Source organism: Micromonospora sp. WMMD1120, assembly GCF_029626235.1.
Classification (GTDB): domain Bacteria; phylum Actinomycetota; class Actinomycetes; order Mycobacteriales; family Micromonosporaceae; genus Micromonospora.
The window spans coordinates 6,563,356-6,621,026 of record NZ_JARUBO010000005.1; the positions used below are offsets into that span (position 1 = coordinate 6,563,356).

The window sequence follows — 57,671 nt, forward strand, 5'->3', positions numbered from 1 at the left end:
GGCGAACCGGACCGCCTCCCGCACGTGCCGCACCCAATACTCCGGGTCCGTCACGTCACCCGCCGCCACGATCGGAATACGCGGCTCGTCGAACCGCAACCCCGCCACCACCCGCCGGAAATCGTCCAGCATCGGATCCATCAAATGCGAATGGAACGCGTGGCTGACCGCCAACCGCGTCGTCTTACGGTGCTGCCACCGCGGCAACCACTCCTCGATCGCGGCGAGCTCACCAGAAACCACCACCGCGCTCGGACCGTTCACCGCCGCGATGCACAACCCGTCCACCAGGGTCGGCGTGACCTCGTCCTCACCAGCCTGGACCGCGACCATCCCACCACCGGCCGGCAAAGCGCCCATCAGCCGACCACGCGCCTGCACCAGGGCGCACGCGTCGGCCAGCGACAACACCCCAGCGACATGCGCGGCCGCGATCTCCCCGACCGAATGCCCGATCAGAAAGTCCGGCCGCACACCCAACGACTCCATCAGCCGATACAGGGCCACCTCGACCGCGAACAACGCCGGCTGCGCATCCGCCGTATCGTCCACGTCACCATCGAACGACCGACCGAACTGCGCCCACACCTCATCCAACGCCGCCTTGAACACCGGATACACGGCAGCCAATCCGCTACCCATACCCGCGCGCTGCGCACCCTGACCGGTGAACATCACCGCCGTCTTCCCCACCACCGGGCGACCCTCGACCACCTCCGTACCGACAATGGCCGCCCGAAACTCCAACCGCGCCCGACTCATCGCCGCCGAAAACGCCACATCCCGTAGCTCGTGGCCGCCACCCAGATGCGCGCGCAACCGCTGCACCTGCGCCGGCAACGCCGCCTCCGTACGCGCCGACACCACCACCGGCACCGGCCGTACTGGCGCGGAACCACGCGCCTCGACCACCACCGCAGGCGCTTCCTCAATGATCACGTGCGCGTTCGTGCCACTGATCCCGAACGACGACACACCCGCCCTGCGAGGCCGGTCACCACCAGCAGGCCACCGCCGCGCCTCGGTCAACAACCGCACACCACCGGAGGACCAGTCCACGTGCGGCGACGGCTCATCCACATGCAACGTCGCCGGCAACACCCCATACCGCAACGCCAACACCATCTTGATCACACCAGCCACACCCGCCGCCGCCGACGTATGACCGATGTTCGACTTCACCGACCCCAACCACAGCGGCCGATCATCCGACCGCCCCTGCCCATAGGTCGCGAGCAGGGCCTGCGCCTCGATCGGATCACCAAGCTTCGTCCCCGTGCCGTGCCCCTCGACGGCATCGACATCGGCACCGGTCAGCCGGGCGGACGTCAGCGCCTGGCGGATCACCCGCTCCTGCGACGGACCATTCGGCGCCGTCAAACCATTCGACGCGCCGTCCTGATTCACCGCGCTACCCCGCACCACGGCCAGAACCCGATGCCCGTTACGCCGCGCGTCGGACAACCGCTCCACCACGAGCATCCCCACACCATCGGAGAACCCGGTCCCGTCAGCACCAGCCGCGTAGGACTTGCACCGCCCGTCCGGGGCCAGACCCCGCTGCCGCGAGAACTCCACCAGGAAGAAGGGGTCGGCGATGAGCGTCGCCCCACCGACCAGGGCGAGCGAGCAGTCGCCGTTGCGCAACGCCTGCCCGGCCAGGTGCATCGCCACGAGCGACGACGAGCACGCGGTGTCCAGCGACACCGCCGGACCCTCCAACCCGAAGGTGTACGCGATACGCCCGGACACGACACTGGTGGTCGTACCGGTCAGCCGGAAGCCCTCCAGCTCCGTGGAGCGGGACCCGCCGTACTCCGAGGCGCTTGCCCCGCAGAACACTCCGGTGTCGGTGCCCCGCAGCGATGTCGGGTCGATGCCGGCGTCCTCCAGCGCCTCCCAGGATGTTTCGAGGAGCAGCCGTTGCTGCGGGTCCATCGCCAGCGCCTCGTGCGGGCTGATGCCGAAGAAACCGGCGTCGAAGTCACCGACGTCACTCAGGTAGCCGCCACCCCGCGTGTAGACGGTGCCGGGGGTGTCCGGGTCCGGGTCGTAGAGCCGCTCCAGATTCCAGCCCCGGTCGTCCGGCAGGCCGGTGGTGGCGTCCCGGCCTTCGGCGACGAGTCGCCACAGCCCTTCCGGGCTGTCCGCGCCGCCCGGGTAGCGGCAGCCCATGCCCACGATGGCCAACGGTTCGTCGACGCGGATCTCGACCGTGTCGACCGCCCGGGGCGCCGCTTCGTCACCGGAGATCTGGGACAACAGGAAATTGGCGACCGCGTCCGCGGTGGGGTGATCGAACACCAGCGTGGACGGCAGCCGTACGTCACTGGCCGCGGTGAGACGGTTGCGCAGATCGACGGCCGCGAGGGAGTCGAAGCCCAGGTCCTTGAAGGCGCGGTCCGGCGCTACCGCGTCCGCCGAGGCGCGGCCCAGCACCGCGGCGACCTCGGTTCGGACGAGGTCGAGGGCGATCCGCTCACGCTCGGTGTCGTCGACACCGGCCAGGCGTCGCGCGAGTGAGCCGCCCGAAGCGGTACGCCGGATCGTCGTCCGCACCAGGCCGCGCAACAGCGCCGGAAGCGTTCCGGTACGGGCCTGGGCGCGCAACGCTCCCGCGGCGAGCCGCACCGGGGCGAGGAGCGCGGCGTCGGTACGGATGGCGCGGTCGAACAGGTCCAGCCCGACGTCGGTGGACAGCGGCTGCACGCCGGTGCGTTCGATCCGGGCGAGGTCGGCGTCGCCGAGCCGGCCGGCCATGCCGCCGGAGTCTCCCCACAGCCCCCAGGCCAGTGACACAGCGGGGAGGCCGGCCGCACGTCGGTGCAGCGCGAGCGCGTCGAGGAACGCGTTGGCGCTGGCGTAGTTGCCCTGGCCGGCGTTGCCCAGCAGCCCGGCCACCGAGGAGAAGAGCACGAACAGTGCCAGGTCGTGCCCGCTGCTGAGGTCGTGCAGGTGCAGGGCGGCATCCATCTTGGGACGCAGCACCCGGCGCAACTGCTCGGCGGTGAGCCGCTCCACCGGGGCGTCGTCGAGAACCCCGGCCGCGTGGACGACGCCGGTGAGCTTCCGGCCGTCGAGCAGCGCGGTGATCTGCGCGCGGTCGGCGACGTCGCAGGCAGCCACCTCGACGGTGCAGCCGCGCTCACGCAACTCGGTGAGCAGGGCGTCGTCCGCGGCCCCGCGCCGGCTGACCAGCAGCAGTCGCTTGACACCGTGTCGGGTCACCAGGTGCCGGGCGAACAGCGCGCCCAGACCCCCGGTGCCGCCGGTGACCAGGACGGTGCCCTCCGGGTCCAGCGCGGCCGGCACCACCGAGGGTGCGGCGGCCGGTCGTAGCCGGGGCGCGAAGATATTCCCGCCCCGGACCGCGAGTTGCGGTTCGTCGAGCGCGGCGAGCGCCGACCAGTCCGGCTCGTCCCCGTCGAGGTCGACGAGCATGAATCGCCCAGGGTGTTCGGCCTGCGCGCTGCGCACCAGTCCCCACACCGGCGCGGATACCGGGTCGGGCGCCTCGTCGCCGATGCCGATGGCCCGCCGGGTCACGACGACCAGCCGGGCATCGGCGGTGTGGTCGTCGGCGAGCCAGTCCTGTAGCTGGTCGAGCGTCCGCTGGGCCATCGTCAGGGCAGCCGAGGCGGTGTCGTCGGTATCCGGCCGCTCGACGGGCGCGACGACCAGCTCCGCCTGGTCGACACTGCTCGGCGGGGCGATGGGCGTCCAGTCGACGGTGTAGAGAGAGTCCGCCGGGGCGTCGGTCCGACCGATCGGTCGGAAGGTGAGCATGTCGATGGTGGCGACCGGTCGGCTGCTCTCGTCGGTCAGGTCGAGGCGCAGCGCGGACGGGCCGGCCGGGCTGATCCGGACGCGTAGGCTGGTCGCCCCGGTGCGGTGTACGCGCACCCCGGTCCAGGTGAACGGGACACCCTCGGCGTCGGACTGGCCGAACGCGGCATGCAGGGCGGCGTCGAACAGCGCCGGGTGCAGGGTGAAGCCGCTGCCGGTGGCCTGCGCCGGCAGGACCACCTCGGCGTAGATGTCGGCACCGGCGCGCCAGGCCGCCCGCACCCCCTGAAAGGCCGGCCCGTACGCGTACCCCGCCTCGGCCAGGCGCTCGTACAGGTCGCCGATCGGGTCGGCTGCGGCGGGCGGCCACTGCATGTCGGCGGGTGGGGCGGTGTCGGTGGTGAGGGTGCCCCGGGCGTGGCAGTGGACGTCGTCCTGCCCGGACCAGATGGCGAGTGCGCGCCGGCCGTCGTCGTCCGGCTCACCGACGGTGACCTGCACCCGCACCAACCCGGACTCCGGCAGCACCAGCGGCGCCTCCAGGGTCAGCTCGGCCAGGTCCGGGGTGCCGGCGTGCCGACCAGCGGTCACCGCCAGGTCGACCAGGGCGGTGCCCGGCAGCAGCACGGTGCCGGCGATGCGGTGATCAGCGAGCCAAGGTTGCGCGTCACGGGACACCGTGCCGGTGAACAACCACTCGTCGCGGTCACCCACCCGGGCGACAGAACTCAACAACGGATGATCGATGCCATCGGCCGCGCCGCGTGGCACGATCCAGTACCGCTGACGCTGGAACGCATACGTCGGCAGCTCAACCCGCCGCGCCCCCGGCAACAACGCCGCCCAGTCCAGATCGATACCCGCGATGTGCGCCCGGCCAAGGAACGCCGCGAACGTGTGCGGCTCATCATTCCCCGCCCGCAGGGCCGGAATCACGACGGCGTCCTCGCCGTCGAGACTCTGCTGAGCCATCGCGGTCAACACCGCGTCCGGGCCCAACTCCAGGAACCGGCTGACGCCCTGCTCGCGCAGACGGCGTACCCCGTCGGCGAACCGGACCGCCTCCCGCACGTGCCGCACCCAATACTCCGGGTCCGTCACGTCCGCTCCAACGATCGGAATACGCGGCTCGTCGAACCGCAACCCCGCCACCACCCGCCGGAAATCGTCCAGCATCGGATCCATCAAATGCGAATGGAACGCGTGGCTGACCGCCAACCGCGTCGTCTTACGGTGCTGCCACCGCGGCAACCACGCCTCGATCGCGGCGAGCTCACCAGAAACCACCACCGCGCTCGGACCATTCACCGCCGCGATGCACAACCCGTCCACCAGAGTCGGCGTGACCTCGTCCTCACCGGCCTGGACCGCGACCATCCCACCACCGCCCGGCAGGGCGCCCATCAGCCGACCACGCGCCTGCACCAGGGCGCACGCGTCCGCCAACGACAACACCCCAGCGACATGCGCGGCCGCGATCTCCCCGACCGAATGCCCGATCAGAAAGTCCGGCCGCACACCCAACGACTCCATCAGCCGATACAGGGCCACCTCGACCGCGAACAACGCCGGCTGCGCATCCGCCGTATCGTCCAGGTCACCATCGAACGACCGACCGAACTGCGCCCACACATCCGAGAGCGCCGCCTTGAACACCGGATACACGGCAGCCAGCCCCGCGCCCATACCCGCGCGCTGCGCACCCTGACCGGTGAACATCACCGCCGTCTTCCCCACCACCGGGCGACCCTCGACCACCTCCGCCCCAACAAGCGCCGCCCGAAACTCCAACCGCGCCCGACTCATAGCCGCCGAGAACGCCACATCCCGCAACTCAAAGCGACCATCCAGGCAGGAACGGATCCGCTGCACCTGCGCCGGCAACGCCGCCTCCGTACGCGCCGACACCACCACCGGCACCGGACGCACGACCTCCGCGACCCGGCCCTCAACGCTGACCGGCGGCGCCTCCTCAATGATCACGTGCGCGTTCGTGCCACTGATCCCGAACGACGACACACCCGCCCTGCGAGGCCGGCCACCACCAGCAGGCCACCGCCGCGCCTCGGTCAACAACCGCACGTCACCCGAGGACCAGTCCACATGCGGCGACGGCTCATCCACATGCAACGTCGCCGGCAACACCCCATACCGCAACGCCAACACCATCTTGATCACACCAGCCACACCCGCCGCCGCCTGGGTGTGGCCGATGTTGGACTTCAGGGAGCCGAGCCAGAGCGGCCGGTCGTCCGGCCGGTCCTGGCCGTAGGTCGCGAGCAACGCCTGCGCCTCGATCGGATCGCCGAGGGCCGTCCCCGTGCCGTGCCCCTCCACCGCGTCGACGTCGGCACCCGTCAACCCCGCCGACGCCAACGCCTGCCGGATCACCCGCTCCTGCGACGGACCATTCGGCGCCGTCAAACCATTCGACGCGCCATCCTGATTCACCGCGCTACCCCGCACCACGGCCAGAACCCGATGCCCGTTACGCCGCGCGTCGGAGAGCCGTTCCAGGACCACCAGGCCGAGTCCGTCCGAGAAGCCGGTCCCGTCGGCGGCCGCGGCGTACGGCTTGCATCGCCCGTCCTCCGACAGCCCGCGCTGGCGGGAGAACTCGACGAGTAGGAACGGGTCCGCGAGCACGCTGACGCCACCCGCCAGGGCCAGGGTGCATTCCCCGTTGCGGAGCGCCTGGGCGGCCAGGTGGATCGCGACCAACGACGACGAGCAGGCCGTGTCGACGGACACCGCCGGCCCTTCCAGACCCAACGTGTACGCGACCCGGCCGGAAACGACACTCGTGGTCGTGCCGGTCAGCCGGAAGCCCTCCAGCTCGGGTGACATGGCACCGCCGTAGGCCGAGGCGACCGTGCCGCAGAAGACGCCGGTGTCCGTGCCGCGTACCGAGGTGGGGTCGATCCCGGCGTCCTCCAGCGCCTCCCACGACGCTTCGAGCAGGAGTCGTTGCTGTGGGTCCATCGCGAGCGCCTCGCGCGGTGCGATGCCGAAGAAGTCGGCGTCGAAGTCGCCAGCGCCGGTGAGGTAGCCGCCACCGCGGGTGTAGACGGTGCCGAGGTTGTCGGGGTCCGGGTCGTAGAGGCGGTCCAGGTCCCAGCCACGGTCGTCGGGCAACCCGGTCACCGCGTCGCGGCCCTCCGCGACGAGTTCCCACAACCGCTCCGGCGAGCCGACCTCGCCCGGGTAGCGGCAGCTCATGCCGACGATGGCCAACGGTTCGTCGGTGTGGGTCCGGGCCGCGATGGCCGTGGTCGGGGCGGACTCCCCGTCGGCGACTTCGGACACCAGGAACGCGGCGACCGCCTCCGCGGTGGGGTGGTCGAACACCAGCGTGGACGGCAGTCGTACGCCTGTCACCGAGGTCACCCGGTTGCGGAGCTCGACGGCCGCGAGGGAGTCGAAGCCGAGATCCTTGAAGGGACGGTCGGGCGCGACCGCGTCCGGCGACGCGTGACCGAGAACCACCGCGACCTGGGCACGGACCACGTCGAGGGCGATCTGCCGGCGGTCGACCTCGGGCACGTCGGCAAGCCGCCGGGCCAGCGAACCGGTCTGCTGGGTACGCCGTACCGCCGTCCGCACGAGCCCGCGCAGCAGTGGCGGCAGCGCCCCGGCCCGCGCCTGCGCGCGGAGAATGCCCTGGTCGAGGTGCAGTGGCACGAGAGCGGCCGGGCCGAGACGTCGCGCGGTGTCGAACAGGGCCTGGCCGGCCCGGGGCGGGATCGCCTCGATGCCCATTCGCGACCAGCGGGCCAGCGCGGCATCGTCGAGCGTGCCCGCCATGCCGCTGTCTCCGCCCCACCTGCCCCAGGCCAGTGCGGTGGCCGGCAGGCCGGCGGCTCTGCGGTGGGCGGCGAGGACGTCGAGATACGTGTTGGCGGCGGCGTAGTTGGCCTGCCCCGGGCCGCCGAGCAGCCCGGCGACGGACGAGAAGAGCACGAACATGGCGAGGTCGTGCTGCCGGGTGAGATGGTGCAGGTGCAGTGCGCCGTCCAGTTTCGGTCGCAGCACGCGGTCGATCTGCTCCGGGGTGAGTGTGTCCAGCGTGCCGTCGTCGAGTACGCCGGCGGCGTGGATGACGCCGGTCAACCGCCGCCCGTCCAACACCCCGGCCAGCTGATCACGGTCCGCCACGTCACACGCCGCCACCTCGACCGCGCACCCCTGCGCGGCCAACTCGTCAACCAACCCGGCAGGCGCCCGACCCGTGCGGCTGAGCAACAACAACCGCCGCACACCATGCGCTTTGGCCAGGTGCCGGGCGAACACCGCACCCAACCCACCCGTGCCACCAGTGATCAGCACCGTGCCATCCGGATCGAGGGGAGCAGGGACGGTCAACACCACCTTGCCCGTGTTACGACCCTCCCGCAGGAACCGGAACGCCTCCCGACCCTCACGCACATCCCACGCCCGGACTGGGGCATGCGACAACACACCCCGCTCGAACAGACCCACAACCTCCCGCAACATCTCCTGCAAACGATCCGGACCCGCATCGAAAAGGTCGAAAGCCTGATACCGCACACCCGCACGCACACCCGCATCACGAATGTCGGCCTTACCCATCTCCACGAACCGCCCGCCCGGTGGGAGCAGGTCCAACGACGCGTCCACGAACTCACCCGCCAACGCGTTCAACACCACATCAACCCGACCGAACACCTCCCGGAACCCCAGATCCCGCGACGACGCCACCTCACCCACACCCAACGCGCGAACCGCAGCCCACTTCGCCGGACTCGCCGTCGCACACACCCGCGCCCCGAGATGCCGGGCGATCTGCACCGCCGCCATCCCCACACCACCCGCGGCGGCATGGATCAACACCCGCTCCCCCGCCGACAGACCCGCGAGATCCACCAGACCCCGATAGGCCGTCAGATACACCACCGGGATCGCCGCCGCCTGCGCGAAACTGAACCCCGCCGGCATCGGCACCACCAACCGCCGATCCACCACCGCCACCGGACCAAACGACTCCGGCACCAAACCCATCACCCGATCACCCGGCAACAGATCCACAACCGAGGAACCGACCTCCACCACCACACCCGCCGCCTCGCTACCCAACGGCGCGACACCCGGATACTGACCCAACGCGATCAACACATCCCGGAAATTCAACCCCGCCGCACGCACCCCGACACGCACCTCATGCGCCGCCAACGGCCGATCCGCACCCGAGGCAAGAACCCGCAGATCCTCCAACGAACCCGCACGCTCAATACCGAGCCGCCACGCATCACCGCTGGGCGGTGCCGGCGCACGTACCAGCCGTGGCACGAGAAGCTTCCCGTCGCGCACCGCGAACTGCGGCTCGTCCAGGGCAGCCAACGCCGCCCAATCCGGCTCGTCGCCGTCAACGTCCACCAACACGAACCGACCCGGATGCTCCGACTGCGCCGTCCGCACCAACCCCCACGCCGGCGACACCGCCAGGTCGATCTCCCGGTCCCCGACCGCGACAGCACCCCTGGTGACGACGACGAGTCGGGAATTCGCCGTACGGTCGTCGGCGAGCCATTCCCGCACGACCCGGAGCGTGTGGTCGATCGCCTCGCGGGCGGCCACGGGTTCGTCACCGCCGGCCGGCTGGTCGATGGCTGCCACGACGACATCGGGCACCGTCGGGCTGTCGTTCAGCGACTCCCATCGGCCGACCTGCACGGAGCCGCGCTCCGGCAGCGGTATCGGTGTCCACTCCACGGCGTAGATCGCGCCGGTGTCCTCCACTCCGCTCAGGGGCCGCAGCACGAGTGAGTCGACCGAGGCGACGGGTTGTCCGTGTTCGTCACTGATCTCGACCCGCAGCGCGGACGGGCCGGCCGGGCTGATCCGGGCTCGGACGTGGGTGGCCCCGGTCTGGTGAATGCGTACCCCGGTCCAGGTGAACGGGACGCCGTCCGCGTCGAATCCGGCGTGCAGGGCGGCGTCGAACAGCGCCGGGTGCAGGGCGAAGCCGCTACCGGTGGCCTGCGCCGGCAGGACCACCTCGGCGTAGATGTCGTCACCCGAGCGCCAGGCCGCCCGCACCCCCTGAAACGCCGGCCCGTACGCATACCCGGCCTCGGCGAGTTGGTCGTAGCGCACCTCGACCGGCTCGGCATCCACCGGCCGCCACGCCAGCGCACCCGGAACATCCCCACCGGCAGACAGGACCCCCCGAGCGTGACACCGCAACTCGTCTCCACCCGACCAGACCCCGACCGGACGACGACCATCACCATCCGGCTCACCGACGGTCACCTGCACCCGCACCGACCCAGACTCCGGCAGCACCAGCGGCGCCTCCAGGGTCAACTCGGCCAGGTCCGGGGTGCCGGCGTGCCGACCAGCGGTCACCGCCAGGTCGACCAGAGCCGTACCGGGCAGCAGCACGGTGCCGGCGATGCGGTGATCAGCGAGCCAGGGTTGCGCGTCACGGGACACCGTGCCGGTGAACAACCACTCGTCGCGGTCACCCACCCGGGCGACAGAACTCAACAACGGATGATCGATGCCATCGGCCGCGTCGCGCGGCACGATCCAGTACCGCTGACGCTGGAACGCGTACGTCGGCAGCTCGACCCGCCGCGCCCCCGGCAACAGGGCGGCCCAGTCCAGGTCGATACCCGCGATGTGCGCCCGGCCGAGGAACGCCGCGAACGCCTGCGGCTCGTCGTGTTGCGCCCGCAAGGCCGGAATCACGACGGCGTCCTCGCCGTCGAGACTCTGCTGAGCCATCGCGGTCAACACCGCGTCCGGGCCCAACTCCAGGAACCGGGTCACGCCCTGCTCGCGCAGACGGCGTACCCCGTCGGCGAACCGGACCGCCTCCCGCACGTGCCGCACCCAATACTCCGGGTCCGTCACCTCACCCGCCGCCACGATCGGAATACGCGGCTGATCAAACCGCAACCCCGCCACCACCCGCCGGAAATCGTCCAGCATCGGATCCATCAAATGCGAATGGAACGCGTGGCTCACCGCCAACCGCGACGTCTTACGATGCCCCCACCCCGGCAACCACGCCTCGATCGCGGCGAGCTCACCGGAGACCACCACCGCGCTCGGACCGTTCACCGCCGCGATGCACAACCCGTCCACCAGGGTCGGCGCGACCTCATCCTCACCAGCCTGGACCGCGACCATCCCACCACCGCCCGGCAGAGCACCCATCAGCCGACCACGCGCCCGCACCAGAGCGCACGCATCAGCCAACGACAACACCCCCGCCACATGCGCCGCCGCGACCTCCCCCACCGAATGCCCGATCAGAAAGTCCGGCCGCACACCCAACGACTCCACCAGCCGATACAGGGCCACCTCGACCGCGAACAACGCCGGCTGCGCATCCGCCGTATCGTCCACGCCACCATCGAACGACCGACCGAACTGCGCCCACACCTCATCCAACGCCGCCTTGAACACCGGATACACCGCAGCCAGCTCTAACCCCATGCCAGAACGCTGCGCACCCTGACCGGTGAACATCACCGCCGTCTTCCCCACCACCGGGCGACCCTCGAACACCTCCGCCCCAACAAGCGCCGCCCGAAACTCCAACCGCGCCCGCGTCATCGCCGCCGAAAACGCCACATCCCGCAACTCAAAGCGACCATCAAGGCAGGACCGCATCCGCTGCACCTGCGCCGGCAACGCCGCCTCCGTACGCGCCGACACCACCACCGGCACCGGACGCACGACCTCCGCGACCCGGCCCTCAACGCTGGCCGGCGGCGCCTCCTCAATGATCACGTGCGCGTTCGTGCCACTGATCCCGAACGACGACACACCCGCCCGCCGAGACCGGTCACCACCAGCAGGCCACCGCCGCGCCTCGGTCAACAACCGGACGTCACCCGAGGACCAGTCCACGTGCGGCGACGGCTCATCCACATGCAACGTCGCCGGCAACACCCCATACCGCAACGCCAACACCATCTTGATCACACCAGCCACACCCGCCGCCGCCGACGTATGACCGATGTTCGACTTCACCGACCCCAACCACAGCGGCCGATCACCCGACCGCCCCTGCCCATAAGTCGCGAGCAGGGCCTGCGCCTCGATCGGATCACCAAGCTTCGTCCCCGTGCCATGCCCCTCCACGGCATCGACGTCAGCACCCGTCAACCCCGCCGACGCCAACGCCTGCCGGATCACCCGCTCCTGCGACGGACCATTCGGCGCCGTCAAACCATTCGACGCGCCATCCTGATTCACCGCGCTACCCCGCACCACGGCCAGAACCCGATGCCCGTTACGCCGCGCGTCGGACAACCGCTCCACCACCAGCATCCCCACACCATCGGAGAACCCGGTCCCGTCAGCACCAGCCGCATAGGGCTTACACCGCCCGTCCGGGGCCAGACCCCGCTGCCGGGAGAACTCCACGAGCAGGAACGGGTCGGCCAGGACCGTCACACCACCGACCAGGGCGAGCGAGCACTCCCCGTTGCGCAACGCCTGGGCGGCCAGGTGGATCGCGACCAACGACGACGAGCAGGCCGTGTCGACGGACACCGCCGGCCCCTCCAGACCCAACGTGTACGCGACCCGCCCGGACACCACGCTGCTTGTCGTACCGGCCAGCCGGAAGCCCTCCAACTCGGCCGGGGTGGTGCTGCCGTAGGCGGTGGGGATGGTGCCGACGAAGACGCTGGTGCGGGATCCACGAAGGCTCAGTGGATCGATTCCGGCGTCCTCCAACGCCTCCCACGATGCTTCCAGGGTGAGCCGCTGCTGCGGATCGATGGCGAGGGCCTCACGTGGGCTGATGCCGAAGAACTCCGCGTCGAAGTCACCGACGCCGCTGACGAATCCGCCCCCGGAGGTGTACACGTGGCCGGTCCGGTCCGGGTCCGGGTCGTACAGTCGCTGCACGTCCCAGCCGCGGTCGTCGGGCAGCCCGGTCACCGCGTCGCGGCCCTCGGCGACGAGTTCCCACAACCGCTCGGGTGACGTGGCGCCGCCGGGGTAGCGGCAGCTCATGCCCACGATGGCCAACGGCTCGTCGGCCCGTTGCTCCAGCTCGCGGACCCGGCGGTTGGCGGTCAGCAGTTCGCCGGTGACCTTACGCAGATACGCGCGCAGTTGCTCCTCGGAGCCGGGGCCGGTGCGAGGGTTGTGAGTGCCCTGGGTCATACGGATCCGAGCTCCTTCTTCGTGAGGCCGGAGGTGTCACCGGAGCCGGACGTTACGCATCGGCGGTCGCCGTACCCACCGATCTGCCGCAAGCTGCCACGAGTGAACGGTCCGGTCGGGGCCGGGACGGGGCGGTGACAGGAAGTTGCGTGCTGCCTGTCACGCCGTTCCCAACTCCTTGTCGATGAGGGCGAACATGTCCTCGTCGGACACGTCGCCGAAGGTGTCGCCCATCTCCGGGACGATGTCCTCGCCGGGGACATCGGCGCCGTTCAGGACGTGCCGGAGCCGGGTGCTGAGTCCGCGCAGCCGAGGTTCGGCGGCGGCGAGCAGTTGCGGGTCGGCGCTGAGCTGGGTCAGGAGCGTCTCGATCCGCCGCAGCTCGGCCTCCAGCGGCGGTTCCTCGGCCTCGCTGGTCAGGCCGGCCGCGGTGATGAGGAAGGTGGTGACGTCGGCGGGGGTGGGCCGGTCGTAGACGAGCGTGGCGGGCAGGCGCAGCCCGGTGACGCGGCCCAGTCGGTTGCGCAGTTCCACGGCGGCGAGCGAGTCGAAGCCGAAGTCCTTGAACGCCCGGTCCGCCTGCACCGCGTCCGGTGCGTCGTGGCCCAGGACGGTGGCGACCTGAGCCCGTACGACGTCCAGGACGACGTGGTGCCGGTCGGCGGGCGCCACACCGGCCAGTCGTTCGGTGAGAGTGCCGGTCGGCTTGTTGATCAGTTTCTCGGGCACCCGGACCAGGCCCCGCAGCAGCGGCAGCAGGGCGCCGGCGCGGGCATTCGCGCGTAGCGTCATCAGGTCGAGCCGGACCGGTGCCAGCAGCGCCTCGGGGCGCCCGACGCTCTGGTCGAACAGACGTAGTCCGAGGTCGGTCGCCAGCACCGGAATGCCGGCGCGTGCCCAGCGGGCCCGGTCGGTGTCCTCCAGTTGACCGGTCATGCCGGTGGCGTCCGCCCACAGCCCCCAGGCCAGTGCGGTGGCCGGCAGGCCGGCGGCCCTGCGGTGGGCGGCGAGGGCGTCGAGATACGTGTTGGCGGCGGCGTAGTTGCCCTGCCCCGCGTTCCCGACCAGCCCGGCGACCGAGGAGAACAGCACGAACATGGCCAGGTCCTGACCCGCCGTCAACTCGTGCAGATGGTTGGCCGCGTCGATCTTCGGTCGCAGCACGCGGTGGAGCCGCTCCGGGGTGAGTGTGTCCAGCGTGCCGTCGTCGAGTACGCCGGCGGCGTGGATGACGCCGGTCAACCGCCGCCCGTCCAGCACCCCGGCGAGCTGATCACGGTCCGCCACGTCACACGCCGCGACCTCGACCGCGCACCCCTGCGCGGCCAACTCGTCAACCAACCCGGCAGGCGCCCGACCCGTGCGGCTGAGCAACAACAACCGCCGCACACCATGCGCTTTGGCCAGGTGCCGGGCGAACACCGCACCCAACCCACCCGTGCCACCAGTGATCAGCACCGTGCCATCCGGGTCGAGGGGAGCCGGGACGGTCAACACCACCTTGCCGGTGTTCCGACCCTCCCGCAGGAACCGGAACGCCTCCCGACCCTCACGCACATCCCACGCCCGGATTGGGGCATGCGACAACACACCCCGCTCGAACAGACCCACAACCTCCCGCAACATCTCCTGCAAACGATCCGGACCCGCATCGAAAAGGTCGAAAGCCTGATACCGCACACCCGCACGCACATCCGCATCACGGATGTCGGCCTTACCCATCTCCACGAACCGCCCGCCCGGTGGGAGCAGGTCCAACGACGCGTCCACGAAGTCACCCGCGAGCGCGTTCAACACCACATCAACCCGACCGAACGCCTCCCGGAACCCCAGATCCCGCGACGACGCCACCTCACCCACACCCAACGCGCGAACCGCGTCCCACTTCGCCGGACTCGCCGTCGCACACACCCGCGCCCCGAGATGCCGGGCGATCTGCACCGCCGCCATCCCCACACCACCCGCGGCGGCATGGATCAACACCCGCTCCCCCGACCGCAACCCCGCCAGATCCACCAACGCATGCCACGCGGTCACGAACGCCACCGGGATCGCCGCCGCCTGCGCGAAACTGAACCCCGCCGGCATCGGCACCACCAACCGCCGATCCACCACCGCCACCGGACCAAACGACTCCGGCACCAAACCCATCACCCGATCACCAGGCAACAGATCCACAACCGCCGAACCGACCTCCACCACCACACCCGCCGCCTCGCTACCCAACGGCGCCACACCCGGATACTGACCCAACGCGATCAACACATCCCGGAAATTCAACCCCGCCGCACGCACCCCGACACGCACCTCATGCGGCTCCAGCTCCCGAGCAGGACCGGTCGCGACGACCCGCAGATCCTCCAACGAACCCGCACGCTCGATCGACAGCCGCCACTCGTCACCCGCCGGCAACGACTCCACAGGCCGCAACCGGGGCACCAGCAGCCGGCCATCCCGCACCGCGAACTGCGGCTCGTCGACCGCCGCCAACGCCGCCCAATCCGGCTCGTCACCATCGACATCCACCAACACGAACCGACCCGGATGCTCCGACTGCGCCGTCCGCACCAACCCCCACACCGGCGACACCGCCAGATCGACGTCCCGATCCCCGACCGCGACAGCACCCCTGGTGACGACGAAAAGTCGGGCCTCGGTCAGCCACTCGGAGGCCAACCAGCGCTGCACCATGGCCAGCGCCGCCGACGGGTCGACGGGCGCGTCCACGACGACGATGTCCGGAACGGCCGCGCCCTCGGCCACGGCGGCCTCGAGCGCGACCAGGTCGGCCCCGGCCGCGATCCGGAGCGGCAGGGCAGCCTCGGACGGGCTGTCGGTCAGCGGATGCCAGACTAGGTGGAACACTGTCTCGTCCGGTACACCGGCCAACTGCGCGGGGTCGACCGGCCGGAACGCCAACCCGGCCACGGATGCGATCGGTTCCCCGGTCCGGCTGACCACGTCGACACGCAGACCGCCCTCGCCGCCCGGGGCGATCCGTACGCGGGCGCTGTTGCCGGAGCTGCCCGAGAGGCGGACTCCGGCCCAGGAGAACGGAAGATCCGGAGCGGCGGTCGCCGGTCGGTCCAGCAGTGCCCCGTGCAGCGCGGCGTCCAACAGGGCCGGGTGGACGTGGAATCCGGGTACGCCCTCCGGCAGTGCCACCTCGGTGTAGACGGTGTCCCCACCACGCCACGCCGCCCGTACGGCCTGGAAGCCGGGCCCGTAGTCGTAGCCGGCCTCGGACAGGCGCTCGTACAGGTCCTCGACCGGCACCGGGACCGCGTCCACCGGTGGCCACCCGACCGGGAAGTCCTCGACAGCGGGCGCGGCCACCGCCAGTCTGCCCCGGGCGTGGCAGACCGCCGGCGATCCGGGGTCCGCCGGGCGGGAGTACACCGCCACCTCGCGCCCGCCGTCCGGGCCGGCCTCGCCGACACGGACCTGTATCTGCCGGCCGCCGGTCTCGGGCAGTGTCAGCGGCGCCTGGAGAACGAGTTCCTCGACAGCCGGGGTGTCCAGTCGGGTCCCGGCCGCGACGACCATCTCGACCAGCGCGGCACCGGGGAGCACCACGGTGCCGGACACCGCGTGGTCGGCGAGCCACTGATGTGTCTGCCGCGACAGTCGGCCGGTGAACAGCCATTCGTCCCGGTCGCCGACCGGCACCGCAGCGGCCAGGATGGGATGCTCCACGCCGGCCAGGCCCGCCGCCGTGACGTCCCCCGGTTCGGTCCCGGGGGCGAGCCAGTACCGGCGGTGCTGGAACGCGTACGGCGGCAGGTCGACGCGGTTACCTCCGGGAAACGCCGCAGACCAGTCCACCGCCACACCTGCGGCGTGCGCCTCGGCGACCGACAGCAGGAACCGCCGCCAGCCACCCTCATGACGGCGCAGCGTGCCTACCGCCGGGACATCCGCGACGGCGGTCACCAGAACCGGGTGCGCCGACACCTCCACGAAGCAGTCAGCGGTGTCGCCGGCCAGCGTCCGCACCGCCGGCTCGAACCCCACCGGCTGTCGGATGTTCGCGTACCAGTACGACGCGTCGAGCCCCGCCGTATCGACGAACTCGCCGTACACGGTCGAGTAGAACGGCACCTCCCCGGTGCGCGGGCTGATCGGTGCCAGCTCCCGGACCAGGTCCGCGCGAATGGCCTCCATGTGCGCCGAATGCGACGGGTAGTCCACCGCCACGCGCCGCACCACCACGTCTCTGGCCTCGCAGGCGGCCAGCAGCAGGTTCAGCGCGTCGTCGTCGCCGGCCACCACGACCGCCGCCGGGCCGTTCAGCGCCGCGACCGAGACCCGGTCGCCGTACGGCGCGATCAGCTCCCGCACCTCCGCCACCGGCAACCCGATCGACGCCATGCCTCCGGTGCCGGCCAGGCGATCCCGGATCAGGCGGCTGCGCAGCACCACGACCCGCGCCGCGTCGTCCAACGACAGCGCCCCGCACACGTACGCGGCGGCGATCTCACCCTGTGAGTGCCCGAGCACCGCTGCCGGACGGACGCCGAACGACTGCCACATCCGGGCCAGGGCGACGTTCACCGCGAACAGGACCGGCTGGAGCACGTCCACCGGCAACGCCGCGGACCCGGCGCGCAGCACGTCCTCCAGACGCCAGTCGACGAACGCCGCGAAGGCCCGTCCGCACGCCGCGATCTCCGCCGCGAAGACCGGCGACGACTCCAGCAGTCGCACGGCCATGCCGTCCCACTGAGAGCCCTGACCGGGGAACACGAACACCACCCGGCCGCCTTCGGCGACGCCCTGCACCACCGAGGCACCGGCCTCGCCCACCACAACGTCGGCCAAGGCGTCCAGCAACTCGCCACGGTCGGCGGCCACGACCACGGCCCGCGAGTCCAGTTGCGCCCGCGTCATCGCGGCCGAGAACCCCACGTCGACCGGGTCGAGTTCGGGGCGGGCCAGCAGCCAGGCCCGCAACCGGTCCGCCTGCGCCCGCAACGCCGCGTCGCCGTGCCCGGACAGCAGGATGGGCACCACCTCCGGCGGTGGGCCCGCGTCCACGGCAGTCACCGCGGGCGGCTCTTCCACGATGACGTGCGCGTTGGTGCCGCTGACCCCGAACGACGACACCCCCGCCCGCCGCGGTCGCCCGGTCGCCGGCCAGGGGTGCGGTTCGGTCAGGAGTCGCACCCGGCCCGCGTCCCAGTCCACGTGTGGCGACGGCGCGTCGACGTGCAGTGTGCGCGGCAGTTCGCCGTGTCGCATCGCGAGCACCATCTTGATGACGCCGGCGATGCCCGCCGCGGCCTGGGTGTGACCGATGTTGGACTTGACCGAGCCGAGCCAGAGCGGTTCGCCGTCGGCGCGCTCACCGCCATAGGTGGCCAGCAGCGCACCGGCCTCGATCGGGTCGCCGAGCCGGGTTCCGGTGCCGTGCCCCTCCACCGCGTCGACCTGCGCCGCGGTCAGCCCCGCGTTCGCCAGGGCCTGCCGGATCACCCGTTCCTGGGCGGACCCGTTCGGCGCGGTCAATCCGTTCGACGCGCCGTCCTGGTTGACAGCGCTGCCACGCAGCAGGCCCCAGATGCGCCGGCCGTGGCGCTGTGCGTCCGACAGCCGCTCCAGCACCAGCACGCCCAGACCGTCGGAGAAGCCGGTCCCGTCCGCCGCCGCCGCGTACGCCTTGCACCGCCCGTCGGCGGCGAGACCGCGCTGGCGACTGAACTCGACAAGCAGGAACGGTGTGGCCAGCACGGTGACGCCGGCGGCGAGCGCCAGTGAACAGTCGCCGTTGCGCAGCGCCTGTGCCGCCAGGTGCACCGCCACCAGGGAGGACGAACAGGCGGTGTCGACCGACACCGCCGGGCCCTCCAGCCCGAGGGTGTACGCGACCCGGCCGGAGACGACGCTGTTCGTCGTCCCGGTCAGCCGGAAGCCCTCCAACTCGGCCGGGTACGCCGTGCCGTAGTCATCGGAGGACATGACGCCGCAGAAGACGCCGGTGTCGGTGCCGCGCAGGGTGGTGGGGTCGATGCCCGCGTCCTCGAACGCCTGCCACGACGCCTCCAACATGAGCCGCTGCTGCGGGTCGGTGGCGAGCGCCTCGCGCGGGCTGATGCCGAAGAAGTCGGCGTCGAACTCGCCGGCGTCGCGCAGGAATCCGCCGCCGCGCGTGTACAGCGTGCCGGCCCGGTCCGGGTCCGGGTCGTACAGTCGGGGCAGGTCCCAGCCCCGGTCATCCGGCAGTTCCGAGACCGCGTCGCGCCCCTCCGCCAGCAGGGTCCAGAACTCGTCGGGGCTGGTCACCCCGCCCGGGTAGTGGCAGCTGATGCCGACGATGGCCAGCGGCTCGTCGGTCCCGTCGCGCCGGGCGGGCGGCGCGGCGGCGCCCGTCTCCTGCTCGCCGCCGGCCGCGAGACGGCCCAGCAGGGCGGCGGCGGACGCCGGGGTCGGGTGAGCGTAGACCAGTGTGGTCGGCAGGGTGAGGCCGGTGGCCCGGTTGAGCCGGTTCCGTAGCTCGACGGCGCCCTGCGAGTCCAGCCGGAGGTCGGTGAAGGTGCGACGCACGTCGATCGCATCCGGTGAGCGGTGTCCCAGGACCGCGGCGACGTGTGCCCGTACGGTGTCCAGCAGGAACCGGTCGCGCTCGGCGGCCGGCGTACCGCTGAGGCGCTGGGCCCACAGTCCAGCCGTGTCGGCGGGTCGCGCCGGCTGGTGTCCGGCGGGCGGCGGTGGCGCGGCGGTCGCCACGTCGCCCGGCGCGCTCGCCGAGGGCAGCGGGAACCGCTGGCGCTGGAAGGCGTACGTCGGCAGGTCCACGCGGCGGCCTCCGGCCAGCGCTGTGGGCCAGTCCACGACCACGCCTGCGACGTGCGCCTCGGCCAGTGAGTGCAGGAATCGCCGCAACCCACCCGCACCTCGGCGGAGCGTGCCGATCGAGGGAACATCGGGCACCGCCGTCACCAGGACCGGGTGCGCCGACACCTCGACGAAACAGTCGATTCCGTCGTCGACAAGCGCCCGCACCGCGGACGCGAACCCCACGGGCTGCCTGATGTTCGCGAACCAGTAACCCGGGTCCAGGCCGGTGGTGTCCACGAACCCACCGGTCACCGTGGAGTAGAACGGCACCTCGGCCGGGCGGGGCGCGATCGGCGCCAGGACCCGCAACAGGTCGTCCCGGATGGCATCCATGTGCGCGGAGTGCGACGGGTAGTCGACCGCCACCCGACGCGCCGGCACATCCGCACGGGCGCACGCGGCCGTCACGGCATCCAGGACGTCGCCGTCCCCGGCCACCACCACCGCCGCCGGGCCGTTCACCGCCGCGACCGAAACCCTCTCGCCGTACGGCTCCAGCATCGTGCGCACCGCCTCCTCCGGCGACGCGATCGACACCATGCCTCCGGCTCCGGCCAGTCGTTCCCGCACCAGCCGGCTGCGCAACGCCACGATCCGGGCCGCGTCGTCAAGCGACAGGGTCCCGCACACGTACGCCGCCGCGATCTCACCCTGCGAGTGCCCGACGACAGCGCTGGGACGCACCCCGTGCGACATCCACAACCGGGCCAGCGCGACGTTCACCGCGAACAGCACCGGCTGCACCACGTCCACCGGCAGCACCGACCACGACGATCGCAGCACGTCCTCGAGATGCCAGTCGACGAACGCCGACAGGGCGCGTCCACACGCCGCTATCTCCGCGGCGAAGACCGGCGAGGAGTCCAGCAACTCCACCGCCATGCCCTCCCACTGGGACCCCTGGCCCGGGAAGACAAAGGCCACCCGGCCGCCGGTGGCAGCACCCGCCGGCACCACCGACGGCTCCGGCTCCCCCGCCGCCAGGGCCGACAGGCCGGCCAGCAACTCGTCCCGGCCGTCGGCCACCAGCGCGGCGCGCCACCGCAGGTGCGCGCGGGTCGTCGCCGCCGAGAACGCCACGTCCAGAACACCCCGGTCCGGGTGCGACAGCAACGACTCCCGCAGCCGCTCCGCCTGGTCGTAGAGCGCCATCTCGGTCGCCGCCGACAGGACCACCGGCACCGGCCGCTCGGGTGCCGGTGGCGTCGGCGTGGCCGGTGGGGCCGCGCTGATCAGCAGGTGGCAGCACGAGCCGCCGATGCCGAGCGACGTCACGCCGGCCACGACGCTGCCGTCCGTCGCGACCGGCCATCGCTCACGCCCGGTGGCCACGCGCAGACCCAGATCGTCCAGGGCGATACGAGGGTTGGGCCGGCTGAAGTTGAGGTGTGGCACGATTTCGCGCCGATGCACGCAGAGCGCGGCCTTGAGGAGCCCGGCGATGCCGGCCGCGCCCTCCAGATGCCCGATGTTCGTCTTGACCGAGCCGACGACCAGCGGGGCGGACCGCCCTGGACCGTATGCCGCGCCGAGAGCCTCGGCCTCGATCGGGTCGCCGACCGGGGTTCCGGTGCCGTGCAGTTCGACGTACTGGACCTGCTCCGGTCGGAGTCCGGCGTCGTCGAGGGCGGCTCCGATGGTCCGGGCCTGCACGGTGGCGCTGGGCACTGTCAGCCCGCCGTCGCCGCTGCCGGTGCGCACCGCGCCGCCCTCGATGACCGCGTAGATCCGGTCGCCGTCCTCCAGGGCCCGGTCGAGCGGCTTCAGCACGACGACGCCGCCGCCCTCGCCGCGGACGTACCCGTTGGCCCGTTCGTCGAAGACGAAACACCGCCCGTCCGGCGACAACGCCCCGGCCTCCTGGACCACGGCGGTGCTCAGCGGAGACACGTTGAGGTGCACGCCGCCGGCCAGGGCGACCTGCGCCTCGCCCCGGCGCAGGCTCTCGCAGGCGAGGTGGACGGCGACGAGGGACGACGACTGACCGGTGTCGACGGTCATGCTGGGGCCGTCGTACCCCAACGCCCACGAGACGCGGTTCGCGATGAGGGAACGCGCGGCCCCGGTCAGGGTGTGCCGGGTGGCGCGGCCGGAGGCGGCGACAAGGTCGGCGTAGTCCGCGGACATCACGCCGAGGAAAACCCCCACCGACGCCGGGGCGGTGCTGACGACGCCGGCATCCTCGGTCGCCTGCCAGGCCAGTTCGAGGACCAGCCGCTGTTGCGGGTCGGCCTCCGCGGCCTCGCGTGGTGACATGCCGAAGAAGTCGGGGTCGAAATCTTCGATGCCGTCGGCGAAGCCGCCCCGGTCGGGGCCGGTGCGCCGGTCCGGGTCCCGCTCACGCACGGCATCGACGCCGGCGCTGAGTAGCTGCCAGTACTCGTCTGGGGCCGATACGTGCGGCAGGCGTGCCGCCATGCCCACGATTGCGATCCGCCGCCTGTTCGTGCCCATCATGGTGCCCCCGTCAAGGGCCGGGAATCAGGTGTCCTCGGGACCTTAAGCAGCCCTGTGGACATGGCAGAAGCGCATGACCGGAAGCTGTCACGCGGCGCTGGGGCACTCCGGTCGGGCACGGCTTGCGGCAGCTTCCTCGGTCGAAAGTGCCACGCCGACCCACAGGTTTCGCCGACTGACATCGGCCCATTCCGAGCGGTAGCATCATCCATTGCCGAAGATCGCGTTGTGGTTAGCGTCGATGGCGCCGCCCCGACCGCACTTCCGCTTCCTGCCATTATCGAACCACGGGGGGTTTGATGCAGTTACCGGACACGAATGGCCGCCCGCCTTCCGCCGGGCTTCAGGAAATCGAATACGACGTGGATGTCACCCTGCTCCAGGCGCAGGAACTCATCGAGAAGGCCATGTCCAGCCACCGCCGGGAAAGCCGGCAGGTACGCCATCTGCCGGGCGACGAGACCTTCTTCGACACGGCCGCCGGGGATCTGATCACCGCGGCGCGACGTGAGGTGCTGTGCGTGCTGTCCGTGCGCACCATGTCCACCGACCGCCGGTCCCGCATGATCCCGCTGCTTCAGGAGGCTCACCAGCGCGGTGTCGACGTGCGAGCCCTGGTGCCGTCCCAGATCGCCAGCACCGAGGTCGCGGTCGAGCTGACCCGCGGCGGCCAGTTCGGCTACCGGACGCGGGAACTGCCGGACCAGAGCCTGCTCATCGTCGACGGGCAGCACGCCGCTCTGGGCACACCGCAACGCCCGGGCGAACCGGCGCACGCCCTGCTGGTCTCGGTGGTGTCGCTGGTCCAGGTGCTGCGGTCCATGTTCGGCTTCACCTGGAGCTACGGCGTTCCGCTGACCGAACTGCTGAGCATGAACGACAAGCTCAACGAGGAGCCCGCCCGCTCGGTCCTGGCCAATCTCGGCGCCGGCACCAAGGACGAGGTGGCGGCACGACGGCTGGGCATCTCCGTCCGCACGTACCGTCGGCACGTCGCGGAGATCATGCGCGGCTTCGAGGCGAATTCCCGCTTCCAGGCCGGGGTGCGGGCGGCCCGACTCGGCGTCGCCTAGACCCGCGCTCCCGACCTGGGCCGCCGCGTCGGGTCAGGGCTGGCAGGGATTCCCGCAGCGTGGCGGGGGTCCCGCGCCGCGGTGCGTGGCGCGGGGTGGCCCGGTGTGCTCACACCGCGGCCGGGAAGACGTAGTGCACTCCCGTCGCCTTCTCGGAGATCTCCCAGAGACGGCGACCGTTCTCCGCGTCGGTCGCGGCCGCGGAGGGCTGCACCAACGTGGGGTGACCGCGCATCTCGTTCCGGCCGTCCGGGCCGACGAAGTCTCCGCCCCGGACGGCCGGATCGGTCGCCGCATAGAGCTGGGACCAAGCGCCGCTCTCCACCGGTTGGGCGAGCAGCGGGTTCCCGAGCCGGCCGAGGAGGAACTTCCACAGCCCGGTGGTGGCGGCGAACTGCAGGTTGGTGGCCGTATAGCCGGGATGGGCCAGGACGCTGCGGACCGGGCTGCCCGCGTCGGTCAGCCGCCGGTGCAACTCGTAGCCGAAGATGGCGTTGGCCAACTTCGACATGTTGTAGAAGGCCATCGGCGCGTAGCCGCGTTCCCCGGTCAGATCGTCGAAGCGCATCGTCGCCTGACGGTGGTTGAGCGAGCTGATCGTGACGACCCGTGGGTCGTCGGCCTTCGTCAGCAGATCGAGCAGCAGGCCGGTGAGCGCGAAGTGGCCGAGGTGGTTGGCGGCGAACTGGACCTCGTGCCCGGTGGCGGTCAGCGTCCGGGGCGGAGCCATCGTGCCCGCGTTGTTGATCAGAACGTCGACCCGCTCGTGACCATCGTGCAGGCGCTGGGCGAACCGACGTACCGAATCGACGTCGGCGAGGTCGACCGTCTCCACGTCGAGTTGGGCATCCGGCACGCTCGCCAGGACCTCGGAGGCGGCCCGACGACCCTTCGCCTCGTCCCGGACGGCCATGACGACGCGGCCGCCGTGCGCCGCCACCGCACGGGTCGTGGCGAGCCCGAGACCGCTACTGGCCCCGGTGACCACGAAAACCCGCTGCCGCAGGGGAGGGATCTCATCCGACGTCCAACCTCGACTCGACATAGCGGCGACTATTTCAACGGCGGGATTGGGCGTCAAGTCGACTCGATCGACAATGACCGTCATCGAAAGGCATCGTCAGCTTGTTGCCAACTGTCAGTTCGGGCGTTCCGCCGTTACATCGGCTCATTGGGACACCACCGGACCACCATCGGTGATCTGGCAGTCCGCGGCCGGACCAGCCCGTCGTCTCGACCTGATCGGGCAACCTCCCCCTGCGACATCAACCTGCCAATCGGTTCCGCCGGGTCACCGGGCGGACGAAATCTTTGTAGCGTGACAGCGCCAGTTCACCCGAAGCATTGACGAGGTGTTGTCATGGCCGATGTCGACGTCGCCGAACTTCCGGCCTTCCCATTCGTGAGCCCACCGTCCCAACCGTTCGTGCCGGTCGGAGAGGACGACCTGGCCCGCCTGGACGCGCCGGTGACCCGGGTGCGCCTGCCGCTGGGCGGCTGGGCCTGGTTGGTCACCCGGCACGCCGACGTCCGCGCCGTGCTGCGGGCGGCGCCGACGATGAGTTCCAGCCCCTGGACGCCCGGCTTTCCGCTCATCAACCCGGTTCCGCCGACGCCCGAACAGGCCGCGGGCGCCTTCATCTACATGGACGGCATCGACCACGTCCGGCTGCGCAAGATGCTGTTGCCGGAGTTCATGCTGCGTAACGTCAAGCGGGTCGAGCCCCTGATCGAGCAGAGCGTGATCGAGTGCCTCGACGACATCGAGGCGACCGGGGCACCCGCCGACATGATCAGGTCGTTCGCCCTGCCGGTGCCGTCGATGACGATCTGCCACCTGCTCGGAGTGCCCTACGAGGAGCACGACTACTTCCAGAAGCTCAGCCTGGCCTACATGGACCGCGCCTCGACCGAGGACGAGATCAACGCGGTCGGCGAGGGGCTCACCGCCCTGATGGTCAAGGTGATCGAGCAGAAGTTCGTCAACCCCGGCGACGACCTGATCAGTCGCCTGCTGACCGAGCAGATCGGGCCCGGCAACATCACCCCGCAGGAGGCCATGGGCCTGGGCATGATGGTGCTGATCGCGGGCCACGAGACCAGCGCGAACATGATCGGCCTGTCCATCCTGAAGCTGCTCGAGCACCCTGAGCACTACGCGGCGCTGCGGGAGACCCCGGAGCGGGCGCCGGCGATCGTCGAGGAGCTGCTCCGCTACCTGACAGTGGTACGCGGGGGCATCCCGCGGGTCGCGATGGAGGACATGGAGATCGGCGGCCAGAAGATCAAGGCCGGCGAGGGGGTGCTGGCGATGATCTCGCTCGCCAACCGCGACCCCGAACTCTTCCCGGACAGCGCCGGGTTCGATCCGGACCGCGAGCAGCTGCACCAGCACCTCGCCTTCGGTTTCGGCGTGCACCAGTGCATCGGCCAACCGCTGGCCCGCTCCGAACTCCGGATCGCCCTGGTGGAACTGTCCCGCCGCTTCCCCGATTTGAAACTGGCCCGCTCCGTCAGCGAGATGCCGCTGCGACCCAACACGGTGACCCTCGGGCTCGCCGAACTGCCGGTCACCTGGTGACGCGTACCCGCTGAGGACCGACAGGCGTCGGTCCTCAGCGGGCGTTGCTCACCGTCGCCTCCGCTCCGCCAGCAGCCGCTCCGCGACGCGTTCCAGCTCACCGGCGTCGACCTTGCCGTTCGCCGTCAGCGGGATCCGCTCCACGAACGCCCAGAGCGCGGGCACCGCGTACCTCGGCAGGGAGCGGGCGAGGTGCGCGCGAAGCGTGACCTCCAGTCGCGGCTCGCTGTCGGCGACCACGCCGGCCAGGAGCCGCCGGGACGACGCGCCGTCACCCACCGCCACCACCACGGCGTCGCGCACCGAGGGGTGCTCCAGCAGCCGGGCCACGATCTCCTCGGTCTCGATCCGGTAGCCGCGGACCTTGACCTGGTGATCCGTCCGGCCCAGGAAGCGCAGCACGCCCTGGGCGTCCAGGCGCACCAGGTCGCCGGTCCGGTACATGCGCTCACCGGTGTCCGGGGCGGGCAACCCGAACGCGGCCCGGGTCTGCTCCGGCGCGCCCAGGTAGTCGATGGCCAGGCCCGCCCCGGTCACGTACAGCTCGCCGATCCCGCCCGGTGGCACCTCGCCGCCCGCCTGGTCCAGGATCAGCAGGCCGGTGCCGGCGATGGCCCGTCCGATCGGCAGCGGTGACTGCACCGCGTCCGGATCGTCGAGGTGGTGGACCGTACTGAACGTCGTGTTCTCGGTCGGCCCGTAGCCGCAGGTCACGCGGATACCGGGGAAACGCTCCAGCAGCCGCCGCGCCTGCTCGGGCGGCACCACGTCGCCTCCGGTCAACACCTGCCGGACACCGGCGAAGGCGTGCGGGGCGAGGTCGACCATCAACCGGAACAAGCCGGCGGTCAGCCAGAGCACTGTGACGCCCCGCTCCTCGATGAACGTCGCCAGTTCGCTCGACGACGGCAGCTCGTGCGGAATCACCTCGACGGCGCCTCCGTTGGCCAGCGGCGCGAACAGCTCCAGCGTCGAGGCGTCGAACGCCAACGGCGCGAACCGGAGCATCCGCTCGCCCGGACCGCAGCGCACATGGGAGGGATCGCGGACGAGCCGGACCACGGCCCGGTGGGGTATCCGGACGGCCTTGGGGGTGCCGGTGGAGCCCGACGTGAACGTGATGTAGGCCGGCCGGTCCGGATCCACCGGCGGCAGCGGAGGCACCGTGCGGCCCACGTCGTCGGATGCGAGCGGGTCCGGCGCGATCACCGTGGCGCACGGCGAGGGGCACAGCCGGCCGACCCGGTCCACCAGGGTCGGATCGCCGACGATCGCACGGGGATCCACCGCGGAGAACATCCGTCGGAGCCGATCGTCGGGCGCCTCGTTGTCGAAGGCCACGTACGTGCCGCCGCAGCGCAGGACGGCCAGGACCGACACCAGTTCCCGGGCCGACCGGGAGTGGGCGATGAGCACGTTGACGCCCGGACCGACGCCGGCCTGCGCCAACCTGGCCGCCAGGCGCTCCACGGCGGACACCAGGTCCGCGTAGCTCAGCGGCCGGGTCAGTTCCGGGCCGTCCACGGCCTCGGTGTCGCCGTGGCGCAGGGCGACCGCCGCCACCATCCGCCACACGTCGTCGGACGAGTCGGAGAGCGGCCCGTTGCGGACGGCCGCGATCCGCGCGCGTTGCGTGCGCGAGATGGTCCGCACCGCATCCAGGGGCTCGTTCACCGAGTCGAGGAGTTCGACGAGCGTGGCGTCGAGCGAGTCCGCCAGGGCGCCGGCCTCCGCGGGCAGGAGCGCGGCTGTCGCGTACTCCAGCGCCAGCTCCGCCCGGGGTCCCCAGCGCCGCAGGACCAGCGCGGCGTCGAGCGGGAAATCACCGGTGGGGTGGCTGTCGTGGTCGACCACCTCGACCGGCCCGGCGGAGAACCGTTCCGGCCCGTCCTCGGCCCGCGCGTCGACCACGAACTGGAGCAACGCGGCCCGCCGGGGGTCGTCGGGTACGTCCAGCCGGGCCCGCAGCTCGTCCACCGGCACACCGGCGGTCTCGGCCGCGGCCAGCTCGGACGCGATCCCGCCGAGGTACGCGCGGACGGACGTCCCCTCCGCCAGCGCGCAGCGGACCGGAACCACACGCCCGTCGGCGAGGGTGTGGCCGAGGAGGAGATCCCGCACCCCGGCGCGCCGGGCGAGCACCAGGCTCCACGCCGCCAGCAGGACCGTCGTACGACTGACCGCGCGGTCCGCCGCCAACCGGGCGCAGGCGGACGCGGCGGGGTCGGACAGGGCGAACGCCAGCCGTGCTCCGGCGTGGTCCCGGGTGGCGGGACGGGTCAGGTCGGACGGGAGTTCGAGCACCGTCGGAGCGCCGGTGAGCTGGGCGACCCGGGCCGCGACAAGCGCCTCCGACGGCTCCCGGGTGACCGGGTCCGGGGTCCCCTCGCCGGGTGGGGTTCTAGTCGGAACTGTCACCGGAGCGCTCCCCCGTCGATCCACCGTCGGTCTCCGTCTCGGCCAGCACGGCCGCGAGCCGTTGCGCGAGGACACCCACCTGCGGCGGCGCCATCATCGTGTGGTGGTCGCCGGGCACCTGCTCGACCCGAATCCCCGCCCCGTAGATCTGGTCCCAGCCCAGCGTCTCGCCCGGGTTGTCCCGTACCGCCTCGTCCATCGCCAGGAAGAGCGTGACCGGGTGGTCCGCCGAGGGTGTGCTCGGCGGGCGCGCGTCCCGGATGTACCTCATGGCCGCGCTGACGTTCGTCCGGTAGACGGTGAGCATCTGCCGCAGCTCGGCCTGGCCCGCGTCGGCGGGCAGCAGGTCCCTGGCGCGTACCAGCCGGACCAGGTGGTCCAGTCGGGCCTCCGCGTCCAGCGACTCGAGTTCACCGGCGGGGATGTCCAGTTGGTAGTGCCAGGCGAAGCGCTGGATAAGTTCGACGTCGCTGACGTCGGCGTGCGGGTCGGCGTCCGGCGTCTCGTCCGCGACGAGTTCGTCGAGCTGGGCGTCGACCGGCGCGTCACTGTCGAAGAGGACGAGCTGCGCCACCTCGTCGCCGGCGAGCCGCAACTGCCGCGCGACCTCGTGCGCGATGATCCCGCCGAGGCACCAGCCACCGATCCAGTACGGCCCCCGCGGCTGGTGGGCCTTGATCTCCCGCACGTACCCGGCGGCCATCTCGGTCAGTTCGGTAGGGCTGCTGCCGCCGGGGTAGAGCCCCGGCGACTGGAGGCCGATGAACGGGCGGTCGGTCCCGGCGGCACGCGCCAACGGCAGGTAGCTCAGCACGCCACCACCACCGGCGTGGACGCAGAAGAACGGCGCCAGCGACCCGGCGCCCTGTAGCGGCACGGCGGAGCGGAACTGGCGCTCCCGCCCCTCGGCCCGCAGCAGTCGGGCCATCGCCTCGATCGAGCTGGCGTTGACCATCGCCGACACGGGCAGTTTGACGCCGGTCGCCTTGCGGATGTCAGCGATGAGGCGGATCGCCTTCAGCGAGTTCCCGCCGACCTCGAAGAAGTCCTCGGTGACACCGACGGTCCTGCCCAGGGACCGCGTCCAGAGGTGGGAGAGCAGCAGTTCGGTGCCGTCCCGGGGTGGGGTCTCGCCGCGCTGGCCGAGTTGCCGGACGTCGGCGGCGGCCCGGACCAGGGCCGACCGGTCCAGCTTGCCGTTGCCGCTCAACGGGAACGCGTCGAGGGCGACGAAGGCCGCCGGCCGCATGTGCTGCGGCAGGCGCGCCGCGGCGAACTGGTGCAGCTCGCTGTCGTGCAGGTCGCCGGCGCCGGCGACGAACGCGATCAACCGCTGCTGTCCGGCGTCGTCGGGAGTCACCACCGCGACGCAGTCCTTCACGTCCGGATGCGTGCGCACCACCGACTCGATCTCGCGCAACTCGACCCGGTAGCCGGCGATCTTCACCTGGTCGTCGTCGCGCCCGACGAATTCGAGGTCGCCGTTGGGCAGCCTGCGCACCAGGTCGCCCGTCCGGTAGCGGCGAGCGCCGTGCTCCGGCGACAGCGGGTCCGGGATGAACCGCTCGGCGGTGAGGTCCGGCAGGCCGAGGTAGCCCGCCGCGACGCCCGGTCCGCCGATCACCAGCTCGCCGGGCACCCAGTGCGGAACCTCGCCCAACGCCCGGTCCACGACCTGGACGGTCGCCGCGCCCAGCGGGCTGCCGATCGGCACCGAGCCCGACCTCGGGTCCAGCTCCGCCAGCCGGACCCGGTACGCGGTGGCGCCCACGGTCGTCTCGGTCGGGCCGTAGTGGTTGACGATCTCGCAGCCGTCGGCCAGTTCGCCGAGCCGGGCGGCCAGGTCGCGGCGCAGCAGCTCGCCACCGATGACGAGGGTCCGCCTGGGGATCAGGCCGGCGGGCGTCGCGGTCGACTGCAGCAGCGCCGTCAGGTGCGACGGGGTGATCTTGACGACGTCGACCGCCTCGCGCTGGAGGTAGTCCGCCAGCTCGTCACCGCTGCGCAGCACGTCGTCGTCCACCAGGTGCAGCGTCCCGCCGGTGCACAACGCCGCGAAGAGGGCCGTGTATCCCAGGTCCGCGCTGAGGCTCGACACGTGGGCGTACCGGAGGCCGGGCGGCAGGTCGAGACGCTCGGTGATCGCGTCGACGTAACCGGCGAGCTGCCGGTGCCCCACCAGCACGCCCTTCGGCCGGCCCGTCGTTCCCGACGTGTACAGCACGTAGGCCAGGCCGGCGGGGTCGGGTCCGGCGTCCCGGGTCGCCACCGGGGCGTCGCCGTCTCGCACCTCGTCGACGACGATCGGCGCCGCGCGCAGGGACCCGGTCAGGGAGGCGTGCTCGGGCTCGGTCACGATGATCTCGACACCGCTGTCGTCGAGCATCAGCCGCAGGCGCTCGGATGGCACCGTCGGGTCCAGCGGCACGTACGCCGCACCGGTCTCCAGCACCGCAAGCATCGCGGCCAGGGCCTCCGTGCGGCGTCCGAAGAGGACACCGACCGGGCGGCCCGGTCCGGCGCCGCGGGCGACCAGCTCGTCGGCGAGCGTCCGGGCGGTCGCGTGCAGCGCGCCGTAGCTGTGCCGGCCCCGGCTGTCGACCACCGCGATGCTCGACGGTTGCGCGCGCGCGTGCCGGGCGAACCGTTCGTGCACCGGGATCGGCGCGGTGTCGGCGGGCGGCGGGGCGGCGGTGACCTTCGGCTGGCCCGCGGGGAGCAGGGGCACCTCCTCGACGGGCGTCTCCGGGGCGGACATCCAGGTCCGCAGCACCGACGCGAGACCGCTGGCGAGGTCGGCCACGTCGGCCCTGTCGAAGCTGTCCGTCCGGTAGCGCAGCACCGCCCGCGGTGCCGCGTCGTCCTGCTCGACAGCCAGTTCGAGATCGGTCTCCAGCACGCCGTCGACACGGCTCAGCACGAACTCGACCCCGTCGGCGGCGACGGCCGGTGGCCGTACCCGGTGGCTGAAGCCGATCAACGTCCGCTCCTGCGCGGTGGCGTCGTCGGCGAACCAGACCTCGGGCGAGATCGCGTACTGCAACTCCTCGGCCGCGTCGTCCCGGGCCGTGACGTGGCCGACCAGCGACCGCAGGGACCCCGACGGGTCGTCGTCGAGGCGTACCGGCGCGAACCTGGCCAGCGGGCCGATCGCGTCCGCCAGGCCGTCCTCCTGCCGCCCGGACCGCGACGTCAGCACCACCAGCGGTCGGCCGGGCACGTACCGACCGAGCAGCGCCGCCCAGGCCGCGAGCAACAGCCCGCGCAGCGTACGGCCGTCGCGCCCGACAGTCTCGCGCAGGCCGTCGGGCAGCGGCACCGCCACCGCGTCCTGGCCGGCGGGCCGGGACGCGCGGTCGGCGCGCGGGTGCTGGAACGGCAGCCACGGCAGCTCGCCGAGAATGTCGGTGAGCGACTGCCAGTGCCGCCTGGCCTCGGCGTCCGCGTCACCGAGCTGCTGGTTGAACCACTCCGCCAGGTCGGCGTACTGCAACGGCTCCTCGTCGGACGGTGCCGCGCCGCGATAGAGCCCGGCCAGGCGCTCGGCGAGCAGCGCGACGCTCTCCGCGTCGGCGTTCAGGGTCGGCAGCCGCAGGAGGATGGTGTGCCGCCCGTCGTCCCGGTTGACGAGCCCGACCCGCAGCGGCGGACCGGCGCTGTCCATCGGCTCCGCGGCACGCGCGCGCCAGTCGTCCTCGGTGACCTCCTCGACGGCGACCGGGGCCGCCGCCCGGATCCGTTGCAGCGGCACGTCGAGGCCGGCGACCCGCTGGTAGTCGGTGCGCAGGATCTCGTACCGCTCGACCAGGGCCTCCACCGCCGCGCGCAGGCGGTCCCGGTCGAGCCGGCCGCGAACGGTGATCTCGCCCCGGATCGACGGGCAGCGGTCGCCCGCGCCGGTCCGCACGACCTGGGTGAGCCAGGCGTGCCGCTGCTGCGGCGACAGCGGAAACAGTTCCGTGGCCGCTTCCGTGCTGGTCATCGGGCCCCCTCCAGGGCGCTCCACGCGCCGGACATGGCGACGAGCACCTTCCGGGGACCCTGGTACGGGTTCCGGCCATGGCTCATCAGCATGTTGTCCACGAGCATCACGTCACCGGTCTGCCACGGGGTCGCCACGGTCTCCGCCGCGAACGCGGCCCGGATCTCGGTGAACGCCTCGTCCTCGATCACGCTGCCGTCGCCGTACAGGGCGTTGCGCGGGAGCTGGTCGGGGGCGAAGGAGGCCAGCAGGTCCTCCCGGACGGCGGCGGGCAGGCTGGAGGTGTGGAAGAGGTGGGCCTGGTTGAACCAGGCCACCTCGTGGGTACGGGGATGCTCGGCGACCACCTGGCAGACCTGCCGGGTACGCAGGCCGCCGTTCGGCAGCCACTCCAGGTCGATCTCGTTGGTGGCGCAGAACCGCTCCACCGTCGCCCGGTCGTCGGTCTCGAACACCTGCTGCCACGGCAGGTCGACGCCGCCGCCGTAGTTGCGCACGTACATGATCCCGGCGCGCTCGAACCGCTCGCGCACCGCGGACGGGATGCGGGCCAGCACCCGTCGGCTGTCCGCCAGCGGCGTCTCCCCGCCACTGGTGGCGTTGAGCTGGCAGAAGAACCACAGTCGCAGCGGCCAGTCGCGGGCGTAGGCCATCTCGTTGTGCTGCGGGATCGTCGCCTCCGGCGGGTACTCGCTGGAGGTGTAGACGCCCTTCGACTCCTTGGTGCGCGGGGTGGACCCGTACAGGTAGTCGAGCAGCCGCTCGTCGCCGCCCTGCCCCGCCACGTTGGCGAAGTCGGCCGCCGTGGCGACCTGGAACCTCCGGAAGATCACCGCTCCGGCGGCGAGCAGGTGACCGTCGACGGTCTCCTGGCTCTCCCGCAGCCATGCGGCCAGGTCGAGGCCGGCCGCCCGGGCCTCGATGACGACGGGCGCGCCGGGCCGGTCCGCACTCGTGATGCGGACCAGGCCGTCGGCGCCGGGTTCGACGCTCCGGCGGCGGATGGACCGCACCGAGCGTCCCTGCGCTGGAGTCGAAGCTCCCATTGGTCGTCTCCTTCAGCGTTCTGTGTGCAGTGCGTGGTCGTCGTCGGGTTGGTCCTGGTCCTCGGTGATGCGCAGACCGCGGATCGGGGACAGCGCCAGCAGGATGGTCGGTACCAGCAGCGCGGCGCCCGAGAGCAGGACGACAGCCCGCGAGCTCGTCGCCTCGGCGGCGACCCCGCCGATCAGCGATCCCAGCGGGATGGCGCCCCAGATCAGGAAGCGCATCGTGGCGTTCGTACGGCCGAGCAGCGGGGCGGGGGTCACCGCCTGCCGGATGGTCACCGCCGCCACGTTGAAGATCGGGATGCCGCTCACGAACAGCAGGTAACCGCCGCCGGCCAGGACCAGACCGAGCCCCATCCCGGCCGGCGCCACCCCCACCAGGAGGACGCCGGCCGCCATCGTGACGCTGCCGGCGAGGAAGCCACCGCCGATGCCGGTGCGGTTCGATATCCAGTCGGCGGCGAGTGACCCCAGCACCCCGCCGACGCCGCCCAGGCTCAGCAGCACACCGACGAACACGGCGCCCAGCCGCAGGTCGTCGACGATGTAGAGGTACTGGATCGCCAGGAACGCGTAGACGCAGAGGTTGGTGAGGGCGGCGACCCCGGCGTTCCACCGCAGCACGTCCGACCGCCAGACGAAGGCGACACCCTCCTTGATCTCCTGCCAGGCGGACCGCGTCCCGCCCTCTGTGGTCTCCTGTCCGCTCCCGTCCTTCGGCAGCCCGGACAGCATGGCCCCGGAGACGAGAAACGACAGCGCGTCCACGACCAGGGCGTAGGGCGCCGTGATGAGCTGGACCAGCGCCCCACCCAGGCTGGGCCCCACCACCTCGCTGCCGGCGCGCGTCGCTTCGAGCTTGGCGTTCGCCTCGGTCAACTGCTCGCGGGGCACCAACGCGGGCATGATCGACAGCGCGGCCACGTCGGACAGGACGGTCAACGTGCCGAGCAGGAACGCCACCACGTAGAGCTGCGTCACCGTCATCCAGTCCAGCGCGGCCGCGATCGGGATGGTCAGCACGAGCGGCGCGCGCAGGACGGAGGCGACAATCAGCAGCCGCCGGCGGGACCAGCGGTCGACGAGGACGCCCGCCATCAGGGCGAAGAGCAGGAACGGCACCCGCTCGGCCGCGACGAGCAGACCCAGTTGGACGGGTGAGGCGTCCAGCACGAGCACGGCGGTGAGCGGGATGGCGACCATGCTGACCTGGAAGCCGGTCTGCGCCACGGCCTGCGAGCCGACGTAGGTGGCATAGCCACGACGTCGCCAGAGCGACGGCCGCGACGGTGTGGCCGTGCCGCTCCCGGTCATCGTGCGCGATCTCCCTCGATCGGCGTCGCCCGCTCGTCCGGGTGGTGCACCAGCCGGTCGAGCGCGCCGACCATCCACTCGGCCAGCTCGGTGGCCCGCCGCCGCGGATGCCGCACGGTGTCGACGGTCACGTCGAGCTGGAGCCCGAAGGCGCGGGGAGCGTAGATGCCCTCGACGCGGATCGGCACGCTGGTGCTGTCCCGCCAGTCCTCCTCCGCCTCGATGAGCCCCTCGGCGAGCAGCTCGTCGATGTTGTGGAAGTTCACGAAGTTCAGCGCCACGTCGAAGGGTCGCCGGCCGAGCAACTCGATGACCTCGGAGTACGGGAACCGCCGTTGGGGCAACAGTTCGCGCTCCGCCTCGAACGCCTGCCGCGCGAGGTCCCGCCAGGTGGCCCCGGTCGAGGTCAGGCGCACCGGCAGGTGGTTGAGGAACAGCCCGAGAGTCAGGTCCGCTCCCGGTTGCTCGGGCCGTCCGCTCATCGACAACCCGGCCACCTGCGCGGTTCCGAACGCGGCCTCGACCGCGGTGTAGTAGGCCGCCACCACCAGGCTCTTGATCGGCAGGCCCCACGCCGTCGAGCGCTCGGCCAGAGCGTCGACCACGGGCCGGGGCGCGAGCAGGGAGACCTTGTGGGGTACCGGCGGAGCGGCCCGGCGGGTCTGCCGCCGCGCGCCGGGCGGCCCCTCCCGGAACCGGGCGAAGAACTGCCGCTGCCCCTCGTCGGCGAGCGCCTCGCGCTCCAGCCGGACGAACTCGGAGAACGGTGCCGGCGACGCCAGCTCGATCCGCTCGCCCCGCAGCAGCGCCCGGTAGGTCTTGATCAGCTCAAGCGCCAGGACGGACTCGCTCCACCCGTCGAGGATCGCGTGGTGGAACGCGTACGTGAGGCGGAAGCGTTCCGGCCCGGTCGGCGCGGCGTGGGCGCGGAGCAGCGGAACACCGTCGAGGTCGAAGGGGCGGGCGAGCTTCTCCATCGTCGCGGCACGACGGGCCGCCACCTCCTCGTCGGGCAGCCCACGGAGGTCGTCCAACTCCAGCTCGACGGTCGCCTGCTCCTCGACGAGCTGCAACGGCTCGCTGTAGCCGTCCAGGTCGAACCGGGTGCGCAGGATCGGGTGGCGGCGCACCACCTCGTCCAGCGCCTGGCGGAGCACCTCGACGTCGAGGCGCAGCAGGACCTCGCGGGAGACCACGTCGACGTAGAGAGCGCCTCCGCTGGCCGCGTTCTCGTAGATCAGCCCGAGCTGTAGCCGCGTCATCGGGTAGGCAGCGCTCACCCCGGCGGGGAGTTGCTCCCGATCGGCCTGGTCGAGCAGGGCCGCTGTCGGCGCGGCGTCGCCGCCGACGTCCGCCGTCAGGTTGCGGCAGGAGCCGCGCAGGTCAGGTCGTTGGAACAGGTCGACGAGTTTCAACGGCAGCCCGCGCTGCTCGGCCGCCGAGATGATCTCGATGGCGAGCAACGAGTCACCGCCGAGCGCGAAGAAGTCGTCGTCCGGCCCCACGTCACTGACGTGCAGCACCGACTCCCAGATCTCGGCCATCACCGACTCGACGGCGTTCAACGTCTTCCCGGTGTCCGTCGGCGTGCTCATCGCACCTCACCCTCCTCAGCCGGATGGGGCGGCCGGGTGTCCCGCGCCGCCGTGAACCGCACCGGCAGCCTGTTGAAGCCGCTCAGAAAATTGGAGTAGAGCCGCTTCGGCTCGCCGATCAGCTCCATCGCGTCGGTCGTCCGCACCAGGGCGGCGACCAGCGCGCCCAGCTCGATCCGTGCCAGCTGGGCGCCCAGACAGAAGTGAGGGCCGATCGCGAACGTCAGGTGGCGGTTGGGGGCGCGGGAGAGCCGCAACCGGGTGGGCTCGTCGAACTGCCGAGGGTCGAAGTTGGCCGAGGAGTTCCAGACGGTGACGATGTCGTCCCGGCCGATGCGCCGGCCGCCGAGGACGGTGTCCTCCGTGGCGACCCGCCCGGCGTGCAACGTGGGAGTGGTCCAGCGCAGGAACTCCTCGACAGCGGTCTCGACCGACACCTCGCCGGCGCGCAGCCGGGCCCACTCGTCGGGCCACCGGGTCAGGGCGTGCACCGTCCCGATCATCGACAGCCGGGTCGTCTCGTCCCCGCCGAGCAGCAGGCTGTAGGCGTTGTAGAGCAACTCCTGGTCGGTCAGCGCGATGGGCGACCTCGTCATCTGGATCAACAGGCCGAGGATGTCGTCGCCCGGGGTGTCCCGCCGCGATCGGGCCAACCTGGCGAAGTAGAGCAGGATCTCGTTGCGCGCCAGCCGCGCCTCGATCTCGGTGCCGCCCGGCCCCTCGGAGGCGAGCGCCAGCTTGCTCTGCGTGAGCAGCAACTCGCGGTCCTGCTCGGGAACCATGAGCAGGTCGCAGATCACCGCGAGCGGGATGTGCGGCGCCACCTCGTGACCCAGGTCGCAGTCCCCGCGCCGCACCGCCTCGCGCACCAGGCGCAGTGTGGCGCCGCGTACCTGCTCGGCCAGGCCGGCCAGGGCGCGAGGGGTCAGCGCGCGCAGCAGCACCCGCCTGATCTGCTGGTGCCGGGGGCCGTCGGAGACCGGCAGCATCTTGCCCCCGGCCGGGTCGCCACCGGTCAGGAGCGTGGCCAGGACGTTGCCGCGCGCGGACGTGTAGACGTCGCTGTTGCGGTAGACCTCGACCGCCGCGGCGTAGCTGCTGACCACCCAGAAACCACCATCGGCGGTGGGGTGCCAGGCCACCGGCTGCTCCTCCCGCAGCAGGCCCCACACCTCGCCCAGGTCACGCTCGGCATGGACCTCGGGTCGGGTCAGGTCGATGTCCGCGAGTGGCCCCGAGCCGAACTCCAGCGGCGGACGTCCGGTACGCGTCTCGCCGGCGACCTCGTTGGTCATCCTCGCCCCGTCCCGGAGAGCGCCGCGTCACCGTCGCCGGCCCGGCCGGGCTCGACCCCCGGCGCCTCGATCCCCTCGTCTCGCGTCACACCGGCGTCGATGGTGGCCGTGAACTGCTCGCTCAGGCGCCTGATCGTGGCCGGGGTGAACAGCTCGACCCGATAGTTGATCTGAATCTCGAGACCGTCGTCCTCGAAGACGGAGAACGTCAGGTCGAGCGGCGCGGCGGTCTGCGGCGGCGCCACCGGCCGTACCGCGAGGTCCCCGATGCGGTATTCGAAGATCGACTCGGGTTGGTGGACGAAGGCCGTCTGGAGGAATGCCGTCTGGTGCGGCCGGCGCGGAGGCCGCACCGCCGACAGCAACATGTCGAAGGGCAGGTCCTGGTGGTCCTGCGCGTCGAGCACGGTCCGCCGCACCCGCCGCACGACCGCCCGGAAGCCCGGCCCGCCGCTCAACTCCGTCCGCAGCACCAGGTTGTTGACGAAGAAGCCGATCAGCCCGTCCACACCCGGCTCGCTGCGATCGGCGACCGACGTCGTCACCACGATGTCCGTCGCACCGGTCTCCCTCGACAACAGCACCTTGTACGCCGCCAGCAGCACCATGAACACCGTGGCGTTCTGTTCCCGCGCCACCGCCCGTACGCCGTCCAGCACCGTGCGGTCGAGGGAGAAGCCGAACGTGCTGCCGTCGCGGGACGCCACGCCCGACGGATCCCTGTCGTACGGCAACGTCAGGTAGGCCGGCGCCCCGGACAGCCGCTCGCGCCAGTAGCCCTCCAGCTCCGACCGTCGCTCCTGGGTCAGCGACTCGCGCTGCCGGACCGCGAAGTCCGCGTACTGCATGGGCAACGCGCCCAGCGGTGGCGGATCTCCCGCCGCCAGCGCCGGGTACAACGCCACCAGCTCGTCCTGGAGCACCATGCCGGACCAGCCGTCCGTCACGATGTGGTGCGCGTTGAGGAGCAACAGGCCGCTGTCGTCGGCCTCCAGGATCAGCCGAGCACGGAACAACGGCCCCCGGACCAGATCGAACGGGCGCTCCAGCTCCGCCCGGACGGCCTGGTCGACAGCGCCGGCGCCGGCGCCACTGCAGTCCACCACCGTTAGGTCGACGCCGCTCGGCTCGTTCACCACCTGCGTCGGCACCCCGCGGTCGGTCACGAACGTCGTGCGCAACACCTCGTGCCGCTCGACCACGGCGTCCAGGCACGCCCGCAGCACGTCCGCCCGCATCGCGCCACGCCACCGCAGCAACAACGGGGTGCTGTACGCGAGGCTCGGCGCGACCTGCTCCGCGAGCCACAACCGTCGTTGCCCGAACGACAGCGGCATCCGTCGCTGGGCGGGGCTCATGACGTGCTCCGCAGGCGTTCGACGTACTGGACCAGGGCGGCCGGGGTGCGGTTCTCCAGCACGTCCCGGAACCGGATGGTGACCCCGAAGTGCTCGCTCACCCGGGCGGCTATCCGCATGCCGGACAGCGAGTTGCCGCCGAGTTCGAGGAGGTCGGCGTTCGGCCCGCACTCGTCGATCCCGAGGGCCTGGCACCAGATCTTGGTCATCTCGGCCGCGTGCCCGTCGTCGGCGGGCTCGCCGGTGACGACGCCACCGGCGGCCGCGGCACGGGTCGTCAGGGCGTCCACGTCGATCTTGCCCGAGGAGAGCAGTGGCATCGCGTCGAGGACGACGACGCTCGCCGGCATCATGAACGCGGGAACCCGCCCGGCCAGATGCTCCCTGACCTGCTCGACGTCGTACGAAGCATCGGCCAGCTCCAGGAAGGCGACGAGGCCGGCGTGACCCGAGGCCTCCCGCCGGGACACGACACAGGCCCGATGGACGGCCGGGTGCGCGGTGAGGACGCCCTCGATCTCGCTGGGGTTGACCCGGAAGCCATTGATCTTGACCTGGCGGTCGACGCGTCCCACGAAGTGCAGCCGCCCGGCCTCGTCGACCATGCCGAGGTCCCCGGTGCGGTACCGCCGGGCCCCGGACCGGTCCGGTATGAACGCCGCGGCGGTGCCGTCCGGGTCGTTCCAGTAGCCGGCGCCCACCCCGGGACCGCCGATGACCAGCTCACCCACCGACCCCGTGGGGACCGGCCGCAGCTCGTCGTCGAGCACCTGCGTGGTCACCGTCGGACACGGGCCACCCAGGGGCATCGACGGGAACCGGTCCGCCGGCACACTCCGGTCGTCGCGGTAGATCGTCGAGGTCACACAGGTCTCGGTCAGGCCGTAGCAGTTCCACAGGTCCACCTCGGCGGGCACCGCGTCGCGCCACACCGCCAGGTCGTCCGCCGACGCCCGCTCCCCGCCGATCAGCACGCTCCGTACGCAGCCCGGCAGCCGCTCCGAGCCGCCCCGGAACTCCAGGCACAGCTCCCGCCAGTACGCGGTGGGCAGGTAGAGGTGCGAGATCGACTGCTCGGCGAGTTCGCGCAGGAAGTGCGGAACCCCGTAGTCGGCCTCGTCGGTGCAGATCGTCAACGGTGTGCCGCAGAACAGCGGAAGGATCATCTCCTCGATGCTCGAATCCCAACCCAGCGCGCCGAAGTGCAGGGCGTGGTGCTCCGGGCCCGGGGCGTAGGGAGACGCGACGGCGGCGACGAGGTTGTAGAGCGACGCGTGCTCGATCATGACGCCCTTGGGTTGGCCGCTCGACCCGCTGGTGTAGACGAGACAGGCGAGGTCGTGCGGCGCCGGCCGACCCGGCGTCGCGGCGCTCGCGGGCTCGGACCGGTCGGCGGCGGCCTGTTCGACGTCGAGCACCGGGCAGTCGGGCCACGCCGCGCGCAGGCTCGCGGCGTTGCGACTGTCGGTCAGGATGGCGCCGGGCCGCACCTGCTCCAGGATGGTGCGCAGGCGTTGCTCCGAGATCGCCTCGTTCAGCGGCACGTACACGCCGCCGGCACGCCACACCCCGAGCATCGCCACCACCGCCCACTCGCTGCGGGACGTGACGACGACGACGGACGGGCGGTCGCCCGGCACGGCGACCGCGGTCAACGCGCGCTGCGTGTTGCGCACCAGCTCGTCGAGTTGCCGATGGGTCAACCAGCGCCGCCGTGACCTGACCGCCAGGGCGTCGGGCGTCGCCGCCGCGCGCGCGGCTATCGCCTCGTGGACGAGGCTGTCCGACAGGTCGGCGTGCACAGCGTCGGGCATCGAAGTCGCCTCCGCGGGAGAAGGGGTCAGGACAGTGGCTGGTGCACCCAGACGTTGGGTTCGACGTACGCGGCCGAGTCGTGGGTGAGATCGCAGTGCACCGGCACCATCGCGCCGGGAACGATGACCGGGCCGTCGGTGTCGAACGGCAACCCCGTCCAGCGTCGCCACTGGGCGAGCGAGCCGACCACGACCATCGACGCCGGGGCGATACCGACGATCGACGCGCCGAGCCTGGCGTGCGCGCGCAGCAGCGGGTCCGCCGGCAGGCCCTCGGGTGTCAGCCGGGCCACGTACTCGGCGAGCGTCATCTCCGGGACCGCCGTCTTGCCGGGCGGCCGTACCGGGGCGACGAAGTGACGCATCCCCTTGGCGCGGGCGATGGCGTGGAACCGGCGCAGGATCTCGGCGCCCAGTCCGGAGCTGCGCATGTCGGGGCGGATGTTGACCTCCAGGCCGCAGAGCGCGTCGCCGCCGTAGCCGGCGAAACGGGCGATGCGGCCCAGGATGATCGCCGCGTCCCAGCCGGTGTCGGGCAGCCCGGCCGGCGGCTCCTCGGCGAGCCCGATCGGCACCGAGTAACCCCGCGCGATCACCTCGTCGGGGCTGTCGGCCGGCGTGGCGATCACCGTGTAGTCGGTGTAGTGCTCGGCCGCGTCCAGGTAGAAGCCCTGCCCGACCTGGTCGTGCCGCATGAACTCCGGCCAGCCGCCGTCGAGCGTGTCCACCTTCTGCGCGAGGTGGGGCCGTTCGGTGAGCGTGGTGATCTCGATGCCCTCGATCACGACGCCACCAACTGACGACTCTGGCAGTCGGCGGCGTGATCGAGCGGTTGCGCGTGGGCCATCGTCTCTCTCTCGGTGTCTGGTCCGGTCAGTCCAGGTAGGACTGGAGGGCGCCCGAGCGACGGACGTCCAGGGTGGCGCAGTGGAACGAGCCGCCGAAGCTGTTGAAGTTGCGGAAGTTGCAGGGAATCGGGGTGAAACCCCAGCTCCGCAGCGCCGCGATCATCGGCTCGTCCTGGGCCTCGACGACGACGCGGTTCTCGTCGATCGAGAACAGGTTCATGTTGATCCACTTGCTCGTCATGTAGAGCGGGTGGGAGTCCGGCAGCGCCGGCGTCGGCGCGGGCAGCAGGTCCCAGGCCTTGAACATCTGCGGGACCTTCGTCACCCGCTCCGGGTTGACCAGCAGCTTGCCGGGCGCGAGCGGGGTGATGGTCGCGTCGATGTGCATCGGGTGGTCGTCGTCGAACTCGAGCAGCCGTACCCGGTACTGGTCGCCGAGGTGGCGGGCCAGCCAGGCGACGCCGAACTCGTTCGTGACGTTGCTCTTCTGCCCGACGATGTCGCGGCCGAAGCGCATGAAGTCCGCCGCGTCGAATGTGGGCTCGAACTCGGTCACCACCAACCGGGTCGGGTCACCCGGGGCGGGTTCCGACCATTCCAGGTCGTAGAGCTCGTCGAGCAGCTCCGGCTTCGGACCAGCGCTCCACCGGGCGCCACCGTGGAAGTATTCCTTCAGCAGCGGGCGGTAGGCCAGGCTCTCGTAGTAGCGCGACCGCCACGCCATCGGGCACTCGATGATCTCCTCGCCCACCACCAGCAGCGCGTCACGCGGCATGGCCGCGTACATCCCGGTGCTCGTCCAGGCGCCGGTCGAGTACTCGCGGCGCTGCGGGATCGGCTCCGGCCGGCGCACCGTGACGCCCTCGGCCTCCAGCAGGCTGACGAACTCGTCGAGCTCCCGCTTCGCGGCCCTGACGATCTCGGGCGGGAACGGCCGCCCCTGCTCGCGTCGGAACGTCTCGTGCTGGCCGGCCGGGATGACCGGCTCCAGCGCGGGGTGCCAGGGCGGGAACGTCGCGTCGTCGACGATGCCGACGACGACCTCCTCCAGTGGATCCCATTCGGTGTACGAGCGGACCGGACTGTTGGTCACCTCCGGCGAGATGACCGCCTCTTCTAGGAACATGACCCGCCTTCGCTGGTGGTTGGTCGGTTATCGATCCCTGCCCATGGACAGCAGCATCCTCGCTGCGGGGGCGCCGATCGTCGGCACATCAAGGAAGTTGAGGTGAACGAAGCGGACCGGCTCGGCTGCCGGCGCGCCGCACGGTCGTCAGCACGGCGAGGGTGCTGTCGTCGAGGTGGTGGCGAGCGTCGACCCCGGCCCCGTCGGCTGCTCGGAACGCTCGGGCCAGCTCAGTTCGGGACGCTCGACGGAGTGCCGCGCGCGGAGGCCCGTCGCCTCCTCGCGCCGGCGGCGGGCGGCGGGACGGACGCCCACTCGGCGCCCCCGCGACGGACCGGAATGTCGAAACAAGAATGCGCCACGAACCCTGCCCGGCACGAGGGGGCGAGGGTTTCCGGCGTCGCCATCACATTTTTGGATATGGACCGGTGGATGCTCTGCATCAATTGTTCAACCCCGTTATTGTCGGATGAGTAAACCGACCGACGCCGATGCTAACCCACGCTTCACTGATCTTCAACGATGCCGCTCCCCGATGGCCCATTTTGTCGCCCTGACCAGGAGAGATGCGCCAAAAACTACGCGCCGTGACGTTGCCCGGAGCAACGGTTGGGTCGGCCCGTCACGAGCCCGCGGCGCTGTCGATCGGCGAGCGGGCGACGCGGCCGACCACACGGGCAGCGCGACACCCGGCCTTCGCCCCGGACGCGGCAGGCCACCCCGGCGCCGATCCGGCAACACCACCCGACGTCCCGCGCCGAGCCGCGACCGGCGAATGAGAGCCCGGCAATTGCCGGGAAAACCATCGTTAATGTACGGTCACACAGCGCTGCCCGTTACCCGCGCGCACTCATCCCAGCGCAGTCGCAGACGGTGACGACGGCGGAATAAAGGGTCGGAATGTGTCGCCTCCCACGGCGCGGAGACGGTCACCAACACGCTCTGTCGGTATTAGTTTTTTTGTAGCGGGAGCGCCCCTTGACGGCGCGGAGCACCAACGGCAAACATTGCTCCGTGGCGATACTGGGAGGCACCCTCGGTGGCGCCGTCGCCGTCCCGGCGGTGCTCGCCGCCGCCACCACGCCGACCACGCCGCCGGCCGCGCGCCCACCGGACCGCACCGGGCCCGGCGGCACCGGCCGGGTGCCGGGCGGCTCTCCCGCGCCGACGGCAGCCGGATGACCGCCTCCGGGTGAGCGCCCCCACGGCGGGTGGCCGGCCGGAACCCCGCAGAGGAAGTGACACCATGACACTCGACTCAAGCCTCGGTGACGGCCCCTCGACCGACCTCGACGAACTACCCGAGCGCCTGCGCGCCGCCGGCCTGCGAATCCAGGCCGTGCCGGAGGTCGTCGACGCCACCCCCGCGGATCTGGAGCAGGCGCTCCGGCAGCGCCGCGGGCCGGCGCTGTTCCGCGGGTTGGCGGACGACTGGCCGGCCCGCTCGGCGTGGACACTCCCCCGGCTCCGGTCCGATCACGGCGACCGGCAGGTCACCGCGCTGATGGACCTGCCCGCCAACGGCGTGCTCTTCCCCACCGACCAGAAGAACTACGAGCAGAGCATGCCCTTCGCGCAGTTCGTCGACCGGATGCAGGTCGCGACTGCGGCGTCGCCGTGCTACCTGGCCTACACCCGGGTCGGGGACCTGTTCCCGGACGAGGACTACGACTTCCGCCAGTACACGAGCGGCTACGGCGACGACACCGACACCCGGGTCTGGATCGGCTCGGCCGGCACCCGCTCGATGCTGCACTCGGACCTCAAGGACAACCTGTTCTGCCAGGTCGTCGGCGAGAAGAGCATCTTCCTGGTGCCGTGGTCGGACACCACGGCGGTCTATCCCTTCCCGGACAACCTGGTCAACAGCCGGGTCGATCTGGCGGCGGTCGACCTCGGCCAGTTCCCCCGTCTGCGGCAGGCCACCGTCTACGCCGGCACGGTCCGCCCCGGCGACATCCTCTACATGCCCAGTGGCACGTGGCACGACATCCGCTCCCGGACCGCGTCGGTGTCCATCAACCACTGGTTCGGCCCGTCGTTGCAGGCCGGTGACTACCTGCGCCTGCTGGTGCGGCTGGGTCCGGCGTACTGGCGGGCCACAGTCGCCGACTTTCTCCGGCACGGCGTTCTCGGCCGCCGGGAGGAGACGCGGTTCTTCTTCAGCCCGGCGTCCACCGGCAAGCGGCTGTACGACCTCGTGCGGTTCGGGAACTTCAACCGCGACAACGACCCGACCACCTGACTCCCGCACCACCCCGACGCCCACCAGGCAGAACAAGAGAAAGGTCTACGTTGCGACACGTCAGAACCACACGAACAGTCACGGCGGCGGCGGCGCTCCTCGCGCTGCTCGGCGGCGCGGCGCCGGCCCACGCGGCGACCGCGACCGAGCCGGGTGACGTCAGCACCACCATCGTCGGCGGGAGCGACGCCACCAAGCCCTATCCGGGGATGGCCTCGTTGCAGGTCAGGCAGGCGGACAACACCGTCAACCACGCCTGTGGCGCGGTCCTGGTGCACCCGTCGTACGCCGTCACCGCCGCGCACTGCGTCACCAGGCAGGACCTTTCCGTGCTGGACCCGGGCGTGCTCCAGTTACGGATCGGCTCGCTCGACCGGACCAGCGGCGGCACCCTCGCCACGGTGACCCGGGTGCTGCCGCACGCCGACTGGGACTGGTTCCAGGGCGCGAACGGCCGGATCGCCGACATCGCCCTGCTGCGGTTGGCGAGGCCGGTGCCGCGGGCGCCGTTCCTCATCTTCCCGGCGGGCGAGTCGGGCAGCGTCGCCCGGCTCCTCGGCTGGGGTTCGGTGCAGCCGGACGCGAGCGGCCCGTACCCGGTCAGGTTGCAGGAGCTGGACTCGACGATGATGCCCGACAGCCGCTGCGCCGCGGCCGGACTCAGCGCGGGCGAGATCTGCGTCGACAGTCCCGGCGGCACGTCCGGGATCTGCCTCGCCGACAGTGGCGGGCCCGCGCTACGGCAGGTCGTCCCCGGTTTCTGGACGGTCGTCGGCCTCACCAGTCGGGGCGCCGCCACCTACTGTGGCGAGAACCCGATCGTCTTCACCAGCCTGCACTACTACCGGCCGTGGATCCACCGGGTGATCGCGACCGGTCAGGTGCCACCGTCGGCGGCGCAGCTCGCCGGCTGACCGTCGACCCACCGGTCCGCCCCGGCCACCCATCGGGTGGTCGGGGCGTTTCGGTGCGCCCGTCACGACGTGACGGACCCGTGCCCGGCGTCGTCGTCGGTGATCGGCGCCGCGTGAACCACGGGCCACCGGCCACGATGACCTCGTCGACCTCGAAGCGGGCGTCCGGGATCAGGCGGAACACCCGCTCCCACCACAGCCGCATCGCCGCGACCGTGCGCCGCTCGCCGGAGAGGGCATGGGAACCGTAGAAGCGGTAGCTGAACCCGGGCGCGAGCGACGCCAGCATCGGCTCGTAGTTGCCCTTGTTGATCTCCGCGAAGACCGCGCGAACCTTCGCCGCGACGATGCGGTGGTACATCCGGGCCTCCGAAGGTGATCCCCGACGACAGCGACTCCTGATCATCGCGTCAGACTGTCGTACGCGACCACTGCTGGTTGGTGCCGCCGTTGCACGTGTACTGCTTGAGGACCACGCCGTCGGCGGTGGCGGCGGCCGGCACGTCCACGCACTTACCGCTGTGCCGGGCGCGCAGCGCGAAGTAACTGCCGTTGGCGACCATCTGGAACTGCTGGTTCGCCCCGCTGCCACAGGTGTACTGGATGAGGTCGGCGCCGTCGGCGGTCGAGGCGCTCGTCACGTCCAGGCACCTGCCGCTGTGCCGGCTGACGACACGCCAGTAGCCGCTGCCGGCGTCCTGGAACTGCCACTGCTGCCAGGCGCTGCCGGCGTAGGTGTACTGGCCGACCCGCGCGCCGTTGTCGGTGTTCGGCTGCTGGACGTCCATCGCCTTGCCGCTGTGCCGCGCCGTGATCCGGTAGAAGGTTCCCGTCGTCGGCGGCGGCGTCGTGGGGTCGCCGCCGCCGACGGTGTCGCCCCACGCGTACCGGATGCGGTCCGCGCCGGAGGCGTTGCGGATGGTCAGGTCGAGGGCGGTGCCGCTGCCGCTGAGCGAGAACATCGAGTACCAGTCGTACCCGATGGTGCCCGGCTTGCCACCGAGGGCGGGCCAGTAGGTGCCACCCATCTGGTTGTCCCGCATCACCTGCGCCGTGGCGCGGATGTGGCGGACGAAGTTGTCGGTGCTGCCCGCGTCGGCGTAGTTGCGGCCGTCGTTCATGGGCGCGCCGAACTCGGTCGCGACGGCGCGGGAGGCGCAGTTGCCGAGCCGGGTCTGGATGTGGCTGCGGAAGGCGTCGTAGGTCATCGCGCCGTAGAAGAAGGCGTAGTGGTGGAAGGAGAGCAGCGTCGAGGCGAAGCGACTGTCGTTGCAGATGTCGCGCAGGTCCTGGCTGAAGCCGGTGCCGCCGATGAGCACCCGGCCGGGCGGCGCCGAGTAGTGGTAGCTGAGCCAGTTGGCCGCCACGGTGCGCCACTCCGCGGAGCTGTAACCGTGCGGCTCGTTCATCGGCTCGAAGTAGACGTTGGCGTTGCCGCCGTACGCGTTGGTCACCGTCGACCACATCGCGTTCCACGCGGCGAGGTTCGTGATCCGACCGCCGGAGGCGGCGCCGTCCTCCCAGTAGGCCAGGATGACCTTGAATCCCCGGGCGGTGGCGGCGTCGATCGCGCCTCGGTACGCCTCCCACCACGCCGTCCCCACCGTGTGGGTGTTGATGGGCAGCCGGACGGTGTTGACCCCCATCGTGGACGCCATGTCGTCGTAGAGGGCGTTGGCCTTGGCCCGTACCGTCGCGTTGCTGTCGGACGGGCTCAGCCCCTGCACGACGAGCGGACCGGTGCTGAAGTTGTCACCCAGCACCGCCCAGTTCATGCCGCGGAACTGGTTGGTCGCGGCGGTGGCCGGCGACGGGGTGACGACGATGCCACCGACCATCGCGGTCACCCCGGCCAGCAGGGCGACGAGCGTCCGCCGCGGCGACCGGGGATGCCGCCGCGAGCGTGCCGCGGATCGGGCGGGCGACGTGCTACGGATCATGAGTTGTCCAATCATCAGCCGGTCACCCGGAAGGTGGCGTCGGCGCGGCTCTGGGCGTCGTTGATCGGGTCGAGCCGGAGCAGGTAGCCGTAGTGCCGGATGTGGCGGTCCGGGTGGCTGTAGGACTGGAACGACGTCCCCGAGGAGTCGGCCAGCCCGGCGACCCGCCGGAAGGTGGCGTCGGCGGCGAAGGTGGTGGAGCCGTCGTTGGCTTCCAGCCGGAAGTCGAACCCGTAGTGCCGCAGGTAGTAGCCGGGGTAGTTGACCGACTGGATGGAGACGGTGCCGGAGCCGGCCAGGCCGGGCACGAGCCGCCACTGCCCGTCCTGGGCCGGGCTGACGTTCGGGTCGATGCGGGCGTCGTAGTCGTAGTGCCGGACGTACCGGTCCGGGAAGTTGTACGACTGGATCCGGTTGACGGTGGTGTTCGGCCACCGGGCGAGCACCCGGCTCTGCTCGGCCGCCGTCAGGTTGAGGATCGAGCCGTGCCGTTTCTTCGTGCCACCCAGGTCGTACGAGCCCGACGACGGCAGCCGGTAGCTGCCCGGGCTCGACGGGTTGGTGGTCAGCACGGGCAGGTAGCCACGGCCGCTGGCGTACTGGTCGAGGTAGAGGACCCACTCGTTGCGGGCGTTGAACGGCATCCACATCGGGCCCTCGACCTGCGCGCCGGTGAGGCCGATGCCGGAGAGGTTCCCGAGGGTCGTCCAGGTGCCGAGGATGGAGTTGCTGCCCTCGATGGTGATCTGGGCGTCCCGGGACGCCCGTACGTACCGGTAGGCGCCGACGCCGGCCGGCACCTCGACGATCTGGGTGTCGATGATCTCCTGATTGCCGGACCGGTTGATGTAGACCTGCGGCGTGGTGACGCTGCGGAAGTCCGTCGTCCGCGCGTGGTAGACGCGGTGCTTGGTCGCCCCGTTGAGCGGGACGTTCGTCGCCCAGTAGAGGACGAAGTCACCGGTGGCCGGGTTCCAGATCGCCTCCGGCGCCCAGGCGTTGCGCCCGTCCGGGATGGCGCCCGCCACGTTGAGCAGCCACGGAGAGGACCAGTTGACCAGGTCGGTGGACTCCCACACGACGAGGTTGCGACTGCCGTTGTTGATCGCGGTCGACCAGTCCTGGCCGCAGCCGATGCACAGGTCCGTGGCGATGATCCAGTAGCGGTCGCCGGCGGGCGAGCGGACCAGGGCGGGGTCGCGGACGCCCCGGGTGCCGATGCCGGAGCGCAGCACCAGCCCGCCGTTGTTGAGGTCGGTCCAGCGGAGGCCGTCGGTGCTGTGGGCCAGGTAGATCTGCTGGTTGGTGGACGACTCGCCGGTGAAGTGCGCCATCAGGTAGCCGACGGTCGGGTCGAGCGCGGCGGCCTCCTTCGGCGTCGCGGCCGACCAGGTGGTGAACAGCAGCAGCGCGGCGACCAGCACCGCGCAGAGCCGGGCGGGGACTCTCGACATCGGTGGTTCTCCTTCGCGCGGGGGCGTACGGCTACAGGGTCGGTACGACGGTGCGGATGGTGCCGTCGGCGTTGAACTCCATCCGGTCGATGACGGTCTCCCGGTTGGTGCCGTTACCGGCGGGTACGGCGAACCGGTGGTAGGCGATGTACCAGGTGTCGGTGCCGGGCGCCCGGACGACGGAGTGGTGGCCGGTGCCCCGGATGCCGACCTCGACCCGCTTCTGCAGGACCAGACCACGCCTGGTCCACGGCCCGAGCGGCGACGTGCCGGTGGCGTACCCGACGCGGTAGTCCTCGCTGCGGGTGTCGCCCTCGGACCACATGAGGTAGTACAGGCCGTTGCGCTTGAACACGAAGGGCGCCTCGTTGTAACCGGACGGGGTGATGACCCGCGCCTGCGCCGGGTCGAAGGACACCAGGTCGGCGTTGAGCGGCACCGCCCGCGCGACGCCCTGCCCCCAGTACAGGTACGACCGCCCGTCGTCGTCGGTGAACACCATCGGGTCGATCGCCTGCCCGCCGGGGAACTGGTCGCCGCGGACGAGCGGTCGACCCAGGGCGTCCCGGAACGGCCCGGTGGGGCTGTCGGCCACCGCGACGCCGAGTTGCTTGACGGTGTTGCCGCTGGCCGCGCCACCGCTGAAGTACAGGTAGTAGCGGCCGTTGGCGCTGGCCACCGCCGGCGCCCAGGCCGAGTTGTCGGCCCAGGACACGTCCGGCCCGTGGTCGAGGATCACGCCGTGGTCGGTCCAGTTGACCAGGTCGGTGGAGGAGAACGCCTTGTAGTAGGTGCCGCCCCAGCCCGCGTACCCGTCGGTGGTCGGGTAGAGGTAGTAACGGCCGTTGAACACGGCGAGGTGCGGGTCGGCGAAGAGGCCCGGGACGACCGGCCCCCTGGTGGTCTTCGGCGCCCACGGCGCGACCAGGCGGAAGGAGCTGTCCGCCCGGAAGGTGGCGGTGTCCTGGTAGGCGTCGAGCCAGAGCGCGAAGTCGCGGTGCCGGATCCGCCGGTCCGGATAGTTGTACGAGGTGAGCGCCACCGATCCGGAGACCGCGCCGTCCACCGCGCAGAAGGTGGCATCGGCCCGGAAGGTCGCGTCGCCGGTGTTCGGGTCGACCCGTAGCCGGTAGTCGCGGTGCCGCAGGAACAGGCCGGCGGTGGTCTGGAACGAGTAGCAGGCCGGCGACGCCAGACCGTTGACCACTGTGAAGGTGGCGTCCAGCTTGACCTGGTTGACGCTGCCGGAGGTCACCGGGTCGAGCCGGCCGAGGTGGTCCATGTGTCGCACGTACCGCCCGGCCTGGTTGATGGCCTCCAGGGACCGGGCGCCGGTGGGCAGCGTGGCGGCCTGGGCCGGCGTCTGCGGAACCACCACGACGGCGGCGGCGAGCACCGCGGACGACACCAGGAGTGAACGCAGGCGCATCGTCGACACACTCCCGACTGTCGATGGAAAGATCATCTATGTTAGCGTTAACAAGATCGACTGCGGTGCACGGACATCGAACCGGTGCGGTGGGGTGCTGCCTCGAAGGGAAGCACGGAGGAGATTGTGTGCGGCTCGTTACCCCCGTGTTGCGGATCAGTGTTAGCGATGCCATCTGAAGTGTCAAGATGACATCGACGATCAGCTATCGTTCGATGCTCCGCCGGTCAGGCGGTGGCCAGCCGCACCAGGAACTGGCAACCCTCGGCGGTGTTGCGCACCTCGACCCGGCCGCCGTGCGCCTGCACCAGACCGTGCACGATGGCCAGACCGAGCCCTCCGGACGCCCCGGCGTCACCGGCGCCGGGGGTGCGGGCCGGCTCACCGCGGAACGCGATGTCGAACACCCGGGGGAGATCGGCCGGCGGGATGCCGCCGCAGGTGTCGGCGACCGACAGCCAGGCGTGGCCCTCCTCCTCGCCGGCCTCGACGCGTACGGTGCCGTCCTCCGGTGTGTAGCGAACCGCGTTGAGCAGCAGGTTGACCACGACCCGGGACAGCTCCGGTTCGCTCGCGGCCACCGTGGGCCAACCCGTCTCGCTGGCCACCAGCTTGATCCGGCGCGCGTCGGCCAACGGCGTGGTGGTGACCAGCGCGTCCGAAACCACCTCCCCCAGCGGCACCGCCGTCAACGACAACCGCAGCGCTCCGGCGTTGATCCGGGACAGCTCGAAGAGATCGTCGACGAGTCGGGTCAACCTGTCGGTCTCCCGCCGGATCCGGCGGTGGTACTCGTCCACCGTCGCCGGGTCGTGGACGACCCTGTCCTCCAGCGCCTCCGCCATGGCCCGCAGCCCGGCGAGCGGGGTGCGCAGGTCGTGGGAGACCCAGGCGACCAGGTCACGCCGACCCTTCTCCAGGTGGCGTTCCCGTGCGCGGGCCTGGTCACGCCAGACCGCGGCACGGGCCAGCCGGCGGCCGAAGTGCCCTCCGACCGCGAGGCTGACCACCGCCGCCGCCGCGACGGTGATCAGCACCACCTCCAGGTCGTGCGGGGAGAGGAACATCGCCTCCGCGACCGCCATGACCCCGACCGCGACGGCGACCACGGTGGTGGTGAGCAGCACGCTGACGTGCACGACGATCGAGCTGCGGCGCAGCGCGCGGAGCAGCATCGCGCCGGCGAGGCCGATGCCCAGCGCCGCGCCGAGGGCGATCGCGAAGATCAGCAGGAGGTCACGCATGGGCCGGCTCGTACCGGTAACCGACGCCCCAGACGGTGCGGATCCGCCGCGGATCGGCCGGGTCGGCCTCGACCTTCTCCCGCAGCCGGCGGACGTGCACCGTCACCGTCGACTGGTCCCCGAAATTCCAGCCCCAGACCTGTTCCAGCAGCTCGGCCCGGCCGAACACCCGGGACGGGTGCCGCATGAGGTGGACGAGCAGGTCGAACTCACGCATGGTCAGCGCCAGCTCGTTGCCGGCGAGGTGGGCGGTCCGCGCCGTGGTGTGCACCACGAGCGCGCCGTCGACGAGGGCCTCCGGCCGTCCGGGTGGTGGCCCGCCGGTGGCGCGGCGGAGCACCGAACGGACCCGTAGCACCAGTTCCCGGGGCGAGAAGGGCTTGGTCAGGTAGTCGTCCGCGCCGAGCTGTAGCCCGAGGATGCGGTCGGACTCGTCGCCCCGCGCGGTCAGCATGACGATCGGTATGCCGTCCGGCCGCGCCCGCAGCTTCCGGCACACCGCAAGGCCGTCGATCCGGGGCAGCATCAGGTCGAGCACGACCAGGTCGGGCGTCTCCCGCCGTACCGCCGCCAGCGCGGCCTCCCCGTCCGCCGCCAGGCTGACCTGGTAGCCGTCGTTCTCCAGGTAACGACGGACGACGTCGCTGACGGTGTGGTCGTCGTCGACAACCAGCACACGCTCGGTCACCGGCCTCCCCCACCTCAGTGTCGCGATACTCCCCCGCCTGCCCACCGGCCAGCGTAGCCACACGACGGGGCGCGCCCGCACCGACGAACCCTTGTGAGGTTCTTACGGCTGCGCTCGCGAGGCATCGCGGACGCGGGCGAGGTCATACGGTGGCCGGAATGCGGATACTTGTCACCGGTGCGGCCGGTTTCATCGGCTCCCACGTCGCCGACCTGCTCGTCGCACACGGACACGAGGTGGTCGCCGTCGACGCGCTGCTGCCGGAGGCGCACGGTGTGACGTCACCGCCCTGGACCGAGCGGCACGACCTCGTGGTCGGCGACGTACGCGACCACGACCTGCTGACCCGGCTGCTGGCCGGGGTCGACGCGGTCTGCCACCAGGCGGCGATGGTCGGCCACGGCGTCGATCCCGCCGACGCCCCCCGGTACGCCGCCCACAACGACCTCGGCACGGCCACCCTCCTCGCGGCGATGCACGCCACCGGGGTACGCCGTCTCGTGCTCGCCAGTTCGATGGTCGTCTACGGCGAGGGTCGTTACCACTGCCCGGCGCACGGGGTCGTCCGGCCGGCCGGCCGTCGGGCCGTCGACCTGGCCGAGGGGCGCTACGAGCAGACCTGCTCGCGCTGCGACCGGACGCTCTCCCCCGCTCTGGTGCCGGAGGACGCGCCGCTGGAGCCCCGCAGCACGTACGCCGCGACCAAGCTGGCCCAGGAACACCTCGCCGGCGCGTGGGCGCGACAGACCGGCGGATCGGTCTGGGCCCTGCGGTACCACAACGTCTACGGGCCACGGATGCCCCGCGACACCCCGTACGCCGGGGTGGCGTCGATCTTCCGGTCGGCGCTGGCGGCCGGGCAGCCACCCCGGGTCTTCGAGGACGGCCGGCAGCGGCGCGACTTCGTGCACGTGAGCGACGTCGCCGTGGCCAACGTGCTGGCCCTGACGAGGTCGGCGCCGGAGCCGCTGGTCGCGGTCAACGTGTGCTCGGGAGAGCCGCACACGGTCGGCGAGTTGGCCGACGAGTTGGCGGCGGCGATGGGAGGGCCGTCGCCGGTCACCGTCGGGGGCGGACGGGCGGCCGACGTTCGCCACGTCGTCGCCGATCCGGCCCGCGCCGCCCGACTGCTCGGCTTCACCGCCCGCACCGGATTCGCGGCCGGCGTCGCCGACTTCACCACGGCGGTGATGCGGGAGCCGGCGACGGTCAGGACACCGTCCACAGCAGGTGGTTGACGGCGAGCGCGGTGCCGGCCTGGACCACCAGCCAGAACCGTCGGTGCGCCACCGGTAGGTGCGCGGTGGCGACCAGCAGCCAGACGGCGAACGGCAGCCAGATCCGCTCCACCTCGGCCTTGCTGAGCGCGGACAGATCCGCCGCGAGCACGGCCACGGCCGCCGCGACGGGTAACCACACAGCGGGTCCGGCGCTGGCGAGCCGCTGGCGCAGGGTCGTCGCGCGCACAGGTCGCCCCGACACGGCGGCCACCGTCCGCCGCAGCGCCGGCCCGACCACCGGCCCGGCCGAGAGCAGCAGCGCCGCCAGGTTCGCCCAGACCCAGTAGCCGTACGGGCGGTCGGCGGCCCAACCCTGGTAGTAGCGACGGGTCACCAGGTGGTAGCCGTCCACCCACCAGAAGCCGGCGGCGGTGAACACGGCGACGACGGTACCGACCGCTGCCGCCGCGACCAGGAGCACGCCGAGACGGTCCCGCGCCCGTAGCAGCACCACCGTCACCGCGAGCAGGCCGACCAGGACGAACCCGTACGAGAGGTAGAGCGCGAAGCCGAGCAGCAGCCCGCCGGGAACGGCCCCGGATCGACCGCCCACCGTCAGCAGCGCCAGACCGGCGGCGACCACCGCCGCGAAGATCCCGTCCGCGGACGCGCCCACCCACACCGCCCCCGGGAAGAGGATCAGGAAGGGCCACACCGCCCGGGCCGCGTCCTCGGCGCCCAGCGCCCGCAGCGTCACCGGCACCGACACCGACACGGTGGCGCCGAGGAGCACGCAGGCGAGCCCGGCCGCGGTCCCACCGCCCAGGCCGATCCGTTCCAACCCGACGAACAGGAGCAGCGCTCCCGGTGGGTGCGCGGCGGTGTGGGTGGACCAGGAGTCGGGCTGGAAGTCGAGAATCCGGTCGGCGAAGCCGGACAGCAGGGACCCGACGTCCGTCACCCGGGGCACCTCGTGCAGGTACTCGGCCTGCACCGTGAGACGCTCGGTCAACCCGGCGGACCAACCGTCCACCAGGGCCAGCGACAGCGTCCAGAGCACCGAGGCGAGGTAGCCGACGACGAGCAGCCGCGTCCACCCTGCGCCGGTCCCCCAGCGCGTGCCCCGCCAGACGAGCAGCGCCGCGATGAGGAGCGCGGCGGGGCTGCCGAGGCCGACGTGGGGGTGCCAGGTGGCGTAGAGCGGGGCGGCGTCGGCGTGCAGCCGTACGCCCCGATCGTTGAGCAGCGCGCCGACGCCGACGGCGGCGGCGAGCAGCGCCACCTCGACACCCAGGACGAGCATGTCGGCGGACCGGGGGCGTCCCGGACGGGTCAACAAGGTCATGATGACGGCCGACGATACGACCTTCGACCAGGCAGTTCACGGCCTGGCGCGGCGACGTCAGGGACTCGTAAGATCCGCTGCCGCGTAAGCGATTCGTAAGGCGGCACAACGCTCCGGACCGACCGGGGCGGGCCTAGCGTCGCCGGTATGCGCACAACGATCGACGTGGTGCTGCCGTGCCTGGACGAGGCGGCCGCCCTGCCTGCCGTACTGACCGGGCTGCCACCCGGATACCGCGCCATCGTGGTCGACAACGGCTCGAGCGACGGTTCCCCGGTGGTCGCGGCCGGCTACGGGGCCCGGGTCGTGCACGAGCCGAGACGTGGATACGGCGCGGCCGTGCACGCCGGCCTCCTCTCGGCCGACGCGGAGCTGGTCTGCGTCGTCGACGCGGACGGCTCGTTCGACCCGGCCGAGCTGCCCAGGCTCGTCGCGGCGGTGCTGGACGGTCGGGCCGACCTCGCCGTCGGGCGACGCCGTCCGGTCACGGCGGGCGCGTGGCCGTGGCACGCCCGGGTCGGCAACGCGCTGGTCGCCGCGCTGCTGCGGCGCCGGGGGGTGCCGGTGCGCGACATCAGCCCCATCCGGGTGGCCCGCCGGACGTCGCTTCTCGGGCTCGCCGTCGGCGACCGCGCCTTCGGGTACCCGTTGGAGTTGCTCCTGCGCGCGACGGCGGCGGGTTGGCGGATCGTGGAGATGGACGTCGCGTACGCGCCCCGCGCCGCTGGCACGCGGTCGAAGGTGTCCGGGTCGGTGCGGGGCACGCTGCGGGCGACCCGGGACTTCGCCGGAGTGCTGCGCGCCGGGGTCGGCGGTGCCCGGTGACCGTCCTGCTCGTGGTCGCCAAGGCGCCGGTGGCGGGGCAGGCCAAGACGCGGCTCTGCCCGCCCGCTGACCACACCCAGGCCGCCCGGGTCGCGGCGGCGGCGTTGCTGGACACCCTCGCGGCGGTACGCGCCACCCCGTCGACCATCCCGGTGCTGGCCCACACCGGTCGGTTCGCCGAGGCCGAGCACGGCGCGGAGCTGGGCGCCGCGCTGGCGGGCTGGCACCTCCTCGCGCAGCGCGGCGACACCTTCGCCGACCGCCTCGCGAACGCGCACGCCGACGCGGGCGCGGCCTTTCCCGGCCGAGCGGTGTTGCAGATCGGCATGGACACACCGCAACTGCGGCCAGCCCTGCTCGACACCGCGCTGAGGCTGCTCGCCGAGCGGGGTGCGGTGTTCGGTCCCGCGCTCGACGGCGGGTGGTGGGCGCTCGGGCTCAGCGATCCCGGCCACGCGGACGCGTTGCGCGACGTGCCCATGTCAACGGACGACACCGGTCGCCGTACCCTCGCCGCCCTTCGCCGGCGCGGCATCCGTCCGGCGAGCCTGCCGGCACAGCGGGACGTCGACGACTGGTCCGCGGCGCTGGCGGTCGCCGCCGAGCTGCCCGGCACCCGGTTCGCGGCTGCCGTCGGGTCGGTCCGGAACCGGCTGGCGATCGGACAGCCCCGGTGCGCCCGATGATCACGCTGGACGATTTCGATCTGGCGCTGGGCGGGCCCGACGGGTGTCCCGCCGAGCACGACGGGCGGGGCGGACCGTTCGGGAGGTCGACCCGACCCGCGCCCGGACACTGGCTGGTGCACGACGACGGGCGACGTGACCCGTTGCCGGTGCGACGCTGGCACGGTCCTGCCGAGCCGGTGATCGAAGCCGTGGCCGCCCGCTGCGACGGCCCCACCATCGATCTCGGCTGTGGTCCGGGGCGGCTGACCGAGGCGCTCGCCCGGCGGGGCCTCGTCGCGCTGGGCGTGGACCGCTCCGCCGAGGCGGTGCGGCTGACCCGATCCCGGGGTGTGGTCGCCCTACGGCGCGACATCCTCGCGCCGCTCCCGGGTGAGGGACGGTGGGCACACGCCATGCTCGTCGACGGCAACATCGGCATCGGTGGCGACCCGGTCCGGTTGCTGCGCAGGTGCGGAGCGTTGATCGCGCCGGACGGGACGCTCGTGGTGGAGGTGGACTCTCCGGGCACCGGGCTGTGGCAGGGCCGGGCGTACGTCCTGTCCGGGTCGCCCGGTGTGCGGCAACGACGGGGACCGGCGTTCCGCTGGGCGCGGGTGGGAGCGGAGACGGTGGCCCGCGTCGCCGCCGCCGCCGACCTGCGGGTAGCGCGCACGTCCCGCTCCGGCGCGCGGTGTTTCGCCGAGTTGGTGCGGTCATGACCCGGCTGCGCCCGCGCGCGCCCGTCCCCGAGGACTTCACCGCGCCGTCGCACTCGCCGCTGGTCGCCGCCCGGCTGGGTCTCTGGCTCGGCGTGGCGTTCGGGCTGTGCTTCGTCACCGGCCTGCTCAGCCACACCATCCAGCACCCACCGGGCTGGTTCACCTGGCCGACCCGACCGGTCGACCTCTACCGGGCCACCCAGGGCGTCCACGTGCTCTCCGGGATCGCCGCGATCCCCCTGCTGCTGGCGAAACTGTGGAGCGTCTACCCGCGACTGTTCGTCCGTCCGCCGCTGC

Annotated in this window: 29 protein-coding genes (2 of these 29 only partly in view); 10 read left to right on the forward strand and 19 right to left on the reverse strand. The window is 71.7% G+C overall.

Translation table 11 applies throughout. The features are described from left to right. Together O7634_RS29380 and O7634_RS29385 are read right to left on the reverse strand one after the other, a co-directional pair. Positions 1–12,936, reverse strand: partial view of a type I polyketide synthase gene (locus O7634_RS29380; RefSeq protein ID WP_278153382.1) — the 5' portion only. Its footprint begins 3,786 nt before the window's first position; 12,936 of the gene's 16,722 nt are visible here — the first part of the coding sequence; it begins with the start codon at positions 12,934–12,936; the stop codon falls past the left edge of the window. A 159-nt stretch (positions 12,937–13,095) separates the two neighbouring features. Further along, on the reverse strand, positions 13,096–22,230 hold the full coding sequence (locus O7634_RS29385; protein WP_347404296.1) for an SDR family NAD(P)-dependent oxidoreductase: 9,135 nt from the start codon (positions 22,228–22,230) through the stop codon (positions 13,096–13,098). Between the two features lie 362 nt (positions 22,231–22,592). Between O7634_RS29385 and O7634_RS29390 the strand changes: the two genes are divergently transcribed. Then, a complete protein-coding gene (locus tag O7634_RS29390; protein WP_278153383.1) occupies positions 22,593–23,303 on the forward strand; it encodes a hypothetical protein in 711 nt (236 codons plus the stop codon). Between the two features lie 109 nt (positions 23,304–23,412). Here O7634_RS29390 and O7634_RS29395 read toward each other — a convergent pair whose 3' ends face one another. After that, positions 23,413–24,348: an oxidoreductase gene (locus O7634_RS29395; protein WP_278153384.1), complete on the reverse strand. Its 936-nt coding sequence runs from the start codon at positions 24,346–24,348 to the stop codon at positions 23,413–23,415. 315 nt (positions 24,349–24,663) lie between these two features. On the opposite strand from O7634_RS29395, the gene O7634_RS29400 reads away from it, so the two are divergent. Beyond that, positions 24,664–25,884 carry a cytochrome P450 gene (locus tag O7634_RS29400; protein WP_278153385.1) on the forward strand — a complete coding sequence of 407 codons (1,221 nt, stop codon included), beginning with the start codon at positions 24,664–24,666 and terminating at the stop codon, positions 25,882–25,884. A 48-nt stretch (positions 25,885–25,932) separates the two neighbouring features. Here the strand turns inward: O7634_RS29400 and O7634_RS29405 are convergent, their stop codons facing one another. The 10 genes from O7634_RS29405 to O7634_RS29450 form a co-directional block, all read right to left on the reverse strand. Next, positions 25,933–28,302 (reverse strand): amino acid adenylation domain-containing protein, encoded by a 2,370-nt coding sequence (locus O7634_RS29405; RefSeq protein ID WP_278153386.1) that lies wholly within the window; start codon positions 28,300–28,302, stop codon positions 25,933–25,935. Next, positions 28,286–32,284 (reverse strand): amino acid adenylation domain-containing protein, encoded by a 3,999-nt coding sequence (locus tag O7634_RS29410; protein ID WP_278153387.1) that lies wholly within the window; start codon positions 32,282–32,284, stop codon positions 28,286–28,288. Before O7634_RS29410 ends, O7634_RS29405 begins: the two co-directional genes overlap by 17 nt. Continuing rightward, positions 32,281–33,297 (reverse strand): TauD/TfdA family dioxygenase, encoded by a 1,017-nt coding sequence (locus O7634_RS29415; RefSeq protein ID WP_278153388.1) that lies wholly within the window; start codon positions 33,295–33,297, stop codon positions 32,281–32,283. The genes O7634_RS29410 and O7634_RS29415 overlap by 4 nt, the downstream gene beginning before the upstream one ends. Positions 33,298–33,342: 45 nt before the next feature. Beyond that, positions 33,343–34,647: an MFS transporter gene (locus O7634_RS29420; RefSeq protein WP_278153389.1), complete on the reverse strand. Its 1,305-nt coding sequence runs from the start codon at positions 34,645–34,647 to the stop codon at positions 33,343–33,345. Then, the gene (locus O7634_RS29425; RefSeq protein WP_278153390.1) at positions 34,644–36,242 is read right to left on the reverse strand and encodes a condensation domain-containing protein; all 1,599 of its coding nucleotides are present in this window, start codon (positions 36,240–36,242) and stop codon (positions 34,644–34,646) included. The genes O7634_RS29420 and O7634_RS29425 overlap by 4 nt, the downstream gene beginning before the upstream one ends. Then, positions 36,239–37,537: a cytochrome P450 gene (locus O7634_RS29430; RefSeq protein ID WP_278153391.1), complete on the reverse strand. Its 1,299-nt coding sequence runs from the start codon at positions 37,535–37,537 to the stop codon at positions 36,239–36,241. The genes O7634_RS29425 and O7634_RS29430 overlap by 4 nt, the downstream gene beginning before the upstream one ends. Continuing rightward, a complete protein-coding gene (locus O7634_RS29435) occupies positions 37,534–38,895 on the reverse strand; it encodes a condensation domain-containing protein (protein WP_278153392.1) in 1,362 nt (453 codons plus the stop codon). The genes O7634_RS29430 and O7634_RS29435 overlap by 4 nt, the downstream gene beginning before the upstream one ends. Continuing rightward, entirely contained in the window at positions 38,892–40,709 is a 1,818-nt protein-coding gene (locus O7634_RS29440; RefSeq protein ID WP_278153393.1) for a non-ribosomal peptide synthetase, read from the reverse strand. Before O7634_RS29440 ends, O7634_RS29435 begins: the two co-directional genes overlap by 4 nt. Before the next feature lie 26 nt (positions 40,710–40,735). After that, positions 40,736–41,494, reverse strand: coding sequence for an N-acetyltransferase (locus O7634_RS29445; protein ID WP_278153394.1), 759 nt, complete (start codon positions 41,492–41,494; stop codon positions 40,736–40,738). An 88-nt stretch (positions 41,495–41,582) separates the two neighbouring features. Next, positions 41,583–42,683 (reverse strand): amidinotransferase, encoded by a 1,101-nt coding sequence (locus O7634_RS29450; protein ID WP_278153395.1) that lies wholly within the window; start codon positions 42,681–42,683, stop codon positions 41,583–41,585. 1,014 nt (positions 42,684–43,697) lie between these two features. Between O7634_RS29450 and O7634_RS29455 the strand changes: the two genes are divergently transcribed. From O7634_RS29455 to O7634_RS29465, 3 genes are all read left to right on the forward strand, one after another. After that, complete coding sequence (locus O7634_RS29455; RefSeq protein ID WP_278153396.1) at positions 43,698–43,865, forward strand: hypothetical protein; 168 nt, start codon at positions 43,698–43,700, stop codon at positions 43,863–43,865. A 64-nt stretch (positions 43,866–43,929) separates the two neighbouring features. Continuing rightward, positions 43,930–44,928 carry a cupin-like domain-containing protein gene (locus O7634_RS29460; protein ID WP_278153397.1) on the forward strand — a complete coding sequence of 333 codons (999 nt, stop codon included), beginning with the start codon at positions 43,930–43,932 and terminating at the stop codon, positions 44,926–44,928. Between the two features lie 50 nt (positions 44,929–44,978). Beyond that, positions 44,979–45,842 (forward strand): serine protease, encoded by an 864-nt coding sequence (locus tag O7634_RS29465; RefSeq protein WP_278153398.1) that lies wholly within the window; start codon positions 44,979–44,981, stop codon positions 45,840–45,842. A 410-nt stretch (positions 45,843–46,252) separates the two neighbouring features. Here the strand turns inward: O7634_RS29465 and O7634_RS29470 are convergent, their stop codons facing one another. The 5 genes from O7634_RS29470 to O7634_RS29490 form a co-directional block, all read right to left on the reverse strand. Next, positions 46,253–47,782 (reverse strand): RICIN domain-containing protein, encoded by a 1,530-nt coding sequence (locus O7634_RS29470; RefSeq protein ID WP_278153399.1) that lies wholly within the window; start codon positions 47,780–47,782, stop codon positions 46,253–46,255. Between the two features lie 14 nt (positions 47,783–47,796). Further along, positions 47,797–49,236, reverse strand: coding sequence for a glycoside hydrolase family 43 protein (locus O7634_RS29475; protein WP_278153400.1), 1,440 nt, complete (start codon positions 49,234–49,236; stop codon positions 47,797–47,799). Positions 49,237–49,267: 31 nt separating this feature from the next. Continuing rightward, entirely contained in the window at positions 49,268–50,665 is a 1,398-nt protein-coding gene (locus O7634_RS29480) for a family 43 glycosylhydrolase (RefSeq protein WP_278153401.1), read from the reverse strand. Between the two features lie 227 nt (positions 50,666–50,892). Next, complete coding sequence (locus O7634_RS29485; RefSeq protein ID WP_278153402.1) at positions 50,893–51,909, reverse strand: HAMP domain-containing sensor histidine kinase; 1,017 nt, start codon at positions 51,907–51,909, stop codon at positions 50,893–50,895. Further along, entirely contained in the window at positions 51,902–52,597 is a 696-nt protein-coding gene (locus tag O7634_RS29490; protein ID WP_278153403.1) for a response regulator transcription factor, read from the reverse strand. Before O7634_RS29490 ends, O7634_RS29485 begins: the two co-directional genes overlap by 8 nt. Before the next feature lie 158 nt (positions 52,598–52,755). Here O7634_RS29490 and O7634_RS29495 point away from each other — a divergent pair, with 158 nt between their 5' ends. After that, complete coding sequence (locus O7634_RS29495) at positions 52,756–53,835, forward strand: NAD-dependent epimerase/dehydratase family protein (protein WP_278153404.1); 1,080 nt, start codon at positions 52,756–52,758, stop codon at positions 53,833–53,835. Here the strand turns inward: O7634_RS29495 and O7634_RS29500 are convergent. Continuing rightward, positions 53,807–55,162, reverse strand: a complete 1,356-nt coding sequence (locus O7634_RS29500) for a hypothetical protein (protein ID WP_278153405.1) — start codon at positions 55,160–55,162, stop codon at positions 53,807–53,809. The two genes, O7634_RS29495 and O7634_RS29500, sit on opposite strands and share 29 nt — an antisense overlap. Before the next feature lie 147 nt (positions 55,163–55,309). Here O7634_RS29500 and O7634_RS29505 point away from each other — a divergent pair, with 147 nt between their 5' ends. The 4 genes in view from O7634_RS29505 to O7634_RS29520 are tightly spaced (each overlapping or abutting the next) and all read left to right on the forward strand, a layout consistent with a single transcriptional unit that may run on beyond the window. Next, a complete protein-coding gene (locus O7634_RS29505) occupies positions 55,310–55,987 on the forward strand; it encodes a glycosyltransferase family 2 protein (RefSeq protein WP_278153406.1) in 678 nt (225 codons plus the stop codon). After that, positions 55,984–56,673: a DUF2064 domain-containing protein gene (locus O7634_RS29510; protein ID WP_278153407.1), complete on the forward strand. Its 690-nt coding sequence runs from the start codon at positions 55,984–55,986 to the stop codon at positions 56,671–56,673. The genes O7634_RS29505 and O7634_RS29510 overlap by 4 nt, the downstream gene beginning before the upstream one ends. Next, the gene (locus O7634_RS29515; RefSeq protein WP_278153408.1) at positions 56,670–57,374 is read left to right on the forward strand and encodes a methyltransferase domain-containing protein; all 705 of its coding nucleotides are present in this window, start codon (positions 56,670–56,672) and stop codon (positions 57,372–57,374) included. The genes O7634_RS29510 and O7634_RS29515 overlap by 4 nt, the downstream gene beginning before the upstream one ends. After that, positions 57,371–57,671, forward strand: partial view of a molybdopterin-dependent oxidoreductase gene (locus O7634_RS29520; RefSeq protein ID WP_278153409.1) — the 5' end (the start) only. 857 nt of this gene lie beyond the right edge of the window; 301 of the gene's 1,158 nt are visible here — the first part of the coding sequence; it begins with the start codon at positions 57,371–57,373; its stop codon lies beyond the right edge, outside the window. The genes O7634_RS29515 and O7634_RS29520 overlap by 4 nt, the downstream gene beginning before the upstream one ends.

Bases quoted from the DNA above. Each gene is read 5' to 3' on its own strand.
- O7634_RS29500 (WP_278153405.1), bottom strand. From the start codon at position 55,162: ATGACCTTGTTGACCCGTCCGGGACGCCCCCGGTCCGCCGACATGCTC.
- O7634_RS29480 (WP_278153401.1), bottom strand. From the start codon at position 50,665: ATGCGCCTGCGTTCACTCCTGGTGTCGTCCGCGGTGCTCGCCGCCGCC.
- O7634_RS29440 (WP_278153393.1), bottom strand. From the start codon at position 40,709: ATGCCCGACGCTGTGCACGCCGACCTGTCGGACAGCCTCGTCCACGAG.
- O7634_RS29430 (WP_278153391.1), bottom strand. From the start codon at position 37,537: ATGACCAACGAGGTCGCCGGCGAGACGCGTACCGGACGTCCGCCGCTG.
- O7634_RS29385 (WP_347404296.1), bottom strand. From the start codon at position 22,230: ATGATGGGCACGAACAGGCGGCGGATCGCAATCGTGGGCATGGCGGCA.
- O7634_RS29420 (WP_278153389.1), bottom strand. From the start codon at position 34,647: ATGACCGGGAGCGGCACGGCCACACCGTCGCGGCCGTCGCTCTGGCGA.
- O7634_RS29435 (WP_278153392.1), bottom strand. From the start codon at position 38,895: ATGAGCCCCGCCCAGCGACGGATGCCGCTGTCGTTCGGGCAACGACGG.
- O7634_RS29485 (WP_278153402.1), bottom strand. From the start codon at position 51,909: ATGCGTGACCTCCTGCTGATCTTCGCGATCGCCCTCGGCGCGGCGCTG.
- O7634_RS29425 (WP_278153390.1), bottom strand. From the start codon at position 36,242: ATGAGCACGCCGACGGACACCGGGAAGACGTTGAACGCCGTCGAGTCG.
- O7634_RS29515 (WP_278153408.1), top strand. From the start codon at position 56,670: ATGATCACGCTGGACGATTTCGATCTGGCGCTGGGCGGGCCCGACGGG.
- O7634_RS29400 (WP_278153385.1), top strand. From the start codon at position 24,664: ATGGCCGATGTCGACGTCGCCGAACTTCCGGCCTTCCCATTCGTGAGC.
- O7634_RS29460 (WP_278153397.1), top strand. From the start codon at position 43,930: ATGACACTCGACTCAAGCCTCGGTGACGGCCCCTCGACCGACCTCGAC.
- O7634_RS29475 (WP_278153400.1), bottom strand. From the start codon at position 49,236: ATGTCGAGAGTCCCCGCCCGGCTCTGCGCGGTGCTGGTCGCCGCGCTG.
- O7634_RS29495 (WP_278153404.1), top strand. From the start codon at position 52,756: ATGCGGATACTTGTCACCGGTGCGGCCGGTTTCATCGGCTCCCACGTC.
- O7634_RS29450 (WP_278153395.1), bottom strand. From the start codon at position 42,683: ATGTTCCTAGAAGAGGCGGTCATCTCGCCGGAGGTGACCAACAGTCCG.
- O7634_RS29395 (WP_278153384.1), bottom strand. From the start codon at position 24,348: ATGTCGAGTCGAGGTTGGACGTCGGATGAGATCCCTCCCCTGCGGCAG.
- O7634_RS29410 (WP_278153387.1), bottom strand. From the start codon at position 32,284: ATGACCAGCACGGAAGCGGCCACGGAACTGTTTCCGCTGTCGCCGCAG.
- O7634_RS29470 (WP_278153399.1), bottom strand. From the start codon at position 47,782: ATGATCCGTAGCACGTCGCCCGCCCGATCCGCGGCACGCTCGCGGCGG.
- O7634_RS29505 (WP_278153406.1), top strand. From the start codon at position 55,310: ATGCGCACAACGATCGACGTGGTGCTGCCGTGCCTGGACGAGGCGGCC.